62 protein-coding genes and 1 tRNA gene (2 of these 63 running past the window's edge) are annotated in these 54369 nt (G+C 59.2%); 23 read left to right on the forward strand and 40 right to left on the reverse strand.

What is annotated here, in order from left to right; all coding sequences use genetic code 11:
- Window positions 1-89, forward strand: the 3' portion of a protein-coding gene (locus FZX13_RS06755; RefSeq protein ID WP_226397519.1) for a DUF1028 domain-containing protein. Its footprint begins 586 nt before the window's first position; 89 of the gene's 675 nt are visible here — the last part of the coding sequence; its start codon lies beyond the left edge, outside the window; its stop codon occupies window positions 87-89.
- Between the two features lie 79 nt (window positions 90-168).
- Here the strand turns inward: FZX13_RS06755 and FZX13_RS06760 are convergent, their stop codons facing one another.
- The 7 genes from FZX13_RS06760 to FZX13_RS06790 all read right to left on the reverse strand — a co-directional run bounded on the left by FZX13_RS06760 (window position 169) and on the right by FZX13_RS06790 (window position 4905).
- Window positions 169-387: a hypothetical protein gene (locus tag FZX13_RS06760; RefSeq protein ID WP_226397518.1), complete on the reverse strand. Its 219-nt coding sequence runs from the start codon at window positions 385-387 to the stop codon at window positions 169-171.
- Window positions 388-467: 80 nt separating this feature from the next.
- A complete protein-coding gene (locus FZX13_RS06765; protein ID WP_115024648.1) occupies window positions 468-635 on the reverse strand; it encodes a DUF4278 domain-containing protein in 168 nt (55 codons plus the stop codon).
- A gap of 214 nt (window positions 636-849) precedes the next feature.
- Window positions 850-1608, reverse strand: coding sequence for a type 1 glutamine amidotransferase (locus FZX13_RS06770; RefSeq protein WP_226408657.1), 759 nt, complete (start codon window positions 1606-1608; stop codon window positions 850-852).
- Entirely contained in the window at window positions 1605-3314 is a 1710-nt protein-coding gene (gene ureC / locus FZX13_RS06775; protein WP_226397516.1) for an urease subunit alpha, read from the reverse strand. The genes FZX13_RS06770 and ureC overlap by 4 nt, the downstream gene beginning before the upstream one ends.
- Window positions 3315-3317: 3 nt before the next feature.
- Window positions 3318-3638 (reverse strand): urease subunit beta, encoded by a 321-nt coding sequence (locus FZX13_RS06780; RefSeq protein ID WP_226408668.1) that lies wholly within the window; start codon window positions 3636-3638, stop codon window positions 3318-3320.
- Between the two features lie 10 nt (window positions 3639-3648).
- Complete coding sequence (locus tag FZX13_RS06785) at window positions 3649-3951, reverse strand: urease subunit gamma (RefSeq protein ID WP_115024644.1); 303 nt, start codon at window positions 3949-3951, stop codon at window positions 3649-3651.
- Window positions 3952-3969: 18 nt separating this feature from the next.
- Window positions 3970-4905 carry an urease accessory protein UreD gene (locus tag FZX13_RS06790; RefSeq protein ID WP_226408836.1) on the reverse strand — a complete coding sequence of 312 codons (936 nt, stop codon included), beginning with the start codon at window positions 4903-4905 and terminating at the stop codon, window positions 3970-3972.
- A 105-nt stretch (window positions 4906-5010) separates the two neighbouring features.
- Here FZX13_RS06790 and ureE point away from each other — a divergent pair, with 105 nt between their 5' ends.
- From ureE to urtE, 8 genes are all read left to right on the forward strand, one after another.
- Window positions 5011-5463: an urease accessory protein UreE gene (gene ureE / locus FZX13_RS06795; RefSeq protein WP_370630797.1), complete on the forward strand. Its 453-nt coding sequence runs from the start codon at window positions 5011-5013 to the stop codon at window positions 5461-5463.
- Window positions 5460-6131, forward strand: a complete 672-nt coding sequence (locus FZX13_RS06800) for an urease accessory protein UreF (protein ID WP_226408681.1) — start codon at window positions 5460-5462, stop codon at window positions 6129-6131. Before ureE ends, FZX13_RS06800 begins: the two co-directional genes overlap by 4 nt.
- Window positions 6131-6733, forward strand: a complete 603-nt coding sequence (gene ureG, locus FZX13_RS06805) for an urease accessory protein UreG (protein ID WP_186570932.1) — start codon at window positions 6131-6133, stop codon at window positions 6731-6733. Before FZX13_RS06800 ends, ureG begins: the two co-directional genes overlap by 1 nt.
- Before the next feature lie 120 nt (window positions 6734-6853).
- Window positions 6854-8152 carry an urea ABC transporter substrate-binding protein gene (urtA, locus tag FZX13_RS06810; protein ID WP_186570931.1) on the forward strand — a complete coding sequence of 433 codons (1299 nt, stop codon included), beginning with the start codon at window positions 6854-6856 and terminating at the stop codon, window positions 8150-8152.
- A gap of 74 nt (window positions 8153-8226) precedes the next feature.
- A complete protein-coding gene (locus FZX13_RS06815) occupies window positions 8227-9387 on the forward strand; it encodes a branched-chain amino acid ABC transporter permease (protein WP_226408683.1) in 1161 nt (386 codons plus the stop codon).
- A gap of 18 nt (window positions 9388-9405) precedes the next feature.
- Entirely contained in the window at window positions 9406-10554 is a 1149-nt protein-coding gene (gene urtC / locus FZX13_RS06820; RefSeq protein WP_226408711.1) for an urea ABC transporter permease subunit UrtC, read from the forward strand.
- Between the two features lie 32 nt (window positions 10555-10586).
- The gene (gene urtD / locus FZX13_RS06825; RefSeq protein WP_186570928.1) at window positions 10587-11336 is read left to right on the forward strand and encodes an urea ABC transporter ATP-binding protein UrtD; all 750 of its coding nucleotides are present in this window, start codon (window positions 10587-10589) and stop codon (window positions 11334-11336) included.
- A 51-nt stretch (window positions 11337-11387) separates the two neighbouring features.
- Window positions 11388-12113, forward strand: coding sequence for an urea ABC transporter ATP-binding subunit UrtE (urtE, locus tag FZX13_RS06830; RefSeq protein ID WP_226408838.1), 726 nt, complete (start codon window positions 11388-11390; stop codon window positions 12111-12113).
- A gap of 59 nt (window positions 12114-12172) precedes the next feature.
- Here urtE and FZX13_RS06835 read toward each other — a convergent pair whose 3' ends face one another.
- From FZX13_RS06835 to FZX13_RS06850, 4 genes are all read right to left on the reverse strand, one after another.
- Window positions 12173-12448 (reverse strand): zinc ribbon domain-containing protein, encoded by a 276-nt coding sequence (locus FZX13_RS06835; RefSeq protein ID WP_226408713.1) that lies wholly within the window; start codon window positions 12446-12448, stop codon window positions 12173-12175.
- An 80-nt stretch (window positions 12449-12528) separates the two neighbouring features.
- Window positions 12529-13734: a formamidase gene (fmdA, locus tag FZX13_RS06840; protein ID WP_226408715.1), complete on the reverse strand. Its 1206-nt coding sequence runs from the start codon at window positions 13732-13734 to the stop codon at window positions 12529-12531.
- 183 nt (window positions 13735-13917) lie between these two features.
- Window positions 13918-14967, reverse strand: coding sequence for a formamidase (locus tag FZX13_RS06845; protein ID WP_226408717.1), 1050 nt, complete (start codon window positions 14965-14967; stop codon window positions 13918-13920).
- Window positions 14968-15084: 117 nt separating this feature from the next.
- A complete protein-coding gene (locus FZX13_RS06850; protein WP_226408719.1) occupies window positions 15085-15567 on the reverse strand; it encodes a hypothetical protein in 483 nt (160 codons plus the stop codon).
- Between the two features lie 223 nt (window positions 15568-15790).
- On the opposite strand from FZX13_RS06850, the gene FZX13_RS06855 reads away from it, so the two are divergent.
- Entirely contained in the window at window positions 15791-16210 is a 420-nt protein-coding gene (locus FZX13_RS06855) for a hypothetical protein (protein WP_226408721.1), read from the forward strand.
- 19 nt (window positions 16211-16229) lie between these two features.
- Here FZX13_RS06855 and FZX13_RS06860 read toward each other — a convergent pair whose 3' ends face one another.
- Window positions 16230-16475, reverse strand: coding sequence for a DUF1830 domain-containing protein (locus tag FZX13_RS06860; RefSeq protein ID WP_226408723.1), 246 nt, complete (start codon window positions 16473-16475; stop codon window positions 16230-16232).
- A gap of 325 nt (window positions 16476-16800) precedes the next feature.
- Here FZX13_RS06860 and FZX13_RS12915 point away from each other — a divergent pair, with 325 nt between their 5' ends.
- Complete coding sequence (locus FZX13_RS12915) at window positions 16801-16932, forward strand: hypothetical protein (protein WP_255618043.1); 132 nt, start codon at window positions 16801-16803, stop codon at window positions 16930-16932.
- Window positions 16933-16951: 19 nt separating this feature from the next.
- Here FZX13_RS12915 and FZX13_RS06865 read toward each other — a convergent pair whose 3' ends face one another.
- Complete coding sequence (locus FZX13_RS06865) at window positions 16952-18202, reverse strand: glycosyl transferase (RefSeq protein ID WP_226408725.1); 1251 nt, start codon at window positions 18200-18202, stop codon at window positions 16952-16954.
- Between the two features lie 69 nt (window positions 18203-18271).
- Here FZX13_RS06865 and FZX13_RS06870 point away from each other — a divergent pair, with 69 nt between their 5' ends.
- The gene (locus FZX13_RS06870; protein ID WP_226408727.1) at window positions 18272-20011 is read left to right on the forward strand and encodes an alpha-amylase family glycosyl hydrolase; all 1740 of its coding nucleotides are present in this window, start codon (window positions 18272-18274) and stop codon (window positions 20009-20011) included.
- Window positions 20008-20799, forward strand: a complete 792-nt coding sequence (locus FZX13_RS06875) for an HAD-IIB family hydrolase (RefSeq protein ID WP_226408729.1) — start codon at window positions 20008-20010, stop codon at window positions 20797-20799. Before FZX13_RS06870 ends, FZX13_RS06875 begins: the two co-directional genes overlap by 4 nt.
- Here the strand turns inward: FZX13_RS06875 and FZX13_RS06880 are convergent.
- The 11 genes from FZX13_RS06880 to gcvT form a co-directional block, all read right to left on the reverse strand.
- Window positions 20796-22352, reverse strand: coding sequence for an APC family permease (locus tag FZX13_RS06880; RefSeq protein WP_226408731.1), 1557 nt, complete (start codon window positions 22350-22352; stop codon window positions 20796-20798). The genes FZX13_RS06875 and FZX13_RS06880 overlap by 4 nt on opposite strands.
- Before the next feature lie 27 nt (window positions 22353-22379).
- Window positions 22380-23192 (reverse strand): aminotransferase class IV, encoded by an 813-nt coding sequence (locus FZX13_RS06885; protein ID WP_226408733.1) that lies wholly within the window; start codon window positions 23190-23192, stop codon window positions 22380-22382.
- Window positions 23189-24487, reverse strand: a complete 1299-nt coding sequence (locus FZX13_RS06890; RefSeq protein ID WP_226408734.1) for an anthranilate synthase component I family protein — start codon at window positions 24485-24487, stop codon at window positions 23189-23191. The genes FZX13_RS06885 and FZX13_RS06890 overlap by 4 nt, the downstream gene beginning before the upstream one ends.
- Window positions 24484-25164, reverse strand: coding sequence for a 7-cyano-7-deazaguanine synthase QueC (queC, locus tag FZX13_RS06895; RefSeq protein WP_226408736.1), 681 nt, complete (start codon window positions 25162-25164; stop codon window positions 24484-24486). The genes FZX13_RS06890 and queC overlap by 4 nt, the downstream gene beginning before the upstream one ends.
- Window positions 25161-26015, reverse strand: a complete 855-nt coding sequence (locus FZX13_RS06900; RefSeq protein ID WP_226408840.1) for an NAD(P)-dependent oxidoreductase — start codon at window positions 26013-26015, stop codon at window positions 25161-25163. The genes queC and FZX13_RS06900 overlap by 4 nt, the downstream gene beginning before the upstream one ends.
- 183 nt (window positions 26016-26198) lie before the next feature.
- Entirely contained in the window at window positions 26199-26816 is a 618-nt protein-coding gene (locus FZX13_RS06905) for a 7-carboxy-7-deazaguanine synthase QueE (RefSeq protein ID WP_226408738.1), read from the reverse strand.
- Window positions 26817-26825: 9 nt separating this feature from the next.
- A complete protein-coding gene (locus FZX13_RS06910; protein WP_115024624.1) occupies window positions 26826-28475 on the reverse strand; it encodes a CTP synthase in 1650 nt (549 codons plus the stop codon).
- Between the two features lie 69 nt (window positions 28476-28544).
- On the reverse strand, window positions 28545-29015 hold the full coding sequence (locus tag FZX13_RS06915; RefSeq protein WP_226408842.1) for a Dps family protein: 471 nt from the start codon (window positions 29013-29015) through the stop codon (window positions 28545-28547).
- Window positions 29008-30141, reverse strand: a complete 1134-nt coding sequence (locus tag FZX13_RS06920) for an RpoD/SigA family RNA polymerase sigma factor (protein ID WP_115094783.1) — start codon at window positions 30139-30141, stop codon at window positions 29008-29010. The genes FZX13_RS06915 and FZX13_RS06920 overlap by 8 nt, the downstream gene beginning before the upstream one ends.
- 103 nt (window positions 30142-30244) lie before the next feature.
- A complete protein-coding gene (gene aspS, locus FZX13_RS06925) occupies window positions 30245-32074 on the reverse strand; it encodes an aspartate--tRNA ligase (RefSeq protein ID WP_226408740.1) in 1830 nt (609 codons plus the stop codon).
- Between the two features lie 49 nt (window positions 32075-32123).
- A complete protein-coding gene (gene gcvT, locus FZX13_RS06930) occupies window positions 32124-33227 on the reverse strand; it encodes a glycine cleavage system aminomethyltransferase GcvT (protein ID WP_226408742.1) in 1104 nt (367 codons plus the stop codon).
- Between the two features lie 128 nt (window positions 33228-33355).
- Between gcvT and FZX13_RS06935 the strand changes: the two genes are divergently transcribed.
- Both FZX13_RS06935 and FZX13_RS06940 read left to right on the forward strand, forming a co-directional pair.
- Window positions 33356-33568 carry a hypothetical protein gene (locus tag FZX13_RS06935; RefSeq protein ID WP_226408744.1) on the forward strand — a complete coding sequence of 71 codons (213 nt, stop codon included), beginning with the start codon at window positions 33356-33358 and terminating at the stop codon, window positions 33566-33568.
- A gap of 86 nt (window positions 33569-33654) precedes the next feature.
- Complete coding sequence (locus tag FZX13_RS06940; protein ID WP_226397499.1) at window positions 33655-34050, forward strand: cyclic nucleotide-binding domain-containing protein; 396 nt, start codon at window positions 33655-33657, stop codon at window positions 34048-34050.
- Here the strand turns inward: FZX13_RS06940 and speB are convergent.
- Both speB and speE read right to left on the reverse strand, forming a co-directional pair.
- Complete coding sequence (gene speB, locus FZX13_RS06945; protein WP_226408745.1) at window positions 34044-34934, reverse strand: agmatinase; 891 nt, start codon at window positions 34932-34934, stop codon at window positions 34044-34046. The genes FZX13_RS06940 and speB overlap by 7 nt on opposite strands.
- Complete coding sequence (gene speE / locus FZX13_RS06950; protein ID WP_226408747.1) at window positions 34931-35773, reverse strand: polyamine aminopropyltransferase; 843 nt, start codon at window positions 35771-35773, stop codon at window positions 34931-34933. Before speE ends, speB begins: the two co-directional genes overlap by 4 nt.
- Window positions 35774-36036: 263 nt before the next feature.
- On the opposite strand from speE, the gene arfB reads away from it, so the two are divergent.
- On the forward strand, window positions 36037-36471 hold the full coding sequence (gene arfB, locus FZX13_RS06955) for an alternative ribosome rescue aminoacyl-tRNA hydrolase ArfB (RefSeq protein WP_226408748.1): 435 nt from the start codon (window positions 36037-36039) through the stop codon (window positions 36469-36471).
- A gap of 5 nt (window positions 36472-36476) precedes the next feature.
- On the opposite strand, the gene mazG is transcribed toward arfB, so the two are convergent.
- Window positions 36477-37301 carry a nucleoside triphosphate pyrophosphohydrolase gene (mazG, locus tag FZX13_RS06960; RefSeq protein WP_226408750.1) on the reverse strand — a complete coding sequence of 275 codons (825 nt, stop codon included), beginning with the start codon at window positions 37299-37301 and terminating at the stop codon, window positions 36477-36479.
- A 33-nt stretch (window positions 37302-37334) separates the two neighbouring features.
- Window positions 37335-37817: a metal-binding protein gene (locus tag FZX13_RS06965; RefSeq protein WP_226408752.1), complete on the reverse strand. Its 483-nt coding sequence runs from the start codon at window positions 37815-37817 to the stop codon at window positions 37335-37337.
- Window positions 37818-37875: 58 nt separating this feature from the next.
- Here FZX13_RS06965 and FZX13_RS06970 point away from each other — a divergent pair.
- A tRNA-Val gene (locus FZX13_RS06970) sits at window positions 37876-37947 on the forward strand.
- A 1109-nt stretch (window positions 37948-39056) separates the two neighbouring features.
- On the opposite strand, the gene FZX13_RS06975 is transcribed toward FZX13_RS06970, so the two are convergent.
- The gene (locus FZX13_RS06975) at window positions 39057-39446 is read right to left on the reverse strand and encodes a putative quinol monooxygenase (protein ID WP_226397493.1); all 390 of its coding nucleotides are present in this window, start codon (window positions 39444-39446) and stop codon (window positions 39057-39059) included.
- Between the two features lie 306 nt (window positions 39447-39752).
- Between FZX13_RS06975 and FZX13_RS06980 the strand changes: the two genes are divergently transcribed.
- On the forward strand, window positions 39753-39944 hold the full coding sequence (locus FZX13_RS06980; RefSeq protein ID WP_226408754.1) for a hypothetical protein: 192 nt from the start codon (window positions 39753-39755) through the stop codon (window positions 39942-39944).
- 92 nt (window positions 39945-40036) lie between these two features.
- On the opposite strand, the gene FZX13_RS06985 is transcribed toward FZX13_RS06980, so the two are convergent.
- The 9 genes from FZX13_RS06985 to FZX13_RS07025 all read right to left on the reverse strand — a co-directional run bounded on the left by FZX13_RS06985 (window position 40037) and on the right by FZX13_RS07025 (window position 46281).
- A complete protein-coding gene (locus tag FZX13_RS06985; protein ID WP_226408755.1) occupies window positions 40037-40354 on the reverse strand; it encodes a hypothetical protein in 318 nt (105 codons plus the stop codon).
- A gap of 103 nt (window positions 40355-40457) precedes the next feature.
- Window positions 40458-40757 (reverse strand): TIGR03894 family protein, encoded by a 300-nt coding sequence (locus tag FZX13_RS06990; protein ID WP_226408757.1) that lies wholly within the window; start codon window positions 40755-40757, stop codon window positions 40458-40460.
- Window positions 40758-40852: 95 nt separating this feature from the next.
- On the reverse strand, window positions 40853-41089 hold the full coding sequence (locus FZX13_RS06995) for a chlorophyll a/b-binding protein (protein WP_226408759.1): 237 nt from the start codon (window positions 41087-41089) through the stop codon (window positions 40853-40855).
- A 38-nt stretch (window positions 41090-41127) separates the two neighbouring features.
- Window positions 41128-41865 carry an MBL fold metallo-hydrolase gene (locus FZX13_RS07000; protein ID WP_226408761.1) on the reverse strand — a complete coding sequence of 246 codons (738 nt, stop codon included), beginning with the start codon at window positions 41863-41865 and terminating at the stop codon, window positions 41128-41130.
- Window positions 41862-42272, reverse strand: coding sequence for a transcriptional repressor (locus FZX13_RS07005; protein WP_226408762.1), 411 nt, complete (start codon window positions 42270-42272; stop codon window positions 41862-41864). The genes FZX13_RS07000 and FZX13_RS07005 overlap by 4 nt, the downstream gene beginning before the upstream one ends.
- Window positions 42273-42276: 4 nt before the next feature.
- Window positions 42277-44250, reverse strand: coding sequence for a 4Fe-4S binding protein (locus FZX13_RS07010; protein WP_226408764.1), 1974 nt, complete (start codon window positions 44248-44250; stop codon window positions 42277-42279).
- Window positions 44243-45151, reverse strand: a complete 909-nt coding sequence (locus tag FZX13_RS07015; RefSeq protein WP_226408766.1) for an oxidoreductase — start codon at window positions 45149-45151, stop codon at window positions 44243-44245. Before FZX13_RS07015 ends, FZX13_RS07010 begins: the two co-directional genes overlap by 8 nt.
- Window positions 45152-45190: 39 nt before the next feature.
- Window positions 45191-45982, reverse strand: coding sequence for a methyltransferase domain-containing protein (locus FZX13_RS07020; protein WP_226408768.1), 792 nt, complete (start codon window positions 45980-45982; stop codon window positions 45191-45193).
- A gap of 41 nt (window positions 45983-46023) precedes the next feature.
- Window positions 46024-46281, reverse strand: a complete 258-nt coding sequence (locus tag FZX13_RS07025; protein ID WP_115094798.1) for a hypothetical protein — start codon at window positions 46279-46281, stop codon at window positions 46024-46026.
- A 54-nt stretch (window positions 46282-46335) separates the two neighbouring features.
- Between FZX13_RS07025 and FZX13_RS07030 the strand changes: the two genes are divergently transcribed.
- Window positions 46336-46788, forward strand: a complete 453-nt coding sequence (locus tag FZX13_RS07030; protein WP_226408770.1) for a protein phosphatase — start codon at window positions 46336-46338, stop codon at window positions 46786-46788.
- On the forward strand, window positions 46785-47408 hold the full coding sequence (locus FZX13_RS07035) for a 2OG-Fe(II) oxygenase (RefSeq protein WP_226408772.1): 624 nt from the start codon (window positions 46785-46787) through the stop codon (window positions 47406-47408). The genes FZX13_RS07030 and FZX13_RS07035 overlap by 4 nt, the downstream gene beginning before the upstream one ends.
- Here FZX13_RS07035 and FZX13_RS07040 read toward each other — a convergent pair.
- Window positions 47388-48713 carry a mechanosensitive ion channel domain-containing protein gene (locus tag FZX13_RS07040; RefSeq protein WP_226408774.1) on the reverse strand — a complete coding sequence of 442 codons (1326 nt, stop codon included), beginning with the start codon at window positions 48711-48713 and terminating at the stop codon, window positions 47388-47390. The genes FZX13_RS07035 and FZX13_RS07040 overlap by 21 nt on opposite strands.
- Complete coding sequence (locus FZX13_RS07045; RefSeq protein ID WP_226408776.1) at window positions 48710-49960, reverse strand: extracellular solute-binding protein; 1251 nt, start codon at window positions 49958-49960, stop codon at window positions 48710-48712. Before FZX13_RS07045 ends, FZX13_RS07040 begins: the two co-directional genes overlap by 4 nt.
- A gap of 88 nt (window positions 49961-50048) precedes the next feature.
- On the opposite strand from FZX13_RS07045, the gene FZX13_RS07050 reads away from it, so the two are divergent.
- The 3 genes in view from FZX13_RS07050 to FZX13_RS07060 are tightly spaced (at most 4 nt apart) and all read left to right on the forward strand, a layout consistent with a single transcriptional unit that may run on beyond the window.
- Entirely contained in the window at window positions 50049-52793 is a 2745-nt protein-coding gene (locus FZX13_RS07050; protein ID WP_226408778.1) for a valine--tRNA ligase, read from the forward strand.
- A gap of 4 nt (window positions 52794-52797) precedes the next feature.
- Entirely contained in the window at window positions 52798-53772 is a 975-nt protein-coding gene (locus FZX13_RS07055; RefSeq protein WP_226408780.1) for an ATP-binding cassette domain-containing protein, read from the forward strand.
- Window positions 53772-54369, forward strand: the 5' portion of a protein-coding gene (locus FZX13_RS07060; RefSeq protein WP_115024598.1) for an ABC-2 family transporter protein. It continues 200 nt past the right edge of the window; the window shows 598 of its 798 coding nt (coding positions 1-598); its start codon is at window positions 53772-53774; its stop codon lies off the right edge, out of view. The genes FZX13_RS07055 and FZX13_RS07060 overlap by 1 nt, the downstream gene beginning before the upstream one ends.

Genomic DNA, 54369 nt, shown 5'->3' on the forward strand with positions numbered 1-54369 from the left:
AGGTTTACGAACGCAGCCAGGCACTTTGGGCCCAGGAATGGAGGGATGAACTCTCAGAGTTGCCCATGCTCAACCGGTTGGTGGCTTAGTGATTCGCGTTGGTTTGTGCCATTAAAAAAAGCCCATCAACACTGGGTGTCGAGGGCTTTTTGCAAAACTCTGAATGGCTCAACTGGGGACTGTGGCTTCCCACTCCACATTCAAACCAGCTTGACGCGCATCATTGACGAGGTCGTCGATGCAATCCATTCCAAATGCAGCCTGGCCAGACAGCAAGGCATCCCATTCGCTGGCTGGGAAGTGGGTTTGCAGCCAGAACACGCCGTGCACGCTGGAGGGATTCACCTGCACAAGGCCTTTGTCGAGGCGGGAAGTGATGAGATCCAACGTCGTTGCTGAGGCTGGATCTATTACGCCCTAATCCTCGGAACTGGAATGTTCGAGTTGCTACAGATTGAGAAGTTGGCCTAGCGCGTGTAGCCCACCCCGCGGTACACGAGCTGCACCGGAGTGCGGTGGCTGTTGATCTGGCGGGATTGGTACACGTTGCGGCGGTAGACCAGCTGCACACCGGGCCTGCCCTCAGTGGCGTTCTTTTGCTGGTACTGATGCCCGCGATAGAGAAGGGTGGTCATTGGAAGGTCCTCGAAGCAAGCTCAGGTCCCCGTTCCATGGCCTGAGGCGAACTGCGCTTCGCGTGGCGCGAAGTGAACGATCGGTAGCTGTTGCTACAAAACTATTGAAGCGTTTTCGGTCGTTGTGTTGATGTTCGGTTCGATACTTGATCTGAAAAGTTTTTGCTTTTGTTTATTTTTATCCGTAGAAATTAGTTGGCCTTGCTGATGTGAATCACCTGGTCTTGCAGCACTCCTGCAGCTGATCGAGCGCAGTATTGAAAAAGTGTCGACCTTGCTCCTGCAGCTTGTCTCCAAGCCAGCGCCACTCCCGCATCAGGCGTTCGGGCCCTTCAGGCCCAAGGGCGCTCATTACATAGGTGTGGTCGTTGGCGATCCAGCATTGCAGTGCGTCTCTGTTGATCTCGAGGTGGCATTGCAGGCCAATGGCGTGATCGCCGATTCGAAACACCTGTTCCGCACAGTGCAGCGAGGAACCAAGAAGGGTTGCATCGCCCGGCAGGTGGATGCGATCGCCATGCCAATGCAGCACCAAGCTGCTGCTCGGTTGTCCCTGCAGTAAGGCCTCATCGCTCCGTTCAGCAACCCAGTGGATTGCCCCCAGTCCCAGTTCCTTGAGCTGCTGTGGTGGCGCTCCAACCTGCAGGGGTTCCACGGATCCGCCAGCAGCGACAGCCAAGAGCTGCGCCCCCAGGCAGATGCCCAGCACCGGTCGACGCTGCTGGTGCCAGGCCGTCAACCAGTTCAGCTCGGCTTGGAGCCAGTGCAGGTCCGGATGATGTTGCTCGTTCACCCCCATTGGTCCCCCCAGCACCAGCGCGATGCTGTTCGGGCATTCACTTGGGTGCGGCAGGCGGTCGCCTCGGTCGGGCCGCAGGGTCTGGAGGGCCATTCCCCGTTCCCGTGCCAGTTGTCCCACCAGTTCGGGCCCTTCGTGGTCAACGTGTTGGATCACCAGCAGGGTGGTGGTCAAAGCAGCAGATAGCGCTGGGCGAGGGGCAGCACTTCGGCGGGCTCGCAGGTGAGCAGTTCACCGTCGGCGAACACCTCATAGGTCTGCGGGTCCACGCTCACCTTCGGCAGGGCGGAATTGAGTTTGAGAGCGCTTTTGCCCACGCTGCGGGTGTCCTTCACCGCCATGCAGGTGCGCTCCAGACCCAGTTGACTTTGGATATCAGCATCCATGGCGGCTGCGCTCACGAAGGTGAGGCAGCTGGGAGCCAAGGCTTTGCCGAAGGCGCCGAACATGGGCCTGCCGTGCACGGGCCCGGGGGTGGGAATGGAGGCGTTGGCATCGCCCATCTGGGCCCACACGATCGAACCGCCCTTGATCACCAGTTCCGGGCGAATGCCGAAGAAGCCCGGCTTCCAGAGCACGAGATCGGCGAGCTTGCCGGTTTCGATCGAGCCCACCTCGCTGCTGATGCCATGGGCAAGAGCGGGGTTGATTGTCACCTTGGCGATGTAGCGCTTCAGCCGATGGTTGTCGTTGCGGTTGGAGTCTTCCGGGAGCGCACCGCGCTGCACCTTCATCTTGTGGGCGGTCTGGAAGGTGCGGGTGATCACTTCGCCCACGCGCCCCATGGCCTGGGAGTCGCTGGCGATGATCGAGAAGGCACCGAGGTCGTGAAGGATGTCTTCGGCGGCGATCGTTTCGCGGCGAATCCGCGATTCGGCAAAAGCCACGTCCTCGGGGATTTTGGGGTCGAGGTGGTGGCACACCATCAGCATGTCGAGGTGCTCCTCAAGCGTGTTGCGGGTATAGGGCCGGGTGGGATTCGTGCTGCTCGGCAGCACATTTGCTTCGCCGCAGATCTTGATGATGTCTGGGGCATGGCCGCCGCCGGCACCTTCGGTGTGGAAGGTGTGGATCGTGCGTCCCTTGATGGCGGCAATCGTGTCTTCCACGAAGCCGGCTTCGTTCAGGGTGTCGGTGTGGATGCACACCTGCACATCCATCCGGTCGGCCACCGACAGACAGGCATCGATGGTGGCCGGCGTGGTGCCCCAGTCTTCATGCAGCTTCAGGCCGCAGGCACCGGCGCGCACCTGTTCCTCCAGGGCTTCAGGGGTGCTGGCGTTCCCCTTGCCAAAGAAGCCCAGGTTTACCGGCAAGCCTTCGGCGGCCTGGAGCATTCGCCCGATGTGAAACGCCCCAGGGGTGCAGGTGGTGGCGTTGGTGCCGGTGGCTGGTCCGGTGCCGCCGCCCATCAGGGTGGTGACGCCACTGGCCAGAGCAGTTTCGATCTGCTGGGGGCAGATGAAGTGGATGTGGGTGTCGATGCCACCGGCCGTGAGGATGTGACCTTCCCCAGCGATCGCCTCGGTGCCGGGGCCCACCACGATCGTGACCCCTTCCTGGGTGTCGGGGTTGCCGGCTTTGCCGATGCCCACGATCCGGCCGTCTTTTAGTCCGACATCGGCTTTGACGATGCCCCACCAATCGAGGATCAGAGCATTGGTGATGACGGTGTCGACGGCACCCGCGGCTCGAGGTGTCTGGGACTGGCCCATGCCATCGCGAATCACCTTGCCGCCGCCGAATTTCACCTCGTCGCCGTACACGGTGAAATCCTTCTCGACTTCGAGGATCAGCTCGGTGTCCGCAAGGCGAACCCGGTCGCCAGTGGTGGGTCCGTAGGTCTCGGCGTAGGCCTGGCGGGAGATGCGGTAGGGCATGGGTCAGGCGTCGAGGGATCCGTTGATCTGGCCGTTGAAGCCGATGACGCGTCGGGCACCGGCAAAGGGAATGAGGTTCACGTCGCGGCTGTCGCCAGGTTCAAAACGGATGGCGGTGCCGGCAGGGATGTCGAGACGATGACCGCGGGCTGCGGCCCGGTCGAACTGCAGGGCGGCGTTGGCTTCGGCGAAATGGAAGTGGGAGCCCACTTGCACCGGTCGATCGCCACTGTTGGAGACGCTCATCGTGGTGACGGGTCGTCCCGCATTCAGCTCAAGTTCACCCGGTTCGGGAAGCAGTTCGCCGGGAATGAGAGGTGCCATGGGTTCTGCCTCAGCGAATTGGGTCGTGCAGGGTGACGAGCTTCGTGCCATCGGGGAAGACGGCTTCGATCTGCACCTCGTGCACGAGCTCGGGCACGCCGTCCATCACCTGGTCCTGACGCAGCCAGGTGGTGCCCTCCTGCATCAGCTCCGCCACGTTCTTGCCGTCACGGGCACCTTCAAGCACCAGAAAACTGAGCCAGGCCACCGATTCGGGGTGGTTGAGCTTCAGGCCGCGGTTCAATCGTCGTTCCGCAAGCAGTGCCGCGGTCACGATCAGGAGTTTGTCCTTTTCCTGGGGACTGAGATGCATAGCGAAGCTCGGTCTTCTTCAGTGTGTCTCCGCTGCGGTCTCCAAAGGGTTCATGGTGGACGTTTGTCGGCGTAGAGGCTGTTCCTGCAGGGGCCAGACCCTGGGGATGCGTGGCTTTGTCAGTCCCCGGAGTGTTCGCGTGCGCTCCCAGATCCGACTGAACCAGAAGCGGGCATCACGGCTGGAGTTGCCGGAATAGCGGGCGATCAGCCCTTGCCCGAGGGCCCCGCAGCGCATCGTGCCCGTCAGCCCCTCACGGTCGGCCCGCGCTCCGTCCAGCAGCGTTGCGGTTGTTTCGGCGCCCATGGCCATGGGTGCGGCCCAGATCAGCGTGCCGAACACAGGGGCGCCTCCTAACCCGTGCGGGCTGTCCAGGCTGGCTCCGCCCAGTTCCACGCGATCAGCCAACTCCCATGTCGAGCCGGTTGAAGTGATGCGCTGAATCGTGAGGCTCGACCGCCATCGCCCCTGCTGCAGGGTTTCACCAGCGGCGGTTCGACCCAGGCGCACGATTTCTGCACTAATAAAGGAGGCATCCATTGGCAGGGTCACCGTCAGGTGCTGCTCGAACAAGGCATCGGCGTACAGCACCAATTCCTGCGGCAGCCATTCGAGATCACTGCCGCTGGCCAGCGAGCAGCACACGTGCTGTTGAGCAGAGCAGCCCTCAGGCTGCAAGCGGCTGCGGCCGATGGACCCGTAAACCTTCTGCGCTGCCACACTGGTGATCAGGCTGCGGCTGCTGGCTTCAAGCTTGATGTCGAGGCTGAGTTGATCGCCGCCCACCAGGCCTCCAGCTGTGTGCAGAATCGGCAGCTCGCAGCGTCCGTCATCACCGCGTTCACTGCGAAGCAACTTGAACGGAGCCGTGCAGCCCCCCTGGTGTCGGGTGCTGCCGTTGGCTGCACGAAACTGCAGGTCGCAGCGGCCGTGCCAAGGATCGAGACGTTGCATGGCTTCACGCTCCGCTGCCATCGCCTTCATCTCTGTAGCAACGCACACCAAAGTGCTGCTGATGTCTGGGCAGGCTTTCTCTGTGGAACTGGAAAGGAGATGGTGGTGACAGATGCAGTGGTGGTGTTGGAGCAGCGCCTGCAGAACAGCAGTGCCATGGCAACCCTGCACTTGCCGTTAACGGCTAAAGAGCGCACGGTATTGCGCGGTCGCCGCACCACCTCCTGCGGTCGCCTTGTTCTTCTTCAGTTGCCCCGTATGGGATCCCTGCAGCCTGGTGATCTGCTGGGGGATCAGTCCGGGTCGACCGTGGTGGAGGTGACGGCAGCGCCGGAAGCGCTGCTGCGGGTGCAGGGTTCGCATCCCCTTGAGCTGTTGCAGGCGGCTTATCACCTGGGCAATCGCCACGTTGCTCTTGAGCTGCATGAGCAGGAGCTGTTGCTGCCGGAGGATTCCGTGTTGGCCACGATGCTGGAAGGGCGTGGCTTGACGGTCAGTCGCTGCCTTCAGCCGTTTGCTCCCGAGGGTGGCGCCTATGGGGGGCATCAGCACGGATGACATCCCTGGCGTTGTTGCAACTGGTTAGCCCGGCCTTGCCCGTTGGTGCCTTCAGCTACTCGGAAGGTCTCGAGGTGCTGATTCAGGCTGGCTCCATCGCTGACGTGCAGGCCGTTCAGGCTTGGTTGGAGGCCGAATTGCAACGGGGTGCTGTGCGACTGGAGGCCGCTGCCTTGCGGCCCCTGGCAGAGGCCCTGGTGGAGTGGTCAACCCAGGCGGATGGCGCGGCCAAAGCGCGCCTGATCGATCTGGACGGTTGGCTGTTGGCCACCCGTGAAGCAGCAGAGCTTCGAGCGCAACAGCGTCAGATGGGAATGTCGCTGGTGCAGTTGATGTCTGACATGGGACAGGACCTGCCCGAACCCGTGCCCCTGAGCTGGCCAGCGGCCTGGGCTTGGGCTGCCGTGGGCTTGTCTGTTCCAGCGTGCGACATGGTGGAGGGATATCTCTACGGCTGGGTTGCCAATCAGCTCAGTGCGGCGGTGCGCCTCTTGCCGTTGGGTCCGTCTCGAGCGCAGGTGCTGCAACAGCGGCTGCTACCGATGATTGCCTCGCAAGCGCAGCAGCTTCAGGCTGCCGATCCGCAGCAGCTCTGGAGCGGCGGTGTCGGTGCGGGCATGGCGCAGCTTGCCCATGCTGAGCTGTATTCACGCCTGTTTCGAAGCTGATGAGCAGCAAACTGCGCCTGGGGGTGGCTGGTCCTGTGGGATCCGGCAAGACCGCACTGGTGGAGGCGCTCTGTCGCCGCTTGCGCGACGACCTGCAGCTCGCGGTGGTCACCAATGACATCTACACCCAGGAGGATGCCCAGTTCCTCACCCGTGCCGGTGCCCTGGATCCAGAGCGGATCCGCGGGGTGGAGACAGGCGGTTGTCCTCATACAGCGATCCGCGAAGACTGCTCGATCAACAGAGCAGCGGTGGCAGAGCTGGAAGCCCAATTTCCTGACCTGGATCTTGTTCTTGTTGAGAGTGGCGGCGACAACCTGGCGGCGAGCTTCAGCCCTGAGTTGGTGGATCTCTGCATTTACGTGATCGACGTTGCGGCTGGCGACAAGATCCCCCGCAAGGGAGGGCCAGGCATCACGCGGTCTGATCTTTTGGTGATCAACAAGATTGATTTGGCACCGCAGGTCGGTGCCGACCTTGCGGTGATGGAACAGGACACCCGGCGGATGCGCGGAGATAGGCCGTGGTGTTTCACCAACCTCCATAACGGTCAGGGATTGGAGAAGGTGGTGGACTTCTTGTTGCAACAGCTACCGAACTAATTGTCAAAAACCTTGGAATCGGCAAATAGTGCGAATGGATACATTTCTCTGGTTGTTGCCCTCAATACCTTCTGAGAACGCCCCTAGGCGGTCTTTGTTTCTTCGCGTGTCTTTCGGGAAATGATTAGTTCACTTTCAAAGCGAGTCCTTGCTGGCTTTGCTGCAACAGCTGTTGGCGTCACCATGACGGCCTGCGGTGGCGGCGGTGATTCTTCCGGTGGCGATTTCGACGGCGAAATCAAGGTGGGCATCCTCCACTCCCTGAGTGGAACCATGGCGATCTCCGAAACCACCCTCAAAGAGGTTGAGGAGATGGCCATCAAGGAGATCAATGACGCAGGCGGCGTCAAAATCGACGACAAGTCTTACAAGATCACCTACGTCTCTGAAGACGGTGCTTCTGATTGGCCCACCTTCGCTGAGAAATCTCAGAAGCTGATCGACGCCGACAAGGTTGCCGTGGTGTTCGGTGGCTGGACCTCAGCCAGCCGTAAGGCCATGCTTCCCGTGTACGAAGCCAAAGATCACTTCCTCTTCTACCCCATTCAGTACGAGGGTCAGGAGTGTTCGAAGAACATCTTCTACACAGGTGCTGTTCCCAACCAGCAGGCTGAGCCTGCTGTTGATTGGTTGTTCGACACCTTTGCTGACAAGTACGGCAAGAAGGTCTATCTCGTCGGATCTGACTACGTCTATCCGCGTACCGCAAACACCATCATCAAAGAGCAGGTCAAGAGCCTGGGTGGTGAAACGGTTGGAGAGGACTATATCCCCCTGGGTAACACTGAAGTTGCTCCGATCATCGCCAAGATCAAGAAGGAGTTCCCTGATGGCGGCATCATCATCAACACCCTGAACGGTGACTCCAACGTTGCTCTGTTCAAGCAGTTCAAGGCAGCTGGCATCACTCCGGACAAGTATCCGATCATGTCGTTCTCCATCGCGGAAGAAGAGATTCGCCAGATCGGCCCTGACTACGTCGGCGGCACCTATGCGGCTTGGAACTATTTCATGTCGCTTGGAACTGAAGCTTCCAACACCTTCAATGAAGCTTTCATTGAGATGTATGGCGACGATCGGGTGACCAACGACCCGATGGAATCTGCTTACAACATGGTCTACCTCTGGAAGGCTGCTGTTGAGAAGGCTGGTACCTATGAGGATTTGGATGCCGTTCGCGATGCCATGATCGGCATCAAGATGGATGCACCTCAGGGTCCCATCGAGATGTATCCCAACCACCACATCTCTCAGACCGTTCGCATCGGTGAAGCCAAGGATGATGGCCAGTTTGAAATCCTCTGGGATAGCAAAACTCCCGTTGCTCCGATCACCTGGAACCAGTACGTTCCTGAGACCAAGGGCTTTGCATGCGACTGGACTCTGGATCGTCCGGATGCTGGTAAGTTCAAGATGTGATTCTTGATTCAGAAATCTAATCCTGGGTGGATCAGACTTAGTTTGATCCACCTTTTTTATTATCCGATGAAATCATGGAGCTAGTTTTTTCGCAGATTCTTGATGGCTTAAGTATCGGTTCGGTGCTTCTGCTCGCGGCGACTGGCTTGGCAATCGTCTTTGGATTGATGGGTGTGATTAATCTCGCCCATGGTGAATTCATGATGCTTGGTGCCTATGTCACCTTTGTGGTTCAAAACATGTTTCGCCCACTTGGGGGAACTCTTTTTGAGCTGTATTACCTCGTTGCGCTTGTCGCCTCTTTTGTTGTGACCGCTCTGGTGGGTGTTCTGCTGGAACGCACATTGATTCGGCGGTTGTATGGGAGGCCTCTTGAAACCCTCCTAGCCACCTGGGGTGTAAGCCTGATTCTGATTCAGTTTGTCCGCAGCGTTTCCCTCGCCATGATGCTGGGAATTGGTGTGACGGCATTGCTGGGCTGGTTGGCCAAACGATTTATGCCTGTTTCTTTGAAAGAAGCATCCTATTCAAGTTATCTGGGTGGGGCTCTCTGGGGTGTTGCTGGTGTGCTTGGCATCCTTTCGATCAATATTTTCGCTTCGTTTGGTCGCTTCTTTTCAAACCCCTGGTTTGGACCGCGCAATATTGACGTCACTGCTCCAAAATGGTTGCAAGGAAGTTGGGGCTCCCTTGGTGGGATCGAGTTGCCAGGAATCAGGATATTCATCATTGTCTTGTCGGCACTTCTGCTCGCAGCTGTTGCTTGGTTCCTAACAAAAAGTGTCTGGGGTGTCCGAATTCGCTCGGTAACTCAGAACCGTGAAATGAGTAACTGTCTTGGAATACCTACCGATAGTGTTGACAGCATCACCTTTGGCATTGGATCGGGTCTTGCTGGGGTAGCTGGCTGTGCCATCACCTTGCTTGGCTCTGTTGGACCCAACCTTGGGGCCTCCTACATCGTCTCCTGCTTCATGGTGATTGTTCTTGGAGGTGTCGGGAACCTTGTTGGAACGGTGATTGCTTCGATGATGCTCGGCATCATTCAATCGATTATTGGCTCTGGTTCGTTGTTGATTGCATTCCCAGATATGCCATCTGGTTTGAGGGCTGTGACCGAGTTTTTCGCAACGACGAGTATGTCGTTGGTGCTTGTTTTTATTTTTATTATTGCCTTCCTTCAGTTCAAGCCAACAGGCATGTTCCCTCAAAAGGGACGCTCAGTTGATGCTTAATGACTTTGCATTATTTCAATGAAACTTTTTAAGCGCCTGATCCCCTGGATCCTCCTGGTTTTTGCCTTTTTTATCTTGCCTGCCATGGCAGATAGCGAGTTGTTTGGCTTTTCTCAGTTTCGACTGAACCTGTTTGGTCGTTACTTTTCACTCGCGTTTGTTGCTCTCGGAATTGACCTCATTTGGGGTTATACAGGCTTGCTGAGTCTGGGCCAGGGAATCTTCTTCTCCCTCGGGGGGTATGCCATTGCGATGCACTTGTTGCTGGTCACCAAAAATGACTTCACAACAGGAGCGAACGGATTGCCCAAGTTTTTCGAGAACTATGGTGTCGATCAGTTGCCCTTTTTCTGGGAACCGTTCTGGTCGTTCCCTGTTTCGATCTTCGCCATCTTTATTGTCCCTTCCGTTGTGGCGGGATTGGTCGGTTACCTGATCTTCAGGAACCGAATCAAGGGTGTGTATTTCTCAATCATCACTCAGGCGTCCTTGATGGTTTTCTACCATTTCTTTAATGGTCAGCAAAAACTTGTCAATGGAACTAATGGTTTGAAGACCAGTACGACAGAAATTTTCGGGTTGGTTGCCGGCTCAGATGATGCCCAGGTGTTGTTTTACCGCATCACTTTGATTCTCCTTCCTTTTGCGTATTTACTCTGTAAATATCTGACCTCTGGTCGTTTTGGTGACTCTCTCATCGCGATTCGTGATGATGAGCCGCGTTTGCGTTTCTCAGGATTCAATCCAACCCCCTTCAAGGTGATTGTCTTTGTTGTGGCTGGTGCCTTAGCGGGTATTTCTGGTGCCCTTTACACCGTCCAGTCGGGCATTGTCTCTCCTCAATTTATGTCGATTTCGATGTCGATTGAGATGGTGATTTGGGTCGCTGTTGGTGGTCGCGGCACGCTGGTGGGTCCGATTATCGGTGCTGTTGTTGTCAACTACCTGAGGAGTTTGGTCAGTGAAGCACTCCCGGAGGCTTGGCTGTTTGTGCAAGGTGCACTGTTTATCTTTGTTGTTGTCCTGATGCCTGATGGCATCTATGGATGGTTTACCAAAGGTGGATTCCGTACCATGCTCGCTGCTTTCGGTCTTGCCAAGAAATCTGCGACTTATCCAAAGATCGACCTTGACGAATCTGCTCAAAGTGAGTCTGCATCTGCCTAAATGTTTTCACTCTGATTTCTTGAAGGTTCTCCATGTCTCAAACTATTCTTGATCTAGACGACGTCAGCGTCAGTTTTGACGGCTTTTATGCTCTCACTGACCTTTCTTTTTCGCTGCGTCCGGGTGAGCTGCGCTCGATTATCGGCCCTAACGGAGCCGGAAAAACCACATTCCTGGATGTGATTACCGGAAAAGTCCGTCCCACCAAAGGGGATGTGATGTTGCGCGGTCGCAGCATTGTTGGCCTCTCCGAGCAAAAGATCTCTCGTCTGGGTGTTGGTCGTAAGTTCCAAACACCTCGCGTCTTTGAGAATCTGACGGTTCAGCGCAACCTCGAACTGACCGCGTCACCCAAAAAGAATCCGTTGTCGTTGTTGACGGAATCATTGAATGACACCGTCAAGGACGAAGTCTTCAAAATCATGGAGTATGTGGGCTTGGCTCCTTACGCCAAGTGGCAGGCGGGTTCGTTGTCCCATGGTCAGAAGCAGTGGCTCGCCATCTCGATGTTGGTGGCTCAGTCTCCAGACATCATTCTCCTGGATGAGCCTGTTGCCGGTTTGACGGATGAGGAAACCTCCAAAACTGCCGATTTGATCAAATCTCTTGCTGGTGAGCACACCGTTGTGGTGATCGAGCACGATATGGAGTTCATTCGCGACCTGGGAGCCCCTGTCACCGTGCTTCATCAAGGCCGGAAATTGACGGAGGGAACCATGGATGAGGTGAAGACTGATCCCCGTGTGATTGAGGTTTATCTCGGTGAATCTGATGATCACTAAATCTTCTTTGAACTAGATGTCATGCCGACTGCAATCCTTGAATCATCTACCATGCATCCAACTTCTTCTGACTTGATTCTCAAGGCATCAGGTGTCAATGTTTACTACGGTGAAAGTCACATCCTTAGGGATGTCGATCTGCAAATTCCCAAGGGAGAAATGGTTTGCCTGATCGGTCGCAATGGTGTGGGTAAAACCACATTTCTGAAAACATTGATTGGTCTGCTTCAGCAGAAAAGTGGCTCGATTGAATACGAGTCAAACCAGCTTTTGAAGCAACCTCCGTATCGCCGTGCTCGTCATGGCATTGGTTATGTGTCTCAGGGCCGCGACATTATTCCTCGCCTAACAGTTCGTGAGAACCTGATGCTTGGTATGGAGGCTCTACCTGGCGGAATGGGCAAAAATCGCCATATCGATCCCTTCATCTACGAACTCTTCCCAATTCTTGAAGAGTTTCTGAATCGGCGTGGTGGCGACTTGAGTGGTGGTCAACAACAGCAGTTGGCTATCGCTCGTGCATTGCTCGGTAAGCCCAAGCTACTTTTGCTGGATGAACCAACCGAGGGTATTCAGCCATCAATTATTCTCGATATAGAACGCGCTGTTCAGAGAATTATCAAGGAAACTGGAATCAGCGTCTTGCTTGTTGAGCAACACCTGCACTTTGTTCGACAATCTAATTTCTACTACGCTATGCAGCGTGGCGGAATTGTCTCAAGCGGGCCGACTACATCCTTGTCTGAGGCAGTGATTCAAGAGTTCTTGACTGTTTAACTTTCCACTAAAAAGCCCCGGTAACAATTGTTGCCGGGGCTTTTTTATGGGTTGTCGATTCAGCAGCCGCGATTCAGCATCCAAGGCCGGGTGGTGCTTTCCTGCAGCCTTGGTTTGGTGGAAGGTTCCCGTACTTTTTTAGTAACGAGTTCAGGTTCCCTCCGTTCAGTTTTCAAGCGCAACCCACCGGTAAGCATCATTGGCGGATTGAATAATCGCTTCCCGTGACTTCCACATTCCGGACACTCCGTGCTGGTGTCGCGATCTGAGATCGACCTCCACACTTCATAGGTCGGGCATTGGTTGGTCGAGCAGGCGAATTCGTAAACGGGCATTGTTTCGAGGAAATCAAAAAGAAGGAGTCAACCATCTGATTAACTCCTTCGTTGTTGAGCTTTGAGGTGTTTTATTTACCTCAGCAAGGAAGAATATCCTTGTCAAAAATGGAGGTTGGCAAGGCAAGTGTGCAGCATGCATTGGGGATGTCCACAATGCCGCTGATCCTGCCTTCGACAGGTGCACAACTCAAGAGCAAGTAAGCCTGTTCGCCGGTGTAACCGAATTTCTTCAGGTACTCAATGGCATTCAGACAAGCGCGACGGTACGCAATATGCACATCCATGTAGTACTGCTTGCCTTCGAATTCATCAACAGAAATTCCCTCGAAGACGAGGTAGTCGCTGTAATGAGGCTCAACGGGGCTGGTCTTGAACATGGGATTGACCATTCCGTATTTGGCCATGCCACCTTTGATCAGATCAACATGCAGGTCGAGATAGCCCGACATCTCGATGGCACCGCAGAAGGAGATTTCACCATCACCTTGGGAGAAGTGGATGTCACCCATTGAAAGTTTCGCCCCTTCCACATACACGGGGAAATAGATTCGTGTGCCTTTGGTGAGGTTTTTGATGTCGCAGTTGCCGCCATGTTCTCTGGGTGGAACGGTGCGTGCTGCTTCATTGGCGATTCGATCGAAATCACCCGCCTCCACATTGCCCAGGATGGCACTGTTGGGGTTGGGTAGAGCTGCCAGCACAGGCTCACTGCCGGAGAGGCCTGCGCCGTAGGTCCGGCGATCCGGTGCGGTATTGACCAGTTCCGTTTCCCTGCGGTTCCACTCGTTAAGTAGTTCCATGGAAGGAGCGCAGCCGATCAAGCCAGGGTGCGTGATGCCTGCGAAGCGCACACCGGGAATGTGTCGTGATGAGGTGTACACACCTTCAAGATCCCAGATGGCTTTTGCTGCTTTGGGGAAATGATCGGTGAGGAAGCCGCCGCCATTCTCTTTGGCGAAAATTCCTGTGAAACCCCATTCATCACCCTGTAGGGCTCCCACCTCAAGGATGTCCACGACCAGGATGTCTCCTGGTTGGGCACCGTTAACCCAGATTGGCCCACTCAAGACGTGAACAACTTCCAGGTTGACGTCAGCAATATCTTGCGGGTCGTCGTTGTCCTTGATTTGTCCATCGGTCCAGTCTTTGCACTCGATGCGGAAGACGTCGCCTGGATTGACAGAGGCAACTGCAGGAATGTCGGGATGCCACCTGTTGTGACCAGGCATCTCCTGCTGGTCCATGGGCTTGGTGAGATCCACTTTGAACAGGGTCTCGGGCATGAAAAGGCACTATCAACCAACCACATTCAAATCAGCCAAGAATTGCTGAGATGTTGTGGTTGATACTTATTGTCTTGAATGGTTTTTCGGTTTAAATATATTGGTATTAGATGACACTAAAATTTGATCGTGCTTTTGATATTTACCGGAGCTGGCGTTGGACAGCTCCGGGCGCAAGCCTGCCTATAACGTGACTGACTCAGCTGGTTTGGCAGTTGTTGTTCCGTTCTTCGGCATGGGTCCCAGCTTCACGCCTTCGGGGTAGTACTTCCATCCGTCTCGGACTCGAATGCTGCTATCCCAAGGGAGTTTGTATTCGCCTTTAGCCAGGTCTTCGACCCAGGTGAGGTAGTTTTCTTTTTCCCCCCCCGGTTTGCCCACATAGGCACGACATCCCAGATTGAAGATATTGTTTTCGAGGGCCCAGTTTTCTCTTGCCTTGTCAACCAGGCGTGGGAATAGTTCTGCTGTAACGATTTCCCAGGGGTTGCGATGGCCTTGCTGGATGACGTTGCCGTCGTAGTTGCAGACTGTTCCTTCGCCGAAGTAGTAGAACACACCGTCGTAACCAGCAAGGTTCACCGAAATGGTGTACATCAGGTTTTGCCAGGCATTGGTTCGGTTCGTCCAAATCCACTGGTCATTCACTTGGGTTGAATAACCCGAGATGCGGATGTAGACATTCGCACCTTTGTAAGCAGCTTCCCTTGCAAGTTCTGGGAACATGCCGTCATGGCAGATGCAGACAGCAAGCTTGGAACCTTTAGGGCCATCACACACAGGCATGCCGTAGTTGCCTGGAGACCATGGCTCGATGGGGACCCAGGGTTGCAGTTTGCGGTAGTGCAGCGCTATTTCGCCATCTGAATTAATGATGATGGCTGTATTGAAGGGTGGTTTGCTTGGGTCATCGTTGACCTCCATTAAGGAAAATACACCCCAAACATCGTTGTCTTTGCAGGCTTGTTTGAAGCGGCCGATTTCTGGTGAGTCGATGGTCAGCAGCATCTCGTCGTAGGTCCAGATCGCTGTGTTGAGCCCCTGAGTTGAGTACTCCGGCATCACGATCAAGTCTGCCTCTGGATAGCCGGCCTTGGTTGATGCAACTGCTTTACAGATCTGATCAACTTGGGTCTGAATGTCTTCCGGTCCTTTGATCACAGGGACCGGATACTGAATCATTGCGACGAGCAGAGATTCGTCCCAGGAGCTGACGCTACCGGTGCTTGCCATAAAGGAGGAATGGGAATCATTCTCACTATGTCTTCGGAGTTTTTGATCAGTTGTATCTCTTGCTGCAGCTTTCAGCCTTTTGGCCGTAAAGAGTTGCGATTGATACCGTTTAAGTGCTCAGTTGTCGCGGAAGTCTTCTTTGCGGCAAGCATTCTCGGCGAGGCGTTGTGCCCAGGTGGGAGCCTCTTCTCTCCCTTTGTTTTGTGTCGTCCCGTTGAAGTAAATCAAGAGTTGCCAGTCGGTGTCTCCACCTTCCGAGCCGGGGGTTTCGTCTTCTTCAAGCCAGCGACCGTAGATGTTGTCGTACTCGGGCCAGTTCGGCAGGTTCGGCATGCTGCAAACGGCGTTGACCTCCGCGGACCTCTCTTCCATCTCAGGACTGCTGATCGAAACCCCGCCATCGAACAGTCCGTTGGGTGATCCGGGCCGAAATGCCTTGCTGAGCTTGATGGTTGTGTCGCCTTTGATCACCAGAACATCGCCAGGCTGGGCTTCGTGAAGTCGTGTCTCCTTTCGTGCAGGTGTGCTGCAGCCTTGACAGGCCATGGCAACTGTTGTGGTGAGCAGGATCAGCTGCGCTGAGATGACTTGTTTTGGCATGACGCTGCAACGCCCCCGTGGTCCAAGACGCTTCTCTGTCTACATCGCAGGCCAACCATTAAAAAAAGTTTTTTTTCTGCCGGTGTGTAGCCCTGTGAACGCCATGTCAAGAAAGTCAATGGTCAAACTCTGTCTGTAGCAACGGCTACACTGCGTTCACCCTGGACCAGGGCGCATTTACAACGAGCCAAGGAACGGGGGCTCGTCTCTTGCCGTCGTCGCCATGTCAGTTCTCACCTTCCGCGGAGTCTGTTACGAACGGGGTTCTCTGTCTTCCGGCTCTGAAGCTCCTGTCAAGCAGCTGCTCTATTGCTCAGCTGTCCAAGAGAAGCGGGTCATTCGCTCGGCTCCCACAGCGGAGCTGCTTCAACTAGAGGGCCCCAAAGAGGACAACCGCTTTGTGTATCGCGGTGTTCCGGTTCGCTCGCTTCAGTCCAAGCGGCTTGACGGTGCTCCGATTCAACAGGGAGGTGTCATTCGCTCTCGCATGACAGCCGAATTGCTCGGGATCAATCCGGTGAAAGCGGCTGGTGCTCCTGTGCGGCCCCATGGTGTTGTGCGGTCTCGCGCTACGGCTGATCTGCTCAAGCTGGATTGCAAGAGGGTCAAGTCAACCCGTGTTTATCGAGGTGTTGAGTACTGAGACGGTTGGTCTGCCGTGATCAGCTGGCCCAGAGGGATTCCCTGGCAGGCTCTTCCTCTGTGGCGTAGTCACAGACATCGGCACGCACATGCAACATCTGCCCCGTCATCGACATTTTCCAAATTTCCAAGCGCGCATCTTGAGGTGCTTCGAACCAGAAGACCTCCGTTGGCATCACCACCTTCTCTCGATAGAAGTGATCCTTGCCAATGCATTTCACGATCACCATTCGGCTGGTGTCGTTTCGATAAACGCACTCAATCATTGTGAGCATATTGAATCATGCCAATCTGGTGCTCTTGATGCAAGCGAAGTGTTTAATTGGTCACCGAATCAGCACAGCTTTAGATTTGGTACAGATGCGTTGATACAGATCGAGTCATTTTTGTAATCACTATTACAGTTCTGCCCAAGACTTTTGAATTGCAGATTTTTGTTCAACGTTTGGATCGACACAAGGATGGCCTTCCGTTTCAAATGAAACAATTCTTTTGCTTGCTCCTGCGCATGATTGTTCCGTCGATATGAGGGATTGAAAAATGGAAGAGCAAGTCAGCTTGAGTGTTACTCAGCAGTTCGATCTTGAGCGGATGAATCGAGCCATTGAGTCAACGCGTGATGCACAGCAACTGCAGGTACTGGCTAAGCAATTGCTTCAGGCCTGGCACTCGCAACGGGCTGCAACGACCTGGGTGACGCGGCAGCGTGAGCAGTTGGGCTGAATGTTGTAATTGCCTGGCTTTAGGCAGCCAGCTCAGAGGCAAAGCGATGTGGGTGGTGGTTAGGCCGTTTCAGAGATCTTCGATCAGCTTGTCCAGCTTCAGCAAGATCAGCCTGCAGAGCTGAATTGCAACTGCGAAGTCGTGACCAGCTGGGCAGTTGATGCGCAATCGGTGCCTGCATCAGTTTTGCGAGGCCAGGCCGCAAGAGGCTTGCGAAGTTCTGAACAGCGAGTTCTTCGCCATGACGGTCGTAGGGCAGTCGGTTGATTGCTGAGTCGAGGCCGAACTTACGGACTCGATCTTCTCCAACCCGCCGATAGAGCACCTCCAACGATGGCAGTTGGTCCATCGACATCACGCAGCCTTCATGTTCCATCAGTCCACGCAATACGGTGCCGAAGATTTCGCCAGCCATGCGTTGTAGGCCTTCCGTCGGTTGATGGCCCAACTCCTTGTGCTTGTGGTCGAACAGCCCCAGATCAACTTGGGCAATTCGGCTGGAGGCCACATGGCGGTACACCTCCGAAAGCAGGCCAACCTCCAGCCCCCAATCCGATGGGATGCGCAGATTCATGGCCAAATCGCTCGTAAAGGCGAATTCACCGGCGAGGGGATAACGGAATGACTGCAGATAGGCCAGGTAAGGGAGTGGCCCGAAAATCTGTTCCAGGCTCGCGAGCAACGGGCCGACAAACAGGCGTGTGGCGCGGCCTTGAAGCGCTTGGGTTTCAAGGGACAAGCGGCTGTAAAAGGCTTTGACGTAGGCAATGCCGTGGGATCGATCCAGCAGCGGGCGAAGCATGCGCTCCGGATACGCCGATCCAAAGGTTCTGATGTCGGCATCGAACAGGCCAACGACCTCAGCGTTTTGGCAAGCCACCCCCAGCCCCTGCCAGACGGCCCATCCTTTGCCTGGTGGTCCGGTCACATCGAGCCCCAGCTCGCCGACGGATTCGAGCAGCTCCCGAACCGCGGGGCCGTTGGTCCAGTGCACCCGTACCGGGAACGGCATCCCTTCAAAAAACTTTTCTGCTGCTTTGACGTCTTCGGGGCTTTTGGCCGCCAGCGCCACCACCAGCTCGTTGAGGCCCTTTAATCCAGAGAGCGTGTCTCGGATCAGGCCGAGGGCCGGGCGGCTGAATTCCTCCATCAGGCAGGGGATCAGCAGCGTGGTTGGTCGCTGACTCAGTTCCTGGTTAAAGGCAACTGCATCAAGATTGCCCAAGCTGTAGTCGTGAACGGTGCTGATCAGGCCCTGCTGAAAATCCATGTGGTGTTCGATGCAACAACAGAGGTCAGAGTCCTGCCCCATACCTGAACGGTGTTGAGGAGGAAGGCAATGCAGCCCCCGCGCGAAGAGACGCTGCGGAACCTGCTTGGCAATTTGTACCCGATCGATTCTTCCGGGGATGGCAAGGAGTTGTCGTCGCAATTGCTGCAGATCTTGAGCGAATCGTCTGCAGATGGCGATATCGAGACAGATGCGGCGCGACGTGTTGAGCGTTGGGATGGCCGCGATGTGGTCTTGATCACCTATGCCGACACGGTTGTTGATGACGGTGTGCCTGGTCTTCAAGCCTTGAAGTCCTTTGTGAATCGCCATCTGCACCCCTTTGCAGCAGTGATTCATGTGTTGCCGTTCCTGCAATCCACCAGTGATGGAGGTTTTGCGGTGGCCAGTCACACGTCTATTGAGAAGCGTTTCGGCGATTGGAGCGACCTTGCCGCCTTGGCCCAGGGGAGACGGCTCATGGCCGATCTCGTTCTCAACCATGTGTCGGCGTCTCATCCTTGGGTGCAGCAGTTCATGCGGGATGAAGATCCCGGTCGCTCTTGTGTGCTTGAGGCTGCTCCCGATCCCTGTTGGTCGGATGTCGTTCGTCCCCGCAGCTCCAATCTGTTCACGCAGTTGAGGGGGCCAAAAGGTGCGCGTCAGGTCTGGACCACCTTTGGCCCCGATCAGGTGGATCTCAACTGGCGCAGTGCGGAGGTGCTGCTGGGCTTTGCCCGTCTGATGCAGCGTATGGCCCGGCATGGGGTGCGTTGGATTCGTCTGGATGCAGTGGGTTTTGTCTGGAAGCAACCCAATACCTCCTGTATTCATCTGCCTGAGGCTCATCAACTGGTCCAGGTGCTTCGCCTGCTCCTCGATCAGGTGGGACCGGATGGCGTTGTGGTCACCGAGACCAACGTGCCGGAGCAGGAAAACCTCTCGTACCTGAGAAGTGGTGATGAAGCGCATCTGGCCTACAACTTTCCACTGCCGCCCTTGCTGCTGGAGGCCAGCGTCAGTGGCCGCGCCGATCTCCTGAATGCCTGGTTAAGTCGATGGCCCGACCTTCCGCAGCAGACGGGGTTGCTCAACTTCACCGCCTGTCATGACGGCATCGGCTTAAGGCCGCTGGAGGGACTGATGTCCCAGAAACGTTTGCTTCAACTGTTGATCGGCTGTGAGCAACGGGGTGGATTGGTCAGCCACAGGATGCTCAGTTCTGGGGAAGAAGTTCCCTACGAGATCAACATCAGTTGGTGGAGTGCCATGGCGGATGGGGGGATTGATCCCACCTATCTCCAAAGGGAGCGGTTTCTGCTCACCCAACTCATGATCCTGGCCTTGCCAGGGGTTCCCGCGTTCTATCTGCCCGCGCTTTTGGCGGCTCCCAATGATCTAACTCGTTTTCGTCGGACGGGTCATCGACGGGATCTCAATCGGCCCCAATTCACGGCCCAGGCCTTGGAGCGACGCCTGGCGGATCCTGATGCCGATGCATCGGCGCTGCTTCCGGTGCTGAAGCGGGCGCTTGCCGAAAGGGCTGTTCATCTGGCCTTGCATCCTGAGGCCCCCATGCAGGTGCTGAGCGCTGACCGCCTTGATCGCGTCATCCTGCAGCGTTCCTATGGGGGGGAAACGTTGGTGGCTGTTCACAACATGACGGCATCGCGGCTGAGCTTGCGCCTCGGTCGCTTGGGGGGCGATGTGAATCAGCCATGGGCCGATTGCCTGAGCGGTCACGTGTTCGCACCACATCAATTGCATTCGCTAGAGCCTTATGCGGTGCATTGGTTGGTTCAGCCATGACCGCGAAGGTCGAGTTGACGTGGTGGGTGGTGACCGATCTCGACGGCACGTTGCTGGATCACACCTATGACTGGTCTCCCGCAAAGGATCTGATCCGCCAGCTGCAACAGCGCAGGATCCCTGTGATTCCGTGCACCAGTAAAACGGCGGAGGAGGTGCGTGGCTTTCGCGCAGAAGTGGGGCTTCATGATCCATACATCGTTGAAAACGGTGGAGCCGTGCACGGTGAAACCCCTGAGGGGGATGCCTGGGAGTTGCCGCTGGGCCCTGGTTGGACGGAACTGAAACCCCAGTTGCAGCATCTCCAGCGTGAGTTGGGGGAGCCGCTACGTCCGTTGGATGAACTCAGCGAGGAAGAAGGTCAGCAGTTGTTGGGGCTCGGCGGCGAGTCGTTGCGCCAGGCCCAGCGGCGTTGCTGCAGTGTGCCGTTCGTTCCGCCCTCGGCGGAGGGGCGGCGCCGACTTGAAGCCTTAGCGCAGCGGATGCATCTCACGGTGGTGCAGGGCAATCGCATGGGGCATCTGTTGGGCCCTGACATCAGCAAAGGCAAGGCCTTGGCAACCCTAAAGCGACATTTGGGTGCTCAGCAGGTGAAGGTCTTGGCTTTGGGAGATTCTCCTAACGATCTGCCGCTGCTCGAGGTGGCCGATGTCGCCGTTGTTGTTCCAGGGCCTGATGGCCCCCACCCGGAGTTGTGTTCCGGCATCGCTGCTGGACGATTTCAGTTGGCCGGCGCCCCCCATGCCACCGGTTGGGATGAGGCTGTGCGCCGGATTCTCAGGATCTAGGTCGTGGAGGTGCCTTCCAGCTGGGCGTGGGGAGATGCTTCGGTCAGGGCGGAGAAGACCGCTAAGGGCATCACGCCAAGTGCTATGCCCGCCAGCACCAGCAGTTGCCCCGCCTGCGGTAGTTGCAGCAGACCTCCGTCGCCAAAGAGCTCGGTGTTCAGCACCAGAAGTCCTAAGTACAGCGGCCACCAGAGAGCCGAACGAACGTCCATGTCGATGCCCGTCCAACGGCGATGGGCGACGAACAGCAGCGTTGGAATGCCGATGCAGAGCACAGCTCCTTCAAGGGCGCTTCGTCCACACCAGCTGATGGCCCAGGTGGCCATCACAAAACTCAGGGGGCACAACCATGACGCCATGGGGAGTTGGTAGCCGCGGGGGGCCTTCGGGAGCTGTCGCCGTAACGCCATCAAGCTGATCGGGCCAGTGGCTAGAGCGATGATCAACGTGGAGGTGAGAAAGCTCACGATGCTCTGCCACCCAGGGCCTACCGCCAGCATTAGGGCGCTAACCAGGGTGCTCAGGATCAGTGCAACGTGGGGAACCCCTTGGCGATTCAGCTGCCCTAGAGCTTTAGGGACGAGGCCGCATTCCCCCATCATCCAGCTGATTCGGGCTGAGACACCGACATATGTGAGGGCTGTCGCTCCCGGAGATACGACAGCATCAATCAGCAGCAGGGTGACCATCCAACTCAGACCGAGCCCCATGGCGAGAGCAACGATGGGGCCTCCATGGGCGCTCAGGCTGAGGCTGTGCCAGCCGTTGGTCAGCTGGTCAGGAGGAACGCTGACCAGAAAGCTGAGCTGCAGCAACAGATAAATCGCCAGACAAATTCCCAAGCCGAGCCCCATGGCGAGGGGCACATCGCGACTGGGCCTGCGCGCTTCCCCGGCCAGATCCATGGCGGTGCGAAAGCCCAGCAGGCTGAACAGCACTCCACCACTGCCAACGGCCTGAACAACATCGGCGCCCTGTGTTCCACCTACAGGAAGTCGCAGGTTGCCCCAGTGACCGCTAATCAGCATCAGAGTGATCGCGACACCCACTGGAACAATCAGCTTCCACCAGGTGAGGTTGTCGATCCACCGCGCAAGGCTACGGACGCCGTTGAGATTGATCCAGCAGAGCAGGATCAGCAGCAGCACTGCCACGGCATGGCCAGCAAGGCTGAGTTCTTCGCCACCGTTGTGCTGGACGGTTAGCCAAGGCAGGCTCGATGAGAGGTATTCGAGCAGAGCCAGCAGTTCAACCGCTGGAAGTGCGACGTACGACAGCCAGACGGCCCAGCCTCCGATGAATCCAGACAGGCGGCCGTGGCTCAGCAACGGAATCTGCGCCAGTGCCCCGGAACTGGGGACAACCGATCCCAGCTCTGCAAAAACGAGTGCCAGCAGGAAGGCCATCAATCCGCCGACACTCCACGCCAGCAGGCTTCCTCCCCCCGCGAGTTTGGCGGTGAAGTAAGGCGCGAACAGCCAACCGGAACCGATGGTGCCGGTCACCACCGCCAAGATCAGGTTGGTGAGGCTGAGGTCACGTTGCAGTGCCATGGCGCCAAGCCGTTTGCCTCATCCTGATCAATGGAGAAGGGATTGCCATACCTCCAATGCACCAGTCATTGCAGCCAAGGCTTTGCCGTTGTGGGATGCGATCGGTCGACAGCTGAGGCTGTTGATCAGAACGGCCTGATCATCTGCCTCGAACTCGGCCTCCAGCTCGGTTTCCATTGCAACGCCCTGGCTCAGAGCGCGGCCCCTCATCACGCCCGGAAGACAGCCGCTGCTGAGTGCTGGTGTGAGCCACTGTCCGCGACGCCGGATCAACAGGTTGGCTGCCGTTCCACAGCACATGGCCCCAGCAGTGTTCAAAAGCAGGGCATCGTCAGCCCCTTGCTCCTGCGCTTCCCTACGGGCCTGAATGGCTTGTCCGTAGGCGAATGTTTTGCAATGGCTCAGCCGGCTGGAGGCATTGCGGCGCTCATGGCGACTGGTGATGGTGTTGACGGGTGAAAATGTCGGCGTGCAGGGCTGGAGCGTGAGCCAAAAGCGGTGGTGTCCTGAGGCTGGAAGCCCGATTCCGCGCTGGGGTGTGCTGCCACGGCTCCAGTTGAGCCGCAGGGCTCCATCGGCTGCGTTCAGCTTGCTGCGTTGAATCGCGTCTTCAATCAGAGGCTCCAGCGTGTCGCGCTCGGGAGGTGCATCCATGCCCAGCCGCGCAGCACTGTCACTCCATCGCTGCAGGTGCTCCTGCAGAAGGTGTGGCTGGCCGTTGCGGACCAGCACGGTTTCGAAGAGGCCATCGGCCAGGAGCAGGGCCCTGTCGTCGAGGGGAAGCTTCAGGCTTGCTGCAGTTCCCCATTGGCCATCGATCCAGGCAATGGATGAGGTCATGTCAGTGCCTCCAGCAGCGGCTGCAGTTTCCACATCAACTCCTCCGCTTCGCCGAGGGGATCCGAGTCGGCCACAATTCCGCAGCCAGCATGGGCTCGGAGGGTGTCGCCCTGTCGGAGGAGAGATCGGATCAGGATGTTGCTGTCGAAGCTGCCATCCCAGTCGATTCGGAGGAGTGATCCGCAGTAAGGACCGCGACTGGTGGGCTCGAGCTCATGCAGACGTTGGCATGCCCGCAGTTTGGGTGCCCCACTAATCGACCCCCCAGGCCAACAGGTTTCCAAGAGATCGACCCAACTCAACCCGGCTTTCAGTTGTCCCTCCACAACCGAAGTGAGGTGATGCACTGAGGCATAACTTTCGAGGCCCACCAGTTGGGGAACCTGGATTGAACCCGGCTGGCAGGTACGACCGAGGTCGTTCCGCAACAAGTCGACGATCATCACGTTCTCCGCGCGGTCTTTGTCGCTGCAGACAAGTTCTGCGGCGAGGTTCGCATCCTGTTCGGGTTCGGAATGGCGCGGCCTGGTGCCTTTGATCGGTCGGGTTTGCACGGCTCCCTGGGCACTCACCTGCAGAAATCGCTCCGGTGAAGAGGACAACAACGCTTCGTTTTGATCGCTGATGATCAGTCCTGCAAAAGGGGCAGGACAGGCGTTCCGCAGGGTGAGAAACAGCTCAATGGCACTGCTTTCCTGGGGCCAGGCTGTGCTGCAACACGCCGTGAGATTGGCCTGGAAGAGATCGCCGGCTGCGATCAGATCACGGATGCGTTGCACGCCTGCGGCGTACTGCTCTGTTGTGGTGTGGTGACGCCATGCTGCGAGCGGAATCGATACGGTCTCGGCCCTGGGTCGCTGAGCGCTAGGGACCAATTCTTGGGCCAGACTCTCCAGAGCAGCCGTGCTGGTGGCTTCGATCCACACCTTGCGCTGTTGGAGATCAAATCGCAGCACCGGATCGTGGCGGGCGATCCAAAGCGTGGCCATGCCATCGCTGGCCCAGGGGTTTCCTGGTTCCACCCAAGCGGCGGCTTCGTAGCTCAGCCAGCCGCACCAATGTCCTGGGGCTAGTCCACGCAGAGCGTTGAAGGGATTGGTCGCTCCTGGTTCTCCGGGGAGGCCCCGGCAGCAGATGATCTCCTGGGGGGCGACGGCCAGGGTTGCCCATCTGCCCAGCTCACTTCCGTCGCCATCCAGCCACACCAGGCCTTGTTCTCCATGCTTAGCCCTGAGGATTCGGGCCATGGCTTGGGGCTCCTGCCAGGGCAGTTCACACCGCTGTGGGCTGATCATTCAATCGCTTGGCTGCAGAGGTCCGGCCGTCCTGCCTCCCGCAGTGCCGCATCACGGATGCGGCAGCTGTCGCACACGCCGCAGGGAGAGCTGCCTCCGCCGTAGCAGCTCCATGTGGTTTCGATCGGCACGCCCAGGCGTAGTGCCTCTTCCACGATGTGCGTTTTGCTCCAGTGCACCAAGGGGGCCCACAGCTTCGTGCCACGACCTTCTCGCCCTGATTTGCTTGACAGAGCCGCCAGCTCCTGGAACGTGTCGAGATAGTCGGGGCGACAGTCGGGATAGCCGGAGTAATCGACAGCATTCACGCCAAGCACCAGCCGTTCGGCGCCCCGGGCTTCGGCCAGGCTGAGTCCGACTGCAATGAAAACCGTATTGCGGCCGGGCACATAGGTGGTGGGGATGATTCCCTCCTCCACACCTTCGGTCGGAATGCTGATCGTTGCATCGGTGAGCGCCGAGCCCCCCCAGCTGGCCAGATTCACAGCGATGCAGTGGTGTTCCGCCAATCCAAGGTGCTTTGCGACGGCAGTGGCGGCGTTCAATTCGCGGCGATGCCTCTGGCCATAGTCGAAGGAAAGGCCGATGACACGATCGCCGGCTTCAAGTGCAAGAGCTGCAGCTGTGGCGGAATCCAGCCCTCCTGAGAGCAGAGCAATCGCGGTGCGTTGACTCATGGCAAGACGGTGAGCTCGTGCAGTGCGCAGTAGTCCTGGTCGTCCAGGTCGGTGCCCTTGGCTTGCTCAAGCAGGCTGAGCAAACCGGTGAGCCCATGCTCTTGGAGGCCAGCGGTTGTGGCTTCCTCCAGGAACAGGCGTAGGTCTTTGCGCAGCAAGGCGGTGCTGAAGTTGGGATCGGCGTAATTGTGATCAAGCATCCGTTGCAGCTTTTTGTCGAAGGTGGGGGCGTACAGCGCTGACGTTCGCAAGATATTCATGAACGTCTCCACAGGGACACCGGCCCGTTGGATCAGTTGAAGGGAAAGGGAAAAGCTATGGGTAAGGCTGGCGATCAATTGATTGAGGGCCAGCTTGGTGGCAGCGCCGCTGCCAACGGGGCCCACGAGGAGGGGCTCTTGGGATAGATGAGAGAGAAGCGGTTGTTGTTCTTCGAAGACTTGGGCTTCGCCGCCGGCCATCACCAGCAGTGATCCGTTGAGCGCTTGTGGTTTGCTGCCGAGTACCGGGGCCTCGAGATAGTGCCCCCCTTGCTGAGCGGCTTGTCTGGCCAGCGACTGACTTTCTGTGATCCCCACAGTTCCCATCGTGATCAAGGTGGAGCCATCGAGGGGTCCGATGTCTTTTAAGACTGCGGCTGTGACCGGCCCGTCGCGCAGCACAGTGATCACGCTGTTGCAACTGTGTGGGGCCTCACAGGGGCTGCTCAGGGCTTGAGCGCCTGCGTCGATCAAAGCGTTGGAGCGTTCCTGGGAGCGGTTCCAGACGAACAGAGAAACGCCTTGTTGTAGGAGGCGTCGGCCGATGGCTTCGCCGAGCAGACCGGTGCCTAGCAGAGCAACGCTGCGCATGACTGGAAAAGGGTGAACATCAAGCTGGACTACTTGATCGAGCTCGAAGTAGTCGACGTCGTTGATGGCGCCATCGTTGCCGTGTTCGCGGCGCCTTCTGCGGCGAATGAACGTGGACATGGCTGCCGGTTAGGCCGAACAACCCGAGTGGAGACGGGAGCTAACGATCACCAGCCTATGAATTCACCGCACCCCCAGCCATTTGTGGGTTTGCAGGCTTAGGCGCCAGGTTGGATTCTGCCGAACGTGCTCAATCGCGAGTTGCTGTCCCTCGGGGCTGTTCCAGCCGGGTTGAAGGTAGTGAAGCGCCTCCCCCTGGCCTGCTTGCGCCATTCCATCAGCGAAGTGCAGATCTGCAGGCGCATGGATCACCACCTTGAGCTCTTGCATGCTGTCCAGCACTCCCTGCAGGGGGGGCTGGTGTCGCTTGGGGGAGAGCGTGATCCAGTCGAAGCGTCCGCTCAGCGGATCCACCCCACTGGTTTCCAAATGCAGGGGGAGGCCACATCGGGCATCGAGTGCCTGGGTGAGTGGATGGAGATCGTGATGCAACGGTTCCCCACCAGTGATTACAACGAAGCTGGCCCCCTTGTCGGCGGCCATTTTGGCTGCCTCAGCCAAGTCATCGATTGGATGCTCAGGGTGCCCCTGGGTGGGCCACGAGTGCTTGGTATCGCACCAGGGACAGCCCACGGTGCAGCCGGCTAATCGAATGAAGAAAGCGCTGCGTCCGGCATGGTGGCCCTCCCCTTGAAGGGAATGAAACGTCTCCACCACAGGGAGGGGCGAGGCATCAGCCATGGATCGGGCTCATGGGATGGCAATGTCTCCTTGCTGACGCAGGGCCTGGGCGGGCGAGTCGGGTAGTCGTTGTTGTGCCGCTTCGATCAACCCCCGGAACAACGGATGTGGTTTTCCTGGGCGGGAGAGGAATTCCGGGTGGTACTGGCAGGCCGTGAAGAAGGGATGCCCTTTTAGTTCGATGAGTTCGACCAAGCGTCCATCCGGTGAGGTGCCGCTCACCACGTATCCGGATTCCAGAAACAGATTGCGATAGGAATTGTTGAATTCGTAGCGGTGGCGGTGACGTTCGTAGACCACCTCCTCTCCGTAAAGCCTCTGGGCCAGGGTGCCCGGAGCAATTCGGCAGGGATACACCCCAAGCCGCATCGTGCCGCCGAGGTCAACCACGTCCTGCTGTTCCGGCAGGAGATGAATCACGGGATGCGGGGTGCCAGCATCCAATTCGGCACTGGTGGCTTCCGTGAGACCGGCCTGGTTGCGTGCCCATTCGATCACTGCGGTTTGCATGCCGAGGCATAGCCCCAGGAAGGGCACGCGTTGTTCCCGGGCCCAGCGGATGGCGGCAATTTTTCCGTCAACACCACGGTTGCCGAAGCCACCGGGCACCACCACGGCATCCATTCCGCGCAGGAGTGCATCAGCACCGTCGGATTCAATCTGTTCCGCGCAGACCCAGTGCAGGTCGAGGGAGGCATCCTGGGCAATGCAGGCATGCTGCAGTGCTTCGACAACGGAGAGATAGGCGTCGTTCAGCTGGACGTACTTGCCCACCAAGGCGACCTTCACCGATGGGCCGGGATTGCGAAGGTTGTGCACCAGCTGTTCCCATGCCGCCATATCGCTGTCATGGTCTGCGAGGTTCAGCACGTCCAGCACTTCCCGGCATAGTCCCTCCTGTTCGAGGGTCAGCGGAACGGCATAGATGCTGTCGGCATCCAGGGAGGGAATGACGGCGCGGTTTGGTACGCCGCAGAAACCGCCGATCTTCCGCTTGAGATCGTCACTGATGTCGCGATCACTGCGGCAAACGAGCACATCCGGTTGGATGCCGATGGAGCGCAGTTCTTTGACCGAGTGCTGGGTCGGCTTGGTTTTGAGTTCGCCGGAGGTGCCGATGAAGGGCAGCAAGGTGACGTGGATGTAGGCCAGATCGTTGCGACCCACGTCTCCTCGGAACTCGCGAATGGCTTCGAGAAAGGGCAACGATTCGATGTCACCGACGGTGCCGCCGATCTCAGTGATCACCACATCGGCGTTGCTGTTGGACGCAACCCGGTGGATGCGCTCGCGGATTTCGCCGGTGATATGGGGAATGACCTGAACGGTGCCGCCGTTGTAGTCACCCCGGCGTTCTTTGTTGATCACCGATTGGTAGATCGAGCCTGTGGTCACGCTGTTCAGCCGTGACATCGCCGTGTCGGTGAAGCGCTCGTAATGGCCGAGATCGAGATCTGTTTCTGCGCCGTCTTCGGTGACGAACACCTCCCCATGCTGGAAAGGACTCATCGTTCCCGGATCCACATTGAGGTAGGGATCCAGCTTGAGGATCGAAACGTCGTAACCCCGTGACTTCAGCAGCCGGCCGAGGCTCGCCGCCACGATCCCTTTGCCAATGCTGGAGACCACACCACCAGTGATGAAGACGAATTTGGCCATGATCTGCCAGGCGATTCTTCAAATTACCTGGCGTTGGTCGTGTGCTCCAGAGGCCAGGCGGTGAATGCTCTAACTGTCGAGCAAACTCCGCAGCATCCAGGCGGTTTTTTCATGCACCTGGAGGCGTTGGGTTAAAAGGTCTGCACTGGGTTGGTCGTCTGCCGCGTCAGCTAGAGCGAAAACACTGCGCGCTGTTCGTGCCACCGCTTCATGGCCCGCCACCAGCTCTCGCACCATGTCCAAGGCCGCTGGATTTTGTTCGGCTTCAGTGATGGATGACAAGGCCGCAAGGGTGCTGCCGCCATGGGGGGCCATCAGGCCAAGGGCTCGGATCCGTTCGGCAATCTCATCCAGTGCTGTCCAAAGCTCGGTGTATTGCTCCATGAACATCAGGTGCAGCGTGTTGAACATCGGCCCAGTGACATTCCAGTGGAAGCCATGGGTTTTTCCGTACAGCACATAGGTATCCGCCAAAAGCCGGCCGAGTCCATCTCCATGTCCATGGAGTGGTGGGGACAGGTGGGCTTTGGGTTTAGGAATCCAGGCCCTGGATGTAATCGCGGACTTTGCTGCGTCGTTGGGGTTGTCGCAGTTTGAGCAAGGCGCGGGTTTCGATCTGACGAACGCGTTCTCTAGACAGTTTCAGTTCTTCTCCGATCTGGGCCAGGGTTTGGGGCGTGTCGTCCTCCAGCCCAAAGCGGCGTCGAAGGACAGCAGCCTCCCGACTGGTGAGTTCATCCAAGAGATGTTCCAGATCGTTGTGGAGTTCGTCGTGGGTGAGGGTCTGCTCAGGGGTGGCATGACCGTCTTCGATCAGATCCCCGAGCTGGGTGTCCTGTTCGCGGCCGACGCGGGTGTCCAGAGAGACGGAGCGGGGCACTCTGGCCAGGGTCTGGCGCACGGTGTCCTCACTGATGCCGAGCTCTCTCGAGAGATCCGCGATTGAGGCGATGCGTCCTTCGTTGCTCGCAATCTCTTGCTGGACCCGCTTGATCCGGTTCAGTTTTTCGGTGACGTGGACCGGCAAACGAATAGTGCGGCTCTGGGTGGCGATGGCCCTGGTGATCCCCTGACGGATCCACCAGTAGGCGTAGGTGCTGAAGCGAAAGCCACGGGTGGGATCGAACTTTTCCACCGCCCGTTCCAGTCCGAGTGTCCCTTCCTGCACAAGGTCCAGAAGTTCCATGCCCCGCTGCTGATATTTCTTGGCCACAGCCACCACAAGCCGCAGGTTGGCCTGAATCATGTGGTCCTTGGCCCGCCGACCGTTGCGGAGGGCAAGCCTTAAGTCTTTGGCCTCCAGTTGTGCCTGCTCAGCCCAGACCTGGTACCCCACGTCGATTCGCTGCTGCAACTCCGGCAAGGGCAGTCCGGCCGCCCGGGCCCATTCCTGCTTGGTCGGCCAGTGGCTGTGCTGGTTCGCTTCGCGGCGTTGCAGTTCTTCGAGACGATGCAGTTCCCCGATGGCCGCATGGCTTTCAGCCAGATCCCTTTGTTGGTGCAGTAGGGCTTCGCGACGTTGCACCAGACGCGCCAGCATCACCTCCTCTTCGTTGGTGAGAAGGTCGACGCGGCCAATGTCCTGGAGATAAAGCCGCAGCAGATCCGTCGTACCGCTGCTGCGGCGCTCACGGGTTCCCCCTGTCCGTCGGGGCTTACTGGGCAAAAGCTGGCCTTGGTGAAGTCCAACTTCAGGGTTCCTCGCCGTTGACTGCGGTGCGACAAATGCGCTGATTCCCTTCGGGATCTGCTCAGTTCAGCGGCAGAGGTCAGTCCTCCTGGTCGGGCTCCACCCAGGTGCTGGCCACGTGCAGTTCCTCCAGCTGCTTGTCGGCCACGCCACCAGGGGCATTGGTCATCAGGCAGCGGGCTTGCTGGGTCTTGGGGAAGGCGATTGTGTCGCGGATCGATTCCTCACCGGCCAGCAGCATCACCATGCGGTCCACACCGAAGGCCAGGCCGCCATGGGGAGGCGCGCCCACATCAAGAGCATCCATCAAGAAGCCGAATTGCTCCTGGGCCTCCTCCAGCGGCAGACCAACGGTCTGCAACACCTGGCGCTGCAGGGCGGAGTCGTGGATGCGAAGGGATCCACCGCCGAGCTCCAAACCATTGAGAACGAGGTCGTAGGCCTGGGCCCGAGCACCCGGGAGGGTGTCAGCCCATTGCGACGCATCGCTGCCGAGGTCTTCGGCGTTGGGAGCGCAGAAGGGGTGATGCAGCGCCTCGTAGCGGTTCTCGTCGCTGTTGAACTCGAACATCGGGAAGTCCACCACCCAGAGGAAGTTCCACTGGTCGTTGTCGCGCTCGGCCTTGACCATGCCCAGCTCCTTGGCCAGGTACTGGCGGACGCGATCCAGGGCCTTGTTCACCGTGGCGGTGTCGCCAGCGCCGAACAGCAGCAGCGTGCCGGGTTCCGCGCCGGTGCGGCTGAGCAGCTCCTGCTTCTGTTCATCGCTGAGGTTGTCCTTGATCGCACCGATCGTGTCGATCTCCCCGCCATCGCGCACGCGGATGAAGGCCAAGCCACCGGCACCGGCTTTCTGAGCTTCGCTGAACACATCGCCGCCGGGCTTGATCCGCACGTTGGAGATGGCGTCATTGCCGCCGGGGACGGCGATGCACTTCACCGCGCCGCCGGACTTGACGGCACCGCTGAACACCTTGAAGCCCATGTCCTTGACGATGTCGCTGACGTTGGTGAGCTCCATGCCATAGCGGGTGTCGGGCCGATCGGTGCCGTAGCGCTCCATGGCGTCATGCCAGGTCATGCGGGGGAAGGGCCGCGGCAGCTCGATGCCCTTCACGGCCTTCCAGATGGCGCAGATCAGCGATTCGTTCAGCTCCAGGATCTGCTCCTGATCCATGAAGCTCATCTCGATGTCCAGCTGGGTGAATTCCGGCTGGCGGTCAGCGCGCAGATCCTCGTCGCGGAAACAGCGGGCCACCTGGTAGTAGCGCTCGATGCCGCCCACCATCAACAACTGTTTGAACAGCTGGGGTGACTGGGGCAGTGCGAACCATTCACCGCCGCAGACTCGGCTGGGCAGCACGTAGTCGCGGGCGCCTTCGGGTGTGGAGCGGGTGAGCACCGGTGTTTCCACCTCGATGAAGCCTTCGTCCTCCAGGAAACGACGGGCGGCCTGGATCGTCTGGGCCCGCAGCCGCAGGTTGTCGTTCATGCGCGTCCGGCGCAGATCCAGATAGCGGTGCCGCAGCCGCAGTTCCTCGCGGGTGTTCTCCTCGTCGTGCACGGACACAGGGAACGGCAGGTTGCCCTTGACGCTGTTGAGCACGGTGATGCCGCTGGCCAGCACTTCCACAGCCCCTGTGGCCAGCTTGTCGTTCAGGGATTCAGCGGGGCGGGCTCGAACTTTCCCCTGCACCTGCAGCACGGTTTCGCTGCGTAGATGCTCGGCGACGGCGAAGGCGTCGGCCCCCAGATCTGGGTCCACCGTGATCTGCACCGTGCCGCTGCGGTCCCGCAGGTCGATGAAGATCACCCCACCGTGATCACGGCGTCGATCCACCCAGCCGCACAGTTGCACCTGCTGATCGATGTTCTGTTCGCGCAGGTCACCGCAACCGTTGCTGCGCATGGGATGTCTCAACTGGAGAAGAGCGAGTTTCCCACAGCAGCGGTGAGGTTCAGGCTCGTTTGTAGAAGGGCTTGCGAACAACCGTTGCCGGTTGGGCCTTGCCGCGGATCTCAACACTCACTTCAGTACCGACCTTGGCGAGGGATTGGGGTACGTAGGCCAGGGCGATCGGTTCTTCCAGGGTGGGCGACCAGGTTCCACTCGTGACGATCCCGACCGTCTCCCCGTTGTGCATGACGGGGTAGTCGTGGCGGGCGATCGCGCGACCCTGAAGCTTGAGGCCCACCAGGCGTTTGGCGGGGCCGGATTCCGCTGCCTGCTCCAGAGCCTGTCGGCCCACAAAATCCATGGGCATTTCGAGGTGCACGAGCCAACCCAACCCTGCCTCGAAGGGGTTGGTTTCGTCGGTCATGTCTTGGCCGTAAAGGTGCATGGCGGCCTCCAGGCGCAAGGTGTCCCGTGCCCCCAGGCCGCAGGGGGTAACGCCTCGATCCAACAGAAGCTGCCAGAACTTTTGTCCGTCCTCGGCGTTGAGCAGCAGCTCTGCACCGTCTTCGCCGGTGTAACCCGTGCGAGCACTGAACACCGGTTGGCTTAGGCCGTTGAGGTTGAGCATCCGGTGGCCAAAGCGGGGCAGGCCGCTGAGGTCTTCGCCGCTCAGTTCCTGCAGCAATGGCATGGCCTCAGGTCCCTGAAGCGCGAGCAGCACCCCTCCGTTTTTGATGTCAGTCACCGTCAGGCCAGCGGGTTCCATCTGGTCACGGATCCAGGCGGTATCGCTGTCGGCGCAGGCGGCATTGATCACTAGCACCAACGCACCCCGTTCAGCATCGATGGCGCCGCAGTCGTAAACGATGAGGTCGTCGCGAATGCCGCCTTGCTCGTTCAGCAGAACGGAGTAGCAGGCTTCGCCGGGACCGATGCGGTGCAGATCGCTGGGGATGAGCCGTTGCAGCGCATCCTTGGGATTGGCACCTTCGAGGCGCAGCACCCCCATGTGGGAGATGTCGAACATGCCGACCCGTTCGCGAACGGCCTTGTGTTCTTGGATGAGGCCGCTGAATTGAACCGGCATCTCCCAGCCGGCAAACGGCACCATGCGGCCACCAACACCGCGGCAGAGCTCGAATAGGGGAGTGCGCTGCAGAGACATGGAGGCGGCCGTTGCGAAGCGCATTCTTATGGAGGGCTTCACCATCCGGAAGGGAACCCGGAAATCCGCCCTTTGCTGCGGTCCGTTTCCCAAACCGTCACTACTGTTGGCGGACTCAGATTTCCTCCTTGGTCAACAGCCCCTGCTGTCGCAGTTGTCAGCACTGCAGCCTTGCTGCAGGGTCGAAAGGCTGGTGCCGTTTGCGTCGGCTGGAGGTGCATGCCGAACTTGCGGATCTCGTGGTCTGTCACCACTGGACCCCCCGTACTCCCAACCTTCCGGTTCTGCAGAGCATCGGCGTTGGTGAGTGTCAGCTGGAACTGGATCGCAGCTTGAGTTGAGCTCGGATCGAAGAATTGGCTGTGCCCTCTTTGACTGTCAGCATCAAAAGGTCATTGGATACTCAATTCATTCAAGGTTTTTGACGTTGTCTGCCTCAGCTCCGCTGACTCCTTTGGAACTCATCCAGGAACAGCCTGAGGTAGATCGCCTGATGTTGCCGACCGGCACAACCGTCTTCCGAGCAGGGGAGCCTGTGCAGTTCATTCATGTGATTGAACGTGGATGGATGGAACTGAGCAGTGGTCCGTTGAACCGCATTCGGTTTGGTCGCGGTGAATTGTTTTTCTATGAGGATCTGGTGGATCCCACCGAGTGTCACAGCCGTGATGCCACGGCTGTGACACCCGTTTCGCTGTTCCGCCTCAGTCGTTCCAACTTTCTGACGCTCATCCACCGGCACCCAACACTGGTGCTGCAACTGCTCAGCAAGCAACACAGCCGTTTGCGGCAGCAGCGGGTTGATGCGCGCCACTTCTATTGATCGGCTCCTAGGAGGAGCAGAAGGCTGCGGGTCACCTTGGCGGCCAGTACGGAGCTGATGCCACTGGTGTCGAGTTGTGGGGCCAGTTCCACAACATCGGCAGCCACCAGATGATGCTCTCGGAGGACCTTCACAAGGCTGGCGAAATCAGACCAGTGGTAACCGCCGGGTTCGGGTGTACCAGTTCCAGGAAGAACGGAGGGATCGAACCAGTCCAGGTCGACGGTGAGATACAGGGGCCTTCCCCTTAAGGGAGAGAGTGCCTGTTTAAGGGCATCGATGTTTGGTATCAGCCGTCCGCTCCCATTCAGTTCGTTGAATTCCTCCCGCGTTCCACTGCGGATCGAGAGTTGAAACAGCGTCTGGCTTGGAAGGATGTCCAAACAGCGGCGCATGGCGCAGGCATGGCTGTGGCGCGCCCCCAGCCAGGTGTCCCTGAGATCGGCATGGGCATCCAGCTGCACCAGCACCAGGTCGGGGTGGTGTTGGGCAACGGCCTCCACGGCTCCGGAGCTGATCGAATGCTCCCCTCCCAGCATCAGGGGCTTGAGGTTCAGAGCAAGCACGGCTTCGGTCGCCTGCTTCACCTTGGTCAGAACGGGCTCAGGGTTGCCGAAGGGAATGTCAACGGCACCAAGATCCGCAAAGTCGAGATCATCGAGATCAAGGTCGAGTTGCGGGCAATAGGTCTCCAGGCCAGTGCTGACCTCCCGAATGGCGGCGGGTCCGAAGCGGGTGCCCGGGCGAAAGGAGGTGGTGCCGTCGTACGGGACACCAAAGAGACCGACGCGGCAGTCGGCAGGGTCGCGTCGGGAACCCATGAAAATGGTTCCGTCGCTGTCAAACAAACCGTCAAACACCCCGCTCGGCGGCATTGAAGTCATGACTGCAACTCCCTTTCGATGAAGGCGGGCATGGCATCCATGCCCCCCCGTTGCCAGCGCGGAGACCAGATCTCACAGCCTGCGGCGATGGCCTTGATGCGCTCGGGATCGGGAGTGCGGTAGCGGGGGGTTCCCATGGAGGCGAAGGTCCAGCTCCACCAGCCGCTGGGATACATCGGCACCCAGCCATAGAGCGGGTCGGCGTGGTCAAACACCTCGCGCAACAGCCGGATCATGGCGATGTGGACATCATGGAAGGCTTCAGGCGACTCGCTCTGCGTGCCGAAGACCCCCCCGGGTTTGAGCAGACGTCGGCAGTTGTCGAAGAAAGCGCGGTTGAACAGGCCTTCGGCGGGTCCGGCGGGGTCAGAGCCATCCACCAAGACAACGTCATAGCTCTGGTCGTCAGCCTCAGCGGCCCAGGCGATGCCATCCCCCACCGTGAGCTGGAACCGCGGATCGGCCCAGGCGGATCCACCGATCTCGGGGAGGTGTTCTCGGCTGAGGTCCACCACCCGCCCGTCGATTTCCACCATGTCCAGCCGCTGGACCCCTGGATGGCGCAGGCACTCCCGGGCGGTGCCGCCGTCTCCCCCGCCGATCACCAGGATTCGCTCAATCGAGCTGGCACTGCATAGCGCTGGGTGCACCAAGGCCTCGTGGTAGTGGCGCTCCTGCTGCTCCGCTGTCATCCAGCAGCCATCCAGCAGCAGCCCTCGCCCGTAGCGCTCACTGCGAATCACGCTGATCCGCTGGAACGGACTGCTCTCCTCGACCAGAACCTCTCCCTTTAATCCGTAGCGGACGCCGCGGTGTTCTTCATCAATCCAGCTGCTCATGGGCTGCGGTGGGCATCTCTCCAGCTAAGGACGCCGTTGAATGGCTTTCATGCACCACATCTAGTGGTCTTGGTTGTCGACGAACACAAGATATGTTGATTGAATATGTTTGCTTGGGAGCTTCTGTGGAAGAAGTCAGCTCCAGAGCCATTTCCATCAGATCAAATCTGCCGAGTTGTCACTAGCAACCTGTTGCAGGACTTCAGAGCACTGCAAAGTTCAAGCCTTAAAAAGTATTCCGTCGTTCCTGAACCAGGAGATGCATGGTGCAAGACCTGGTGGTGAATGAGCGGTTGACCATTCCATCCAGGGACCTGCGCTGGAGGTTTAGCCGCTCATCCGGTCCAGGAGGGCAGGGGGTCAACACCACCGATTCCCGCGTGGAGCTGGTGTTGGATGTGGCGAACTGCTCCTGTCTGGGTCCATTTCGCCGCGCCCGACTTCTGGAGCATTTCGAGACGCGGCTGGTGGAGGGTTGTCTTCGGGTTGTGGTGGCTGAAGAACGCTCCCAATGGCAGAACCGTCAGAAGGCATTGCATCGCATGGCCGAGCTGCTGCGGCAGGGTTTGCAGCCACCGCCTCGCGCGCGCAAATCAACTCGGCCTGGCCGCGGTGCGGTGAAGCGGCGTTTGGATACGAAGAAAAAGCGTGGTGACCTAAAGCGTCAACGGCGAAGCCCGCCATCCATGGACGATTAATCGGATCAGGACGTTGAAGACTGTTCAGCCCTGATGGCTGCTTTGGCCTGTTTCCACAGGGCCTCGAGTTCGTGGATGCTGCGTCCCTGCAGATCCCCACCCAGGGCGGTCTCAACGCGGGAAAAGCGAGCCAGGAAGCGCTGATTCGTGCCAGCGAGGCCCTCTTCAGGTTCGATCGCGCACCAACGGGCCACGTTCACGAGCGTGAACAGCACATCGCCCAGTTCCTCCTGGGCGTGGTTCTTATCGCCACTGGCAACCGCTTCCTTGAGTTCATCAAGCTCTTCATGGACCTTGTCCCAGACGCCGTCCATGTCATCCCACTCGAAGCCGGCCTTGGCAGCTTTCTTGGAGATGGTCATCGCTCCAGCGAGGGCCGGCAGCCCACGCACCTTGCCTCTGAGCTGGTCGCTGAGGGGGCTGGTTGAGCCAGCCAGGGCTTCGGCTTGCTCCTGCCTCTTGATGGCGTCCCAGCTGCGTCGAACGTCGTCACCGCTGGAGGCCTCGGCATCACCGAACACATGGGGGTGACGGCGGATCAGCTTCTCGCTGATGCCATTGGCAATCGCATCGAGATCGAACCGTTGCTCCTCCCCAGCGATCTGTGCATGCAGCACCACTTGCAGCAGCAGGTCGCCAAGTTCCTCCCTGAGGTGGTTGTCATCACCATGACGGACGGCATCAGCCACCTCGTGCGCTTCCTCCAACACGTAGGGCACCAAGGACGCATGGGTTTGTTCCAGGTCCCAAGGACAGCCCGTTGTTGGATCTCTGAGTTGTGCCACGACCTCGATCAGTCGCTGCAGCGCATCAGATGGAGCGTTGGCCATGCAGGGTCAACAACTTGGGTGAGGCCCACCCTCTCACTGCTGTCGTTTTTTGGACCATTCCTGGGGCCAGGGGTCGCCGTCGAGGATCAGATGGAGCCATGCGCTGCCCTCTAACCCCACCACCAGTCCGGTGAACTCATGCGGGTGTTGGCGGATCAGCTGCTGAAGGTTCGCCAGGAGCATCGATGGCGAGAGTGTCGGAATAGCAAGGGTGACGACAAGGCACCACGTCAGAAGCACGCCCAGTCGCACGCAAGTTCCAAGCACTGGGCCATGGGACCAGAGCGAGCGATGGGGGATCAGACGTCGGTACGGCCACCAGAGAAATCCGAGGGCTCCCCAACGCCGCAGCGCGTTTGAGCGCGTATCAAGATCGGGGGAAAGCCAGAGCCCACCAGCCAGCCAGCTCGCTGTGGCGATCACTGCTGCTTGGAGTCCCAGCACCAACCCAACAGCGATTCCGAGCGGGAGGCTCAGGATCCAGATGCTTTGGTCGTGGCGGCGACCCGTTGCCAAGCGTTCGGAGCTCTCGTGCGCCCCCAAAGTGACGCGTTAAGGCAGAATCTGCCCGGTGGGGCGATTAGCTCAGCGGTAGAGCACCTCCCTTACAAGGAGATTGTCACTGGTTCGATCCCAGTATCGCCCATCTCAAAAATCCAGTCGTGCACAGGAATGCTGAGGGGATCACACGTTCATATCGGAACGCCGTCGGCGGGGTTGTGCGGCTTGATAGTCAGAACCTCAGACCGTGCGCATGACGCAGTTGGTCATTGCTGACCAAGCATTTGCCTCGATCAGGATTGGTGGCGCCAGGTCGAAATTCAGCGTTTTTTAGAGGCTCATTTGACTTGCCGCGCATCCAAAGGAGTTGGCCTGTTGATGGGTCACGCCTGCAACTCACCCACTCATCTGAACGAGCCACCGGAGCGCAAGCGAACAGGATTCCAAAAGCGATCAACCAAGGTGCAGACATAGGTGGCAATGAAATGAAATTGCTTGGCTGATTCAACAGAGGTTGCTGCAAAAACAATGGAGCTGCATTGCGCTCGTGGCAAACAGTGCTTACCGATTGGAGATGCAGTACTTGCCTGACTTCCGATACCCATTGGAGCAGGAGTTCCCAGTTCGGATGAAGGCGTCCTTTGAGTTCTTGCTGGGCATGCAGTAGTCACCCGATGCCCTGTAGGAGTAGAGGCAGCCGCCGATCTTCGGCAACGGGCTCTGGGCTAATGCATGGGGAACAGAGCTCTCATGGCTGGAGAAGCGGCGTTCAAGCCCATCCTCGAGCCAAGGCCGTGCCCATGGATGAATTCCCAGCTGAGACCAGTGGTCTTAGCGCGCAGTTCAGGATGACTTCAGTGAAGCTTTGGCGTGAGGTTCACAGACGTGTGCAATGGTGGTGTGACGCCAAAGAGCCTTGTAAGGGCCCACAGCGCGAGAACCGATAACTCGATTCCATGAACCGAAGATCCAGCACTCCCCCCAGGGAGTGGCGAAAGGCTGGCAGCAATGCCACCCGAATTGACCTCAGTGGCTATGCCTCTGCCCAGCATCGCCGGTTTCTAAAAGCCGAGGCAGATCACGCTCCAAGAGAGCCAATTTCTCACTGACGACTTCTCCCGAAGCTCAAAAAGACTGGGCTGTTCAAGACATTCTTCAGCTGTAGCCCTCTCTGTCATTAGCCACAGAGAGAGCTCAAAATTTGAGTGAATCGTCCTGCACACAGGGGCTTGGCGCACCCGACGATTTCAACGCCTAGACCCTGCTGTACCCCAGCCTGGTTTCGAAGATTTTGAGTGGTAATCCGAAGGACTCCATCAGGCTGCGGCACGCATTGCCGACTGTGCCGTACACCTCAATGCTGAAGCCATCGCCAAGTTCAGCATGCTTTTTCAGGTACTCCTGGACTGGAGGATTGGAGACATGGGCGCTGAAGGCTTCGTCGTTGGCGTAAACCTCTGACCAAACAAATGCCTGTGGATCATCGGGATCCTGATCAAAGGTGTGATGGATCATCCCCGGTTCAGAGGCCTGAACGGCTGTGTCGGTGGCACGTGCCAGTTCTAAATAGGCGTCCACGCATCCTTCTTTGACGTGAATGCGAGCCAAGAGCATGAAGGGTGTGCTCTGATCGAACGTTGCCATTGGCGTTTTGGCGCGAGGGTTGGGGCGTCGACAACAGCTTGGCCACCATCAGGCCAGCTTGCAGCCCAAACAGTCCCCGAGTGGGTCAACCCTCCAGCGGAAGTGATGAGATGTGCGTTTGGCGTCAGCCGTTGCTGCCGTCATCCATGCCGCGTCGAATCAGGCTTTGCGTCAACCAGAGCAGTCCGATGAAGCCAGCCGCGACGATCAGCAGAGACAAGGTTCAAGCTGTGAGTCGGAGCTTTACAAGCTACTCAGCGTTCGACTGCACCATCCTGGGAATGCAGGTCCCCTCGGCATTCGGTGATGCAACTGTTCCTGGCGTTGGTGGTTCCCGTTGTTCTGCTCGTGGGTCTGACTGCCCTGCTGGCGACGGGCCGGTTGGCCTTGTCTCGGAACGCCGCTTGGTTGTTGGCACGCCAGAACACCATTTGGATGGCTGGAATTGTGGCCCTTGCGGCCGCTGCGGGGTGGTGGCCATGCAGCGTTGAGGCATGAGTAGCAGCTTCCCTGAGCTGTTGCACCCCCAGCGTCGGCCACGTCGTTACTGATGCGATCTGTGGAGGACCCCCTTAGAGATGCCGTTTCGATTATTCGGGGGCGCAGGCTTCGCTTATCGCGGCTTCCGCAACTTGCATTGCCAATTGACTGCCGTAGGTGTCACCGGTTTCCTCCACCCACTTCTCTGCGAAGCCTTCAGCTGTCATCCACTGCCCCGCGAACTCGGCGAAGCCTTTGGCTTGGTCGGCATCCAGAACAAACGTCTGAGAGCTGCAATTCACCTTGCCGATCACGTCACCCTGGAGATTGTTCAGGTCTGTGACTTTGGCTGCTTCTTTCTCAGCACACGCGCCAAGGCCAAGAGCAAGAACGCCAGTAGCGAGAACAGCAAGGGAAGAGAGTTTCAATGAAGGAGCGGGTCATCACCACTCCTTCAGGCTGCCGCTGGGTTGGCTCCCTGTCAGACAGCGACGTCCTTTTCGTCCCGTCCGCATCAGCCGGCGGTTTTGATCAGCGACTGCTGGTCCGTTTGCGAACAACCCTGGGGGTTTCTCGTTCGGTCTTGGCTTCAGAGACGGTCTTGTCTTCTCCAGCCGTGTCGTCCTGGACAGGTTCGTCGTCGGGTTCCTGCGCCTCGATGACTCCAAGCACCATGGCGGCTTCCAGTTGATCGCTCATGTCGCCGATGGTCAGGAGTGCTTTCAAGACCAGTTGGGCCCGTGGCGCTTTGGGCAGGCCGGGCCGCAGCTTCTTGGTGGTATTCCACAGCTCTAGAGCCACTTCCTGCAGCAGTTCCTTGTCAGCAGCCATTCGAGTCGAACGTGAATCGCACCATTCTCGTCATCGGGGGTCAGTCGCCTCCCGAGATGATGGAGATGCAGGGGCTGTAACAGCCCCCAATTGGATCAGAAGCAGAAGGGCAGGAATTGGGTGCGGCAGGCGGCGTAGCCATCCACAAGGGGGCCCAGACCGATTTGATGAATGATGCCGGCACCGGTGAGGCCTTCGGTAATGATTCCGATCACGATGCCGAGCATGGCGGCCCGCCCGTTGAAGCGTTCCGCTTTTTTGAGTTGCTCCATATGGATCTCGCGCGTGGCGACGCCTTGGAACCAAGACTCGTTTGCTTGCGTGGGCTTCATCAGACTCAAGCGGTTGTTACAAAGCTTAATCCACAAAATCAGTTTTTCAGCAGCAGTCGTTCCCCCGGTGTGGGATCGGTCCAGCGGCTGCTTGTTGGCAGTTGGGCTCCAGTTCCGGCCACGGATCCTTTCATCTGCAAGGCGCGGCTCAGGGCGCCGTCGAAGCGCACATCGCCACCGGATGTGCTGGCGAGCACCGTCGTGGGTTGGAAGCGTTCCACCAGTTGTGGCACCACGGAGCATCCCTTAACAAATGCGCCCAGAGCGGGAAGCCCAAGATCCACCATCGGCGTGATGACGGCATCGAGCGGTTGCGGTTCCAGGGCTGGATCCAGAAAACCGTGGGGTTCCAAGTAGAGCGCGCCGGCTGGATGCTCGAGCAGATAGCCGTTTTCCACCGTGGGCACCGGTGCACCGGCACTGGCGCGTACCTGCAGGCCCTGGTGGGTGGTGCTTTCTCCGGGGGAGAGTGCTTTCACGTTGGTGAAGCCCAGGCGTTCAACCACGCGCGTTGCGGCTATGGATCCAATCACCGGCAGGGTTTTCGGCAGCAAGGCCAGGGTTTCAGGGTGGGCATGATCCGCCAGCCCTTGGGTGAGTAACAGCAGATTCAGGTTCTCCGGGATGTCGCGTTCGCAGGGCAGCTCCCCTTTCAGCAGCCACTCCCCCGGGGGAAAACTCAGGCTGCCGCGCAGCCAGGGATCCACCAGAACCCGAAGATCATCGAATTCGAGCAACCAACCATTGGCTCCGTAGTAGGTGGCGGCCAGGGTCATGACGGATTTTGCTGCCGCTCGCGGCAGTCGCTGCAGAGACCAAAGAATTCAAGCGTGTGAAACAGGAGATCGAAGCCCTTGCGGCGGTCTTCGGGTACCTCCAGGTCGTGAATTGGACAGTGGTCGAGCGCTTGTGTCTTGCCGCAATCGACGCAGGTGAGGTGGTGACGATCCCGTTCCAGTGGTGCGTAGAGCGCTTCGCCGTTGGGTAGGTGACGACAGCGCACCAGGCCCCGTTGCTGCAGCTGACGCAGATTTCGATACACCGTGGCCAGGCCCATGGTTTGGTCGGGAGCGAGGCTGCGGTGCAGTTGCTGACCGCTCATCTCATCGCCACAGGCCTGGAGACTCTCCAGCAACACCTTCTGGCGGGCATTGATTTCCGTTGAGGGGCGGTGAGTGGCCATGGTTTTAGAGAGCGACCAACCAGCGGCCGCTGAGGCTGACCAGGAGCAGCACCATGCTGCCTCTGACCCAGGCCCGACGGTTGAGATCCAGCAAGCGGCGGCTCAAAATCACAGCACCAACCCACCCGATCAACACCACCACGGTCTGGCAGAAGCCGATGACATGGCGGTCGGCGGACCATTGCGGCCAACCATCTGGCAGAACTGTGCCCGCTTCGGCCATGCCGATGGGCAGATGGCGGGCCAGGAGCAGGGCCCAGAGCAATGGCAATCCGGCATACAGCCAACGGCGTTTGAGCCACAAACTCGCTGCTGCCGGAAGAGCGAGGGCTAGCGCCGCAAAGCTGAGCCGAGCCAGCAGGGGACCTTCATGCAAGGAAGACGGTGCAAGCGGCAGCCAGCCGAGCAGGCGCTGCCAGTTGTGCAGGCAGAGTCCGCCAGCCAGCACCAGGATTAGTCCGCGCTCTCCATCGGGGGCCTGCATGTTGCGTTGCAGATCGGCGGCAGGCGGGCGCAGTCGCAACTGCACAGAGCGGTTGGGACAGGCCTGGGTGCAGGTCATGCAGAGCACGCAGTTGCGGTTGTCGCTCAGGTGGGCGGGGTGGGTGCCCAGGGGACAGCCTTCGGTTGCCAGGCCCTCGCCGTCGGCGGGTCCTCCCTTGAAACAGGCGTAGCTGCTGCAGCTGCCGCTGCAGGTGCCAACTTCAGCCCGCAATTCAAGGATCGAAAGTTTGGCGAACAGTCCGTTCATGCCTCCGACGGGACAGAGGTATCGGCACCAGAAGCGCTTTTCGAACACCGTTGAGCTGATCACGGCTCCTGCCGTGATCAGTAACAGCAGGCAGCTGCTCAGCCAGGCGGTGTCTTCAAGGTTCCAGACCTCTTCCCACAGGAGAATTGCGGCAAACCCGGCGGCTAGAGCAGGAGCTCCCCAGCGGTCCAGGTCTCCATGGGGCCAACTCCTTTTTCGCCATGGAGTGATCCGTTGGGCGATCTGTCCCCACACCATGAATGGACAGATCGAGCACCAGAGTCGACCCACCAGTGGGTAGCTCAGCAGGATCAAAGGCCACCACCAAGCCCAGAACAGGGTCAGCATCGGATTGGCTGCGCGCTCCTGGGGGCCAAGCCAGAGCGCCAGGTTCACAGCCACGAATAGCCAGCTCACCAGGCCGAACAGCAGCGTGTTCCAGAGCGCCGGTGCGCGCATCCACTCCCGCAACTGCGGTTTCCAGCGCCAAACGTCAAAACGGGTGCGCCGTGCTTTGTCTTCGGTCCAGAAGACCTCTTCGGGGAGCAGTGGTGGAAGCTCGCCTTGGCTTTGCTGACGTGCCTGACGCAGGGCGCGATCGACCAGCGCTTCGAGTTCGCGCAGGTTGTTGGCGAAATCGTGGTTCTGAAGCCGTCGCACCACGCTGTCGGGTAGGGCTGGTGGTTGGTTCCAACCGAGTCCAGGGCTCTGCAGCCTCAGCCGGTAACGCAGCCAGTCCCCCAGGTCAGTTCGGCGCACGCGTAAGGGAGGTACGCGGATGGCTCGCACCAGGCCATCAAGGGCCGGGATGGCGGCTTCGCTGGTGAACAGCACACGACCATGGAACCCTGGCACTTCGCCACGGGCCATCGCAATCAAGCGTTGCTGGAGCTCGTTATCGATGCGGTCCATGCCGCTCACCAACAGGGTGCTGGATCCGAGCTCATTCAGCAGGTTGAGGGTGCTGCCCTGCAGATCACTGGCATCCAGTCGCACCAGCAGACGGCGTCGTTCCGCTGATCCGTAGTGCACCAGGGCGGCGAGATTGTCTTTTTCCAGGCCGGGCTCACCGCTGATCAGCACTGGCTGGCGTTGCGGGTCTCTGGCGGCCTCGAGCACAGCACTGCGCAGCCGTTGGGCATAGCGACTGGATCCCACGACGCCACGTCGGGCTCTGCCCAGCACGAAGGGGGCCAGCCGCTCGAGCCCAGCACTGGACTCAGCCAACGATCAGCTGCTCGCTCAAGTTCCAGAGCCGCTGCCGTGCAACGAACTGGTTCGCTGCCGGAGCAACGCGGCAGAGCGCAGGAGCACCCCGCAAGCCACCGAACTGCTCAGGGCCATAGTGCTCGCCCCCCTGGGCTGAACCTGCGGTGGCCGCATGCAGTTGCGGCAAAGCGCCCATGCTGGCGCTTTGAAACAGGGGATCCATCAACCGGTAGGCCAGGGCCTCGAAGCGGTTGCCGACGCTGGCGATCGCGGTGGGTTGCAGTTCGGTGCGGGCGATGCCCGGATGGGCGGCCAGGGAACGCACGGGGCTGCCCTGTTCGCGCAGGCGTGCATCCAGCTCGAGCGCAAACATCACGTTGGCCAGTTTGCTTTGGCCGTAGGCCCCGTAACGGTCGTAGCTCTCGTTCCAGTTCGGGTCGTTCCAGCGGATCTTGCCGAAGTACTGCGCCCCGGACGTCACCGTCACCACGCGGGGGTCGGGTCGATCTTGCATCAGCGGCAGCAGCGCCTGGGTCAGGGCCATGTGCCCCAGGTGATTGACGCCGAACTGCAGTTCATGCCCCTGGGCGGTGCTCCGGCGCGGCGGCGCCATCACTCCAGCGTTGTTGATCAGTAGATCGAGGCAGCCGTAGCGCTCGCCGATACTGTTCGCCGCCCGTTGGACGCTGGCTAGGTCCGCTAGATCCAAATCCACCAGATCCACCGCACCTCCATCCCGCTCCTGCAGCAAATCTTGTTTGACCGTCTCCGCTTTGCGGGGGCTGCGGCAGGCCAGCACCACGGTTGCTCCACGACGCTTCAAGGCACGCGCGGTTTCCAGTCCCAGACCGCTGTTGGCTCCGGTGATCAGGGCAATGCGCCCCTGCTGGTTCGGGATGTCAGCTGCGGACCAACCCATGTCTCGAGGAAGAGTGACGTCATTGTGCCGATTTTGCTTTCAGGGTCGTCGCGCCAGGACCTCCAACACGGTTGGTCCGACCCAGTAGCAACCAGGATCAGCGTGGGCGCGAGCGATTTCGTCCTGAGCCTCCAGTGCGTCGTCTGCACTCCAGTGGCCTAGGTGTTGGAGTTGCTGGCCGAACACCAGGACAAATCTCTCCATCCATTGCCCTGCCATGGATGCTGCATCGCCCAATACGGGGATTGGCTTCAGGTGCTCGATCTGCCATCCGCGCTGGTGGAGCAAACCGGGGAGTTTCCGGTTGACGTCGGGATCGCCGCCGTCTTCACGAAAACTGCTCTGACAGGCCCGGCCAAAGCGTTGAATCGCTCGTCCGTGGGGATGCAGCCCGAAGGTGTCCCAGTGGACGTATTCATGGATTAACCAGCGTCCGCCAGGTTGGATGCACTGATCCACCCCAGCCAAGAGGGGCTCCAGCTGGGGCAAAAACATGGCCACCCAGCGGCACCACACCAGATCGAAGAATTCCCTTGGCCAGGGATCTTTGAGCAGATCCTGTTGGCGGAGTTCCAGTTGATGCAAGCCGGCTTGTTCCGCCATGCGGCGACCCGATGCGACGTAAACCCCACTGCGTTCCAACCCCAGGACGCGACCTTGGCCACCCACAGCATTCGCCAGATCTGCTGCAGCGAACCCTGGCCCCGCACCCAGGTCGAGCACGCTCTCCCCCAAATGGAGGCCGGCGCGCTGCCAGGCGGCTTGGGCCGTCGGTCGCCAAAGAGAGTGCTGGAAACGCAGGCGTTCCAGCTCCTCGGTGTGGGTTCCCAATAGGTAGGGGTCCCTTGGTGGTGCGGCGTCCGAACCCAGCTTCAGTCTTCCGGGAACAGCAATTCGGCCAGTTCGTCGGCGTCGACGTCGTAGACGCGGGCCAGGCTGGTTTCGATGGCGCTGGTCACCTCGCCGGGCAAGAAGCGCATCGAGTTCAGGGCGTCCTCGGCGATGTCATCGGTGAGCAGCTTGTCCTCGCTGTCGAGTTTTTCGTCGTTGATCACCGCCATCACCCAGCTCTGGTAGGCGTAGACCAGATCGGAGAACTCGAGTTCGGGATCGTTCAGGTCCAGGGCCATGGTGCGAATAGCCAGTCGCCCCAGTCTGACCTTTCACAGGAGAGGATGAACAGCATGGATTCCGCTGATGCCACTGGCCTCCAGGCCACGCTGTTTGATTTCTCGATTGCTGAATTGGTGCGGCAACATCGGGAGAGCTTCCAACCCCTCTGGACGGCAGAAAGTTGGGTGAAGTTGTTGATCTGGTTGTCGTTGAATTGCGGCAGCTCCGGGGATGAAGCCGGCATGGCCCGTTTCGTCGAGGCGCTTGGTCCAAGCCTCACCACCCGGATGCGGCGGGTGTTCTTTGAAAGGGAACTGGAGGATCTCGATCTTCAGGTGATGGCCGATCCGGCTGAGCAGCAGGTGCTGGTGCTGCCGATGGGCCCTGGTGTTCCTCTGGATCTCGAACGGGCCGCGGTGGTGATTGAACAGGTGAAGCTTCAGGATCAGGTGGTGGCGGATCGTGGACGCTGGCAGGCCTTGGATGCTGTGGTGGCGATTCCCAGAATGGTGGCAACGGCATGAACTTGATCGGCCGTTACCGCAATGCCGGGTTCGAGTCGGTGGCTGATGCCGTGAGTGAGTTCTTCCCGCGCCGCTTGGATTTGCAGCGTCCTGGCGTGGCCTTTGGGCCGGAGGGTACAGGCGAACCGGCGAAACAGAGCACCGACATCAGCCTGGTGGCGATTGATCGCTCGGAACCCGAATCCTTCGCCCTTTCACAACTGATCTTTCGTGGGGTGACGGCAGGGTTGGATCGCTATTTGCAGGAGCGACCGATGTTCCGTCAGTGCTGCCCGCAGCAGAGCCTGTTTGTCAATCCGATCTTCAATCTTCAGCACTACGCCCCGGGGGAAGGGTTCAAGCGTTGGCACTGTGATTGGACCATGAGCGATGAGGCCACCGAACCGGTGCACCGAGTGCTGGCCTGGATTCTTTATTGCAACGACGTGGATGAGGCGGGCACCGAGTTTCATTGGCAGGACCATCACGAACCGGCGGAGCGGGGCAAGCTGGTGATCTTCCCGGCGGGTCCATCCCACATTCATCGGGGACGGGTGAGTGAGAGCGCAAGCAAGCTGATCGCCACCGGTTGGATCAATGCCGGGCGTCAGGAGGACTACTTAAGTCGCCTCGCCCGTTGAGCTGGGCTGGTCCTCTGGGATGGCGTCTTCCACTTGCAACTGATTGGCGGCAGCACCTATGCGTAGGGTCTGATCTTTTGATGGTGGCCACTCCATCGGGTAAACCTGGCGTTGTGGGAAGGGGATGCCGATGCCGTTCTCTTCAAAAGCCGTCCAGATGGCTTGGCGTAAATCACTCCCAACAGCAAACGCCTCCAGTGGGTTGCGTACCCAGAACAGCAGTTTGTAGTTGATCGATGAATCAGCGAAATCGACGGTGAAGGCTGCCGGGGGTGGGTACTGCAGCACCTTTTCGTGTTTGCGGGCGACCTCCACCAAGACCGCAATCACTTGACTGGGTTCGTGGTGATAGGCCGCTCCTACGGCCACCACATCCCGGCGGGAGGTTTCTCCGGCGGTGTACGACTCAGCCTCTTGGGTGAAGAAGTTCTGGTTGGGGACCAACAGTTCGGCTCCATCGCGGCCCCGGCGCAATTGCGTGGCGCGCAATCCCAGCTTTCGCACGGTGCAGGGGTCGCCGTTGATCATGAGGATTTCGCCGGGGCGCACCGATCCCTCAAACAACAACCAGAGGCTGCTGATGAAGTTGGAGATGATCTCCTTGATGCCAAAACCGATTCCCACGGAAAGGCCCCCGGCAACTGCCACTAAGGCGGTGCCATTGATTCCGATGTAATACGCCACCCCCATCACGCCGACGCCGATTACCGAGTACCGAAGAATCACTTCCAGCGCTACGCGGCTTTGGGGCTTCATGCCGAAGAAGTTGCCCCCGAGCCAGGAGACGAAGGCTGCCGGACGGCTGGCCAGGGCGATGACCAGATAAACGATCACCAGGGCGGTGAACAATTTGCCGATGGTGAGGGTCACCCCAAACACGTCACCGAGGGAAATCAGCGAAAGCGATTCCCGGCTTCCCAGCATCTGGAAAAAGGTGAGGATCGACACCACCAGGAGCACAGGCCGGAAGAACGATTTATCGATCTCTTCCACGGGAACTTTGGGGAAGCGGCCGAGGATCAGCTGTTTGCTGGGCTCGACGCAGCGCCACAGCACCCAGAGCAGCGCCAGATACTGCAGAAAGCCCGCTGTGATGCCGGCCAGGGTTAAAACCGTGGAGCTGAGGAGCAGCGCCAACGGCACGATCAGATGGGTCAGGCTGGCGATGAGGGGGCTATTGAGCCTGCGCTTCACCCGAGATTCACTGCTAATTGCTGCAACAAACAATCCCACTTGGATAAGCACAGAGCCACGCTGCAAATAGCCCAGCCAGGTGGTTGTTTCCGATGCCAGAGCTGTAATCACTTCTTCTCTCCGCGAAGACTGTTGATGATGTCTTTGGTCGATTCTTCCGGGCTGCGTACGTCATAGATGGTGTCCATCAAGGCATCAGAGATCTCTTGATATCGAGCTGGATCGCGGAAAACGCGTGCTTTGGATTGGCCTTTTGCGGCTTTTTCCTTGATCGACTCCTGCGCGTACATCACCAAAGCAGCCGTCCCGCCAGGAATTTTGGAAGCCACGATTTTTGCTGCTTTGCGATTCACCGGCAGCGAATTTCGTCCGGCCAGGGCGTAGGTCTTCTGCGCCCAGGGTTTGGTGATGAAGTCGATCATCACCAGGGCCTTCTCCCGCTGTGTTCGGCTTGAATTTCGCCCCAGCGACCACACCTGAAGTTTGGTGGCGGCTTTGAGCTTCGTTGATGGTCCTTTGGGGAGCGGTGCAAGGGCAAGTTTTTCTCCCATTTGCTCTCGCAATTCCCGCAGGCTGCTGCTCCAGCAGGTGATCCAGTCGAGCTCGCCAGAAATCAATGCCTTTCTGAGGCTGCGTTGGTTATTCAAAAAGCGGATGTTTTGCTGATAGCTCGCGGATTCGAGCCAATGAAGCCATTGGGTGACCTTGGATTGGCGATCTGGATCGGGAGGACGCTTCGCTAGGGCTGCTTCCATCGCTTCCCCCGCGTCAAAGGCTTCGGCACTCCAAAACAGGTCTTTCAGTTGCAATGCCATGCCGAAGTTGTTGTTTTCGCTTTCTTCTTCCATGTCCTCCAGGGTTTCTGGCGGAATCTCCATCCGCTCGTTGTTGAAACAAGCCAATTGCACAAATTGGTTCACGGGTCGCCCCACCAACAGGCCGTCTTCAGCGGTAACGAGGTTGAACAGGTAGTTCGGCGTGTCAGCTCGATCCTCTGGGGAGATTTTTATGGGATCGGTCAGCTTGCGCCGGTAGAGCTCCAAGGCGGTGTCGCTGTCAGTGATCAAAAGGTCTGGGCCAAATCCGCTTCGGGTTTGATCAGCAATTTCGTCAACGAAGTTGGCTTGGGTCGACAGCGTCAGCTGAGGGCGAATCGAGGGGTCGACACTTCTGATGTGATCGATTGCGTCTTCGGTGACCTCTCGCAAACGCTCGTAATCCTTGCTCGAGATGGTCTCCGCGCTGTTCACCGTTCGAACCACCTTGATCACAACCGGTGGACGCCAGCTGCTGCAGCCTGCACTGAGGGTTGCCAGAGCGATACCCAGGGCCAGATGCTGGATCCGGAGTGCGCCCATGCCATCGCTTCGGTGGGCCGATGCTAGGGACGTTGGCCGGAGTGGGCAGGGCTTTGCGAGCATGTCCTGCTGAAACGCTGAGCATTCCGTGCCCGAACTGGCCAAGACCTACGACCCGGTTGGCACGGAGGCCCGATGGCAACAGGCCTGGGACGACCAGGGAGCCTTCCATCCCGACCCGAAGGCGCCCGGTGAATCGTTCTCGGTGGTGATCCCGCCACCGAACGTGACCGGCAGCCTGCACATGGGCCATGCCTTCAACACGGCCTTGATCGACACGATCGTGCGCTACCAGCGTTTGGCTGGAAAGAACGTGTTGTGTCTGCCCGGCACCGACCACGCCTCGATCGCGGTGCAGACGATCCTGGAGAAGCAGCTGAAGGAGGAGGGCAAGACCCGCCACGATCTTGGCCGTGACGCCTTCCTGGAGCGGGCCTGGCTGTGGAAGGCCGAAAGCGGTGGACGGATCGTGGGCCAGCTGCGCCGTCTGGGCTATTCCGTTGATTGGAAGCGCCAGCGCTTCACCCTCGATGAGGGCCTTAGTGAGGCGGTGAAGGAGGCCTTCGTGCGGCTGCATGAGCAGGGGCTGATCTACCGCGGTGAATACCTGGTGAATTGGTGCCCCGCCTCGGGCTCGGCGGTGAGCGATCTGGAGGTGGACATGAAGGAGGTGGACGGTCACCTCTGGCATTTCCGTTATCCCCTCAGCAGCGGTGAAGGCCATCTGGAGGTGGCCACCACCCGGCCCGAAACGATGTTGGGCGACACGGCGGTGGCGGTGAATCCCACCGACGAGCGCTACGCCCATCTGGTGGGTCAAACCCTCAAGCTGCCGTTTGTGGATCGCGAGATTCCGATCGTGGCCGACGACCACGTGGAGAAAGACTTCGGCACTGGCTGCGTCAAGGTGACGCCGGCCCACGATCCCAACGATTTCGCCATCGGTCAGCGCCACGGTCTGCCCCAGATCACGGTGATGCGCAAGAACGGCACGATGAACAAAGAGGCTGGCCAGTTCGAGGGGCTCGATCGCTTCGAGGCTCGCAAGGCCGTGGTGGCCGGCTTGGAGGAGCTGGGGCTGCTGGTGAAGGTGGAGGACTACCGCCACAGCGTTCCCTATTCCGACCGCGGCAAAGTGCCGGTGGAGCCGCTGCTGTCCACCCAGTGGTTTGTCAAAACCGAGCCCCTAGCGGCCCGCTGCCGTGAGGCTCTGGAACAGCAGGATCCCCGCTTCATTCCTGAACGCTGGGAGAAGGTCTACCGCGACTGGCTCACCGACATCCGCGACTGGTGCATCAGCCGTCAGCTTTGGTGGGGGCATCGCATCCCCGCCTGGTTCGTGATCAGTGAGAGCGGCGGCAAGTACACCGACACCACGCCCTACGTGGTGGCCCGCAACGAAGCCGAAGCCCTGGAGAAGGCCCAGGCGGAATACGGCGCGGCGGCGGAGATCGAGCAGGACGAAGACGTGCTCGACACCTGGTTCTCCAGTGGCCTGTGGCCCTTTTCCACCTTGGGCTGGCCCGATGCGAGCAGCGCCGATCTGCAGCGTTGGTATCCCACCAGCACCCTGGTGACGGGCTTCGACATCATCTTTTTCTGGGTGGCCCGGATGACGATGATGGCCGGCGCCTTCACCGGCGAGATGCCCTTCCAGGACGTCTACATCCACGGCTTGGTGCGGGACGAGCAGAACCGCAAGATGAGCAAGAGCGCCGGCAACGGCATCGATCCGCTGCTGCTGATCGACCGCTACGGCACTGATGCCCTGCGCTTCGCCCTGGTGCGGGAAGTGGCTGGCGCTGGTCAGGACATCCGCCTGGATTACGACCGGAAGAAGGACACCTCCGCCACGGTGGAGGCCTCGCGCAATTTCGCCAACAAGCTTTGGAACGCCACCCGCTTCGCCCTGATGAACCTGGGCGGCGAAACGCCGGCTCAACTCGGGGATCCCGACCCCGCTGCGCTGCAGCTGGCGGACCGCTGGATCCTCTCCCGCCTGGCCCGGGTGAATCGGGAGACAGCCGAGCGCTACAGCAACTACGGCCTGGGTGAAGCGGCTAAGGGCCTCTACGAGTTCGCCTGGAACGACGTTTGCGACTGGTATCTGGAGCTGAGCAAGCGCCGGCTTAACCCCGGTGAGAACCCCTCAGCCGAGGCCCTCGCCGATCAGCGGGTGGCCAAGCAGGTTCTGGCCAAGGTGATCAGCCAGATGCACCTGATGCTGCATCCGCTGATGCCCCACCTCACCGAGGAGCTCTGGCACAGCGTCACCGGTGAGCCGGAGACCAGCTTCCTGGCCCTGCAACCCTGGCCGGTGTTGGATCAAAGCGCTTTGGATGATGGGTTAGAAGCCTCCTTCGCCGAGCTGATCGGTGCCATTCGTGTGGTGCGCAACCTTCGCGCTGTGGCGGGTCTCAAGCCCTCCCAGTCGGTGCCGGTGCGCTTCGTCACCGGCCGCGGTGAGCTGGCGGCTGTTCTCAGCCAAGGCAGGGCCGACATCACGGCGCTGACCCGGGCGGAGTCGGTTGCGGTGGTGACACCAACAGAGGCTGATGCCGCTCCGGTGGCCAAGGCCTTGGCGGGGGTGAGCGGTGAGCTGCAGGTGCTGCTGCCGATCGAAGGTTTGGTCGACCTTGATGCGCTGAAGAGTCGCCTCGAGAAAGACATCGCCAAGGCGGAGAAGGAGATCAAGGGCCTGGCGGGCCGTTTGGGGAATCCCAACTTCGCTGATAAGGCACCGCCGGAGGTGGTGGCTGAGTGTCAGGCCAACTTGGATGAGAAGCAGGCCCAGGCCGATTTGGCCCGTAAGCGCTTGGCCGACCTGAGCTGATTCGGTGATTCAGGTTCAGGGGCTGAGCAAGAGCTACCGGATTGCCGAGAAGCAGCCCGGTTTGGCCGGCACCCTGCGCCATTTCATTCGGCGCCGCACCCGGGACGTGACGGCGGTGCAGGACGTCTCTTTCACGATCGAGCCCGGCGAGATGGTGGGCTTTCTCGGCGCCAACGGCGCTGGCAAAACCACCACCTTGAAGATGCTCTGCGGCTTGATTCACCCCAGCGCTGGGGAGGTGCAGGTGGCGGGCTTCAGTCCGAAGCGCCGCCAGGCGGAGTTCCTGCGCCGGATCACTTTGGTGATGGGGCAGAAGCAGCAACTGCTTTGGGATCTGCCGCCGATGGATTCCCTGCGGGTGAATGCGGCGGTGTATGGCATCCCCGATGGTGTGGCCCGGCGGCGGGTCAGCGAGCTGGCCGATCTGCTGGAGCTGGGGGAGGAGCTCACCCGGCCGGTGCGCAAACTTTCCCTTGGCCAGCGCATGAAGGCCGAATTGCTGGCGGCCTTGTTGCACGAGCCGGAGGTGCTGTTCCTCGATGAACCGACTCTTGGGCTGGATGTGAATGCCCAGGCCCGGGTGCGTCAGTTCCTGGCGGACTACAACCGCCGCACGGGGGCAACCGTGTTGCTCACCAGTCACTACATGGCTGATATCACGGCCCTGTGCCCTCGGGTGCTGTTGATCCACCAGGGGCGGTTGTTCCATGACGGCCCCCTCGAGGCTCTGGCCGATCAATTGGCGCCGGAGCGGGAGGTGCGGCTGAAATTGGAGTCGCTGATTGAGCCGGGAGCACTGGCCGGGCTGGGACGTCTTGAGCAGCTGGAGGGGTGTGACGTGCGGCTGCTGGTGCCGCGGGACCAGCTCACCGCGGTGGTGGCCCAGTTGTTGGACCGCTTCCCCGTGCGTGATTTGGATGTGACTGATCCGCCCATCGAAGAATTGATCGGTGGGCTATTTCGGCAGGGGCGCGTCTGATGCGGATCTTCGGGTTGAACCGCAGGATCATCCGGGTGCTGCTGGGCTCCCAATACGCCCACATGCTCGAGTACCGCGCTGAGATCGCCCTCTGGGCACTCTCAGGTGTGCTGCCGTTCATCATGCTCAGCGTCTGGAGTGGCAGCGAGGCCCGCTCGGGACTGGGGCTCGATGGTGTGGCCCTGGATCGCTATTTCCTCAGCGCTTATCTGGTGCGCCAGTTCTCGGTGGTTTGGGTCGTCTATGCCTTCGAGGAGGACGCCCTGCTGGGCCGGCTGTCGCCCTATCTGCTGCAGCCGCTGCATCCGCTCTGGCGTTATGTGGCGGCCCATCTGGGTGAGCAGCTCACCCGCCTGCCCTTCGCAGCCTTGATTGCTGTGGTGTTTTTTGCTGTGCAGCCCCAGGCCTTCTGGTTGCCGTCATTGGGGGGCTTTGTGCTGGCTTGGCTCGCCACCTGGATGGCCTTTGCCATCGCCTTCCTGTTCCAGAGCTTGATCGCGGCCCTGTGCTTCTGGAGTGAGAAGGCCAGCGCCCTGGAGCGGCTTCAGTTCATTCCCTTCGTGTTTCTGTCCGGTCTGTTGGCGCCGCTCACGGCGT

The organism is Synechococcus sp. MU1625 (assembly GCF_020514205.1).
GTDB lineage: Bacteria > Cyanobacteriota > Cyanobacteriia > PCC-6307 > Cyanobiaceae > Parasynechococcus.

Coding starts and splice junctions, on each gene's coding strand:
- FZX13_RS06765 (WP_115024648.1), bottom strand. CDS start 635: ATGACCACCCTTCTCTATCGCGGGCATCAGTACCAGCAAAAGAACGCC.
- ureC (WP_226397516.1), bottom strand. CDS start 3,314: ATGCCCTACCGCATCTCCCGCCAGGCCTACGCCGAGACCTACGGACCC.
- FZX13_RS06780 (WP_226408668.1), bottom strand. CDS start 3,638: ATGGCACCTCTCATTCCCGGCGAACTGCTTCCCGAACCGGGTGAACTT.
- FZX13_RS06785 (WP_115024644.1), bottom strand. CDS start 3,951: ATGCATCTCAGTCCCCAGGAAAAGGACAAACTCCTGATCGTGACCGCG.
- FZX13_RS06790 (WP_226408836.1), bottom strand. CDS start 4,905: ATGCAACGTCTCGATCCTTGGCACGGCCGCTGCGACCTGCAGTTTCGT.
- FZX13_RS06800 (WP_226408681.1), top strand. CDS start 5,460: ATGACATCCCTGGCGTTGTTGCAACTGGTTAGCCCGGCCTTGCCCGTT.
- ureG (WP_186570932.1), top strand. CDS start 6,131: ATGAGCAGCAAACTGCGCCTGGGGGTGGCTGGTCCTGTGGGATCCGGC.
- urtA (WP_186570931.1), top strand. CDS start 6,854: ATGATTAGTTCACTTTCAAAGCGAGTCCTTGCTGGCTTTGCTGCAACA.
- FZX13_RS06815 (WP_226408683.1), top strand. CDS start 8,227: ATGGAGCTAGTTTTTTCGCAGATTCTTGATGGCTTAAGTATCGGTTCG.
- urtC (WP_226408711.1), top strand. CDS start 9,406: ATGAAACTTTTTAAGCGCCTGATCCCCTGGATCCTCCTGGTTTTTGCC.
- urtD (WP_186570928.1), top strand. CDS start 10,587: ATGTCTCAAACTATTCTTGATCTAGACGACGTCAGCGTCAGTTTTGAC.
- urtE (WP_226408838.1), top strand. CDS start 11,388: ATGCATCCAACTTCTTCTGACTTGATTCTCAAGGCATCAGGTGTCAAT.
- FZX13_RS06835 (WP_226408713.1), bottom strand. CDS start 12,448: ATGCCCGTTTACGAATTCGCCTGCTCGACCAACCAATGCCCGACCTAT.
- fmdA (WP_226408715.1), bottom strand. CDS start 13,734: ATGCCCGAGACCCTGTTCAAAGTGGATCTCACCAAGCCCATGGACCAG.
- FZX13_RS06845 (WP_226408717.1), bottom strand. CDS start 14,967: ATGGCAAGCACCGGTAGCGTCAGCTCCTGGGACGAATCTCTGCTCGTC.
- FZX13_RS06850 (WP_226408719.1), bottom strand. CDS start 15,567: ATGCCAAAACAAGTCATCTCAGCGCAGCTGATCCTGCTCACCACAACA.
- FZX13_RS06855 (WP_226408721.1), top strand. CDS start 15,791: ATGTCAGTTCTCACCTTCCGCGGAGTCTGTTACGAACGGGGTTCTCTG.
- FZX13_RS06860 (WP_226408723.1), bottom strand. CDS start 16,475: ATGATTGAGTGCGTTTATCGAAACGACACCAGCCGAATGGTGATCGTG.
- FZX13_RS12915 (WP_255618043.1), top strand. CDS start 16,801: ATGAATCGAGCCATTGAGTCAACGCGTGATGCACAGCAACTGCAGGTA.
- FZX13_RS06865 (WP_226408725.1), bottom strand. CDS start 18,202: ATGGATTTTCAGCAGGGCCTGATCAGCACCGTTCACGACTACAGCTTG.
- FZX13_RS06870 (WP_226408727.1), top strand. CDS start 18,272: ATGCAGCCCCCGCGCGAAGAGACGCTGCGGAACCTGCTTGGCAATTTG.
- FZX13_RS06875 (WP_226408729.1), top strand. CDS start 20,008: ATGACCGCGAAGGTCGAGTTGACGTGGTGGGTGGTGACCGATCTCGAC.
- FZX13_RS06880 (WP_226408731.1), bottom strand. CDS start 22,352: ATGGCACTGCAACGTGACCTCAGCCTCACCAACCTGATCTTGGCGGTG.
- FZX13_RS06885 (WP_226408733.1), bottom strand. CDS start 23,192: ATGACCTCATCCATTGCCTGGATCGATGGCCAATGGGGAACTGCAGCA.
- FZX13_RS06890 (WP_226408734.1), bottom strand. CDS start 24,487: ATGATCAGCCCACAGCGGTGTGAACTGCCCTGGCAGGAGCCCCAAGCC.
- queC (WP_226408736.1), bottom strand. CDS start 25,164: ATGAGTCAACGCACCGCGATTGCTCTGCTCTCAGGAGGGCTGGATTCC.
- FZX13_RS06900 (WP_226408840.1), bottom strand. CDS start 26,015: ATGCGCAGCGTTGCTCTGCTAGGCACCGGTCTGCTCGGCGAAGCCATC.
- FZX13_RS06905 (WP_226408738.1), bottom strand. CDS start 26,816: ATGGCTGATGCCTCGCCCCTCCCTGTGGTGGAGACGTTTCATTCCCTT.
- FZX13_RS06910 (WP_115024624.1), bottom strand. CDS start 28,475: ATGGCCAAATTCGTCTTCATCACTGGTGGTGTGGTCTCCAGCATTGGC.
- aspS (WP_226408740.1), bottom strand. CDS start 32,074: ATGCGCAGCAACGGTTGCGGTGACCTGCGCGAACAGAACATCGATCAG.
- gcvT (WP_226408742.1), bottom strand. CDS start 33,227: ATGTCTCTGCAGCGCACTCCCCTATTCGAGCTCTGCCGCGGTGTTGGT.
- speB (WP_226408745.1), bottom strand. CDS start 34,934: ATGACTTCAATGCCGCCGAGCGGGGTGTTTGACGGTTTGTTTGACAGC.
- speE (WP_226408747.1), bottom strand. CDS start 35,773: ATGAGCAGCTGGATTGATGAAGAACACCGCGGCGTCCGCTACGGATTA.
- arfB (WP_226408748.1), top strand. CDS start 36,037: ATGGTGCAAGACCTGGTGGTGAATGAGCGGTTGACCATTCCATCCAGG.
- mazG (WP_226408750.1), bottom strand. CDS start 37,301: ATGGCCAACGCTCCATCTGATGCGCTGCAGCGACTGATCGAGGTCGTG.
- FZX13_RS06975 (WP_226397493.1), bottom strand. CDS start 39,446: ATGGCAACGTTCGATCAGAGCACACCCTTCATGCTCTTGGCTCGCATT.
- FZX13_RS06980 (WP_226408754.1), top strand. CDS start 39,753: ATGCAACTGTTCCTGGCGTTGGTGGTTCCCGTTGTTCTGCTCGTGGGT.
- FZX13_RS06990 (WP_226408757.1), bottom strand. CDS start 40,757: ATGGCTGCTGACAAGGAACTGCTGCAGGAAGTGGCTCTAGAGCTGTGG.
- FZX13_RS06995 (WP_226408759.1), bottom strand. CDS start 41,089: ATGAAGCCCACGCAAGCAAACGAGTCTTGGTTCCAAGGCGTCGCCACG.
- FZX13_RS07000 (WP_226408761.1), bottom strand. CDS start 41,865: ATGACCCTGGCCGCCACCTACTACGGAGCCAATGGTTGGTTGCTCGAA.
- FZX13_RS07005 (WP_226408762.1), bottom strand. CDS start 42,272: ATGGCCACTCACCGCCCCTCAACGGAAATCAATGCCCGCCAGAAGGTG.
- FZX13_RS07015 (WP_226408766.1), bottom strand. CDS start 45,151: ATGGGTTGGTCCGCAGCTGACATCCCGAACCAGCAGGGGCGCATTGCC.
- FZX13_RS07025 (WP_115094798.1), bottom strand. CDS start 46,281: ATGGCCCTGGACCTGAACGATCCCGAACTCGAGTTCTCCGATCTGGTC.
- FZX13_RS07030 (WP_226408770.1), top strand. CDS start 46,336: ATGGATTCCGCTGATGCCACTGGCCTCCAGGCCACGCTGTTTGATTTC.
- FZX13_RS07035 (WP_226408772.1), top strand. CDS start 46,785: ATGAACTTGATCGGCCGTTACCGCAATGCCGGGTTCGAGTCGGTGGCT.
- FZX13_RS07045 (WP_226408776.1), bottom strand. CDS start 49,960: ATGGGCGCACTCCGGATCCAGCATCTGGCCCTGGGTATCGCTCTGGCA.